Source organism: Cohnella zeiphila, assembly GCF_014212055.1.
Lineage (GTDB): Bacteria > Bacillota > Bacilli > Paenibacillales > Paenibacillaceae > Cohnella > Cohnella zeiphila.
The window spans coordinates 288,358-345,119 of the sequence record NZ_JACJVO010000032.1 but is presented as its reverse complement, the minus strand read 5'-3'; the positions used below and the strand labels follow the sequence as shown (position 1 = coordinate 345,119).

Annotated in this window: 53 protein-coding genes and 2 riboswitches (2 of these 55 only partly in view); of the genes, 20 read left to right on the top strand and 33 right to left on the bottom strand. The window is 61.8% G+C overall.

Annotated features, from left to right (window positions below; all coding sequences use genetic code 11):
* The 3 genes from H7C18_RS25580 to H7C18_RS25570 form a co-directional block, all read right to left on the bottom strand.
* Positions 1–427, bottom strand: the beginning of a protein-coding gene (locus tag H7C18_RS25580; protein WP_185131937.1) for an NAD-dependent malic enzyme. The gene continues 980 nt to the left of window position 1, outside the view; the window shows 427 of its 1,407 coding nt (coding positions 1–427); it begins with the start codon at positions 425–427; its stop codon lies beyond the left edge, outside the window.
* A 187-nt stretch (positions 428–614) separates the two neighbouring features.
* The gene (locus tag H7C18_RS25575) at positions 615–1,544 is read right to left on the bottom strand and encodes a carbohydrate deacetylase (protein ID WP_185131936.1); all 930 of its coding nucleotides are present in this window, start codon (positions 1,542–1,544) and stop codon (positions 615–617) included.
* A 156-nt stretch (positions 1,545–1,700) separates the two neighbouring features.
* Positions 1,701–2,582: a DUF72 domain-containing protein gene (locus tag H7C18_RS25570; protein WP_185131935.1), complete on the bottom strand. Its 882-nt coding sequence runs from the start codon at positions 2,580–2,582 to the stop codon at positions 1,701–1,703.
* Positions 2,583–2,767: 185 nt separating this feature from the next.
* Here H7C18_RS25570 and H7C18_RS25565 point away from each other — a divergent pair, with 185 nt between their 5' ends.
* Positions 2,768–3,058, top strand: a complete 291-nt coding sequence (locus H7C18_RS25565) for a hypothetical protein (RefSeq protein WP_185131934.1) — start codon at positions 2,768–2,770, stop codon at positions 3,056–3,058.
* Positions 3,059–3,124: 66 nt separating this feature from the next.
* Here the strand turns inward: H7C18_RS25565 and H7C18_RS25560 are convergent, their stop codons facing one another.
* The 5 genes from H7C18_RS25560 to H7C18_RS25540 all read right to left on the bottom strand — a co-directional run bounded on the left by H7C18_RS25560 (position 3,125) and on the right by H7C18_RS25540 (position 7,436).
* A complete protein-coding gene (locus H7C18_RS25560) occupies positions 3,125–3,328 on the bottom strand; it encodes a type II toxin-antitoxin system antitoxin (RefSeq protein WP_185131933.1) in 204 nt (67 codons plus the stop codon).
* 7 nt (positions 3,329–3,335) lie between these two features.
* A complete protein-coding gene (locus H7C18_RS25555) occupies positions 3,336–4,211 on the bottom strand; it encodes an SPFH domain-containing protein (protein ID WP_185131932.1) in 876 nt (291 codons plus the stop codon).
* A 432-nt stretch (positions 4,212–4,643) separates the two neighbouring features.
* A complete protein-coding gene (locus H7C18_RS25550) occupies positions 4,644–5,591 on the bottom strand; it encodes an ABC transporter permease (protein WP_185131931.1) in 948 nt (315 codons plus the stop codon).
* Positions 5,572–6,363, bottom strand: coding sequence for an ABC transporter ATP-binding protein (locus tag H7C18_RS25545; protein ID WP_185131930.1), 792 nt, complete (start codon positions 6,361–6,363; stop codon positions 5,572–5,574). The genes H7C18_RS25550 and H7C18_RS25545 overlap by 20 nt, the downstream gene beginning before the upstream one ends.
* Positions 6,364–6,368: 5 nt before the next feature.
* On the bottom strand, positions 6,369–7,436 hold the full coding sequence (locus H7C18_RS25540; protein WP_185131929.1) for an ABC transporter substrate-binding protein: 1,068 nt from the start codon (positions 7,434–7,436) through the stop codon (positions 6,369–6,371).
* 433 nt (positions 7,437–7,869) lie between these two features.
* On the opposite strand from H7C18_RS25540, the gene H7C18_RS25535 reads away from it, so the two are divergent.
* Positions 7,870–9,255, top strand: a complete 1,386-nt coding sequence (locus H7C18_RS25535; protein WP_185131928.1) for a GNAT family N-acetyltransferase — start codon at positions 7,870–7,872, stop codon at positions 9,253–9,255.
* A 152-nt stretch (positions 9,256–9,407) separates the two neighbouring features.
* On the opposite strand, the gene queF is transcribed toward H7C18_RS25535, so the two are convergent.
* The 5 genes from queF to H7C18_RS25510 form a co-directional block, all read right to left on the bottom strand.
* Positions 9,408–9,905, bottom strand: coding sequence for a preQ(1) synthase (queF, locus tag H7C18_RS25530; RefSeq protein ID WP_185131927.1), 498 nt, complete (start codon positions 9,903–9,905; stop codon positions 9,408–9,410).
* Between the two features lie 42 nt (positions 9,906–9,947).
* Positions 9,948–10,676, bottom strand: a complete 729-nt coding sequence (gene queE, locus H7C18_RS25525) for a 7-carboxy-7-deazaguanine synthase QueE (protein ID WP_185131926.1) — start codon at positions 10,674–10,676, stop codon at positions 9,948–9,950.
* Positions 10,677–10,683: 7 nt separating this feature from the next.
* Positions 10,684–11,124, bottom strand: coding sequence for a 6-carboxytetrahydropterin synthase QueD (gene queD, locus H7C18_RS25520; RefSeq protein ID WP_185131925.1), 441 nt, complete (start codon positions 11,122–11,124; stop codon positions 10,684–10,686).
* Positions 11,124–11,789, bottom strand: coding sequence for a 7-cyano-7-deazaguanine synthase QueC (gene queC, locus H7C18_RS25515; protein ID WP_185131924.1), 666 nt, complete (start codon positions 11,787–11,789; stop codon positions 11,124–11,126). The genes queD and queC overlap by 1 nt, the downstream gene beginning before the upstream one ends.
* Before the next feature lie 125 nt (positions 11,790–11,914).
* Positions 11,915–11,958, bottom strand: a riboswitch (PreQ1 riboswitch).
* A 316-nt stretch (positions 11,959–12,274) separates the two neighbouring features.
* Positions 12,275–13,264 (bottom strand): SDR family oxidoreductase, encoded by a 990-nt coding sequence (locus H7C18_RS25510; protein WP_185131923.1) that lies wholly within the window; start codon positions 13,262–13,264, stop codon positions 12,275–12,277.
* A 163-nt stretch (positions 13,265–13,427) separates the two neighbouring features.
* Here H7C18_RS25510 and H7C18_RS25505 point away from each other — a divergent pair, with 163 nt between their 5' ends.
* The 7 genes from H7C18_RS25505 (at position 13,428) to H7C18_RS25475 (ending at position 21,276) form a co-directional block, all read left to right on the top strand.
* Positions 13,428–14,126, top strand: a complete 699-nt coding sequence (locus H7C18_RS25505) for a response regulator transcription factor (RefSeq protein ID WP_185131922.1) — start codon at positions 13,428–13,430, stop codon at positions 14,124–14,126.
* Between the two features lie 4 nt (positions 14,127–14,130).
* Positions 14,131–15,594: a sensor histidine kinase gene (locus tag H7C18_RS25500; RefSeq protein WP_185131921.1), complete on the top strand. Its 1,464-nt coding sequence runs from the start codon at positions 14,131–14,133 to the stop codon at positions 15,592–15,594.
* Positions 15,591–16,751: a TolB-like translocation protein gene (locus tag H7C18_RS25495; protein ID WP_185131920.1), complete on the top strand. Its 1,161-nt coding sequence runs from the start codon at positions 15,591–15,593 to the stop codon at positions 16,749–16,751. Before H7C18_RS25500 ends, H7C18_RS25495 begins: the two co-directional genes overlap by 4 nt.
* A gap of 157 nt (positions 16,752–16,908) precedes the next feature.
* Entirely contained in the window at positions 16,909–18,318 is a 1,410-nt protein-coding gene (locus tag H7C18_RS25490) for an ABC transporter substrate-binding protein (protein WP_185131919.1), read from the top strand.
* The gene (locus tag H7C18_RS25485) at positions 18,311–19,186 is read left to right on the top strand and encodes a carbohydrate ABC transporter permease (RefSeq protein WP_185131918.1); all 876 of its coding nucleotides are present in this window, start codon (positions 18,311–18,313) and stop codon (positions 19,184–19,186) included. Before H7C18_RS25490 ends, H7C18_RS25485 begins: the two co-directional genes overlap by 8 nt.
* 16 nt (positions 19,187–19,202) lie before the next feature.
* Positions 19,203–20,081: a carbohydrate ABC transporter permease gene (locus tag H7C18_RS25480; RefSeq protein ID WP_185131917.1), complete on the top strand. Its 879-nt coding sequence runs from the start codon at positions 19,203–19,205 to the stop codon at positions 20,079–20,081.
* A gap of 34 nt (positions 20,082–20,115) precedes the next feature.
* Positions 20,116–21,276: an efflux RND transporter periplasmic adaptor subunit gene (locus H7C18_RS25475; protein WP_185131916.1), complete on the top strand. Its 1,161-nt coding sequence runs from the start codon at positions 20,116–20,118 to the stop codon at positions 21,274–21,276.
* Between the two features lie 12 nt (positions 21,277–21,288).
* Here H7C18_RS25475 and H7C18_RS25470 read toward each other — a convergent pair whose 3' ends face one another.
* Positions 21,289–22,080 carry a Nif3-like dinuclear metal center hexameric protein gene (locus tag H7C18_RS25470; protein WP_185131915.1) on the bottom strand — a complete coding sequence of 264 codons (792 nt, stop codon included), beginning with the start codon at positions 22,078–22,080 and terminating at the stop codon, positions 21,289–21,291.
* Positions 22,081–22,308: 228 nt separating this feature from the next.
* On the opposite strand from H7C18_RS25470, the gene H7C18_RS25465 reads away from it, so the two are divergent.
* Positions 22,309–24,051, top strand: a complete 1,743-nt coding sequence (locus H7C18_RS25465; RefSeq protein ID WP_185131914.1) for a methyl-accepting chemotaxis protein — start codon at positions 22,309–22,311, stop codon at positions 24,049–24,051.
* Positions 24,052–24,224: 173 nt separating this feature from the next.
* Here the strand turns inward: H7C18_RS25465 and H7C18_RS25460 are convergent, their stop codons facing one another.
* The gene (locus tag H7C18_RS25460; RefSeq protein WP_185131913.1) at positions 24,225–25,445 is read right to left on the bottom strand and encodes a YecA family protein; all 1,221 of its coding nucleotides are present in this window, start codon (positions 25,443–25,445) and stop codon (positions 24,225–24,227) included.
* A 216-nt stretch (positions 25,446–25,661) separates the two neighbouring features.
* On the opposite strand from H7C18_RS25460, the gene H7C18_RS25455 reads away from it, so the two are divergent.
* From H7C18_RS25455 to H7C18_RS25435, 5 genes are read left to right on the top strand one after another with little or no spacing between them, the layout of a single operon-like run.
* Positions 25,662–26,771, top strand: coding sequence for a Gfo/Idh/MocA family protein (locus tag H7C18_RS25455; RefSeq protein WP_337913904.1), 1,110 nt, complete (start codon positions 25,662–25,664; stop codon positions 26,769–26,771).
* 33 nt (positions 26,772–26,804) lie between these two features.
* The gene (locus H7C18_RS25450; protein ID WP_185131911.1) at positions 26,805–27,578 is read left to right on the top strand and encodes a sugar phosphate isomerase/epimerase family protein; all 774 of its coding nucleotides are present in this window, start codon (positions 26,805–26,807) and stop codon (positions 27,576–27,578) included.
* A gap of 23 nt (positions 27,579–27,601) precedes the next feature.
* Complete coding sequence (locus H7C18_RS25445) at positions 27,602–28,504, top strand: helix-turn-helix domain-containing protein (RefSeq protein ID WP_185131910.1); 903 nt, start codon at positions 27,602–27,604, stop codon at positions 28,502–28,504.
* Positions 28,505–28,523: 19 nt separating this feature from the next.
* Positions 28,524–29,348, top strand: a complete 825-nt coding sequence (locus H7C18_RS25440) for a sugar phosphate isomerase/epimerase family protein (protein ID WP_185131909.1) — start codon at positions 28,524–28,526, stop codon at positions 29,346–29,348.
* Positions 29,349–29,364: 16 nt separating this feature from the next.
* Positions 29,365–30,732 (top strand): MATE family efflux transporter, encoded by a 1,368-nt coding sequence (locus H7C18_RS25435; protein WP_185131908.1) that lies wholly within the window; start codon positions 29,365–29,367, stop codon positions 30,730–30,732.
* Between the two features lie 76 nt (positions 30,733–30,808).
* Here the strand turns inward: H7C18_RS25435 and H7C18_RS25430 are convergent, their stop codons facing one another.
* Positions 30,809–31,084 carry a hypothetical protein gene (locus H7C18_RS25430; RefSeq protein WP_185131907.1) on the bottom strand — a complete coding sequence of 92 codons (276 nt, stop codon included), beginning with the start codon at positions 31,082–31,084 and terminating at the stop codon, positions 30,809–30,811.
* A 252-nt stretch (positions 31,085–31,336) separates the two neighbouring features.
* Between H7C18_RS25430 and H7C18_RS25425 the strand changes: the two genes are divergently transcribed.
* From H7C18_RS25425 to H7C18_RS25415, 3 genes are all read left to right on the top strand, one after another.
* Positions 31,337–32,554 carry an MFS transporter gene (locus H7C18_RS25425; protein WP_185131906.1) on the top strand — a complete coding sequence of 406 codons (1,218 nt, stop codon included), beginning with the start codon at positions 31,337–31,339 and terminating at the stop codon, positions 32,552–32,554.
* A 528-nt stretch (positions 32,555–33,082) separates the two neighbouring features.
* Complete coding sequence (locus H7C18_RS25420; RefSeq protein WP_185131905.1) at positions 33,083–34,417, top strand: FAD-dependent oxidoreductase; 1,335 nt, start codon at positions 33,083–33,085, stop codon at positions 34,415–34,417.
* A 73-nt stretch (positions 34,418–34,490) separates the two neighbouring features.
* Positions 34,491–34,754 (top strand): hypothetical protein, encoded by a 264-nt coding sequence (locus H7C18_RS25415; protein ID WP_185131904.1) that lies wholly within the window; start codon positions 34,491–34,493, stop codon positions 34,752–34,754.
* Between the two features lie 478 nt (positions 34,755–35,232).
* Here H7C18_RS25415 and H7C18_RS25410 read toward each other — a convergent pair whose 3' ends face one another.
* The 3 genes from H7C18_RS25410 to H7C18_RS25400 all read right to left on the bottom strand — a co-directional run bounded on the left by H7C18_RS25410 (position 35,233) and on the right by H7C18_RS25400 (position 37,320).
* Positions 35,233–35,880 carry a DUF6904 family protein gene (locus H7C18_RS25410; RefSeq protein WP_185131903.1) on the bottom strand — a complete coding sequence of 216 codons (648 nt, stop codon included), beginning with the start codon at positions 35,878–35,880 and terminating at the stop codon, positions 35,233–35,235.
* Positions 35,881–36,035: 155 nt separating this feature from the next.
* Positions 36,036–36,212, bottom strand: a complete 177-nt coding sequence (locus H7C18_RS25405; protein ID WP_185131902.1) for a hypothetical protein — start codon at positions 36,210–36,212, stop codon at positions 36,036–36,038.
* A 169-nt stretch (positions 36,213–36,381) separates the two neighbouring features.
* Positions 36,382–37,320, bottom strand: a complete 939-nt coding sequence (locus tag H7C18_RS25400; RefSeq protein ID WP_185131901.1) for an aldo/keto reductase family protein — start codon at positions 37,318–37,320, stop codon at positions 36,382–36,384.
* A gap of 153 nt (positions 37,321–37,473) precedes the next feature.
* Here H7C18_RS25400 and H7C18_RS25395 point away from each other — a divergent pair, with 153 nt between their 5' ends.
* Entirely contained in the window at positions 37,474–37,806 is a 333-nt protein-coding gene (locus H7C18_RS25395; RefSeq protein ID WP_185131900.1) for a winged helix-turn-helix transcriptional regulator, read from the top strand.
* A gap of 179 nt (positions 37,807–37,985) precedes the next feature.
* Positions 37,986–40,001, top strand: a complete 2,016-nt coding sequence (locus H7C18_RS25390; RefSeq protein WP_185131899.1) for a methyl-accepting chemotaxis protein — start codon at positions 37,986–37,988, stop codon at positions 39,999–40,001.
* Between the two features lie 49 nt (positions 40,002–40,050).
* On the opposite strand, the gene thiD is transcribed toward H7C18_RS25390, so the two are convergent.
* From thiD to H7C18_RS25320, 14 genes are all read right to left on the bottom strand, one after another.
* Positions 40,051–40,878 (bottom strand): bifunctional hydroxymethylpyrimidine kinase/phosphomethylpyrimidine kinase, encoded by an 828-nt coding sequence (gene thiD, locus H7C18_RS25385; protein WP_185132018.1) that lies wholly within the window; start codon positions 40,876–40,878, stop codon positions 40,051–40,053.
* Positions 40,878–42,002, bottom strand: coding sequence for a glycine oxidase ThiO (thiO, locus tag H7C18_RS25380; protein ID WP_185131898.1), 1,125 nt, complete (start codon positions 42,000–42,002; stop codon positions 40,878–40,880). Before thiO ends, thiD begins: the two co-directional genes overlap by 1 nt.
* Positions 41,999–42,778 carry a thiazole synthase gene (locus H7C18_RS25375; RefSeq protein ID WP_185131897.1) on the bottom strand — a complete coding sequence of 260 codons (780 nt, stop codon included), beginning with the start codon at positions 42,776–42,778 and terminating at the stop codon, positions 41,999–42,001. The genes thiO and H7C18_RS25375 overlap by 4 nt, the downstream gene beginning before the upstream one ends.
* A 4-nt stretch (positions 42,779–42,782) precedes the next feature.
* The gene (gene thiS / locus H7C18_RS25370; RefSeq protein ID WP_185131896.1) at positions 42,783–42,980 is read right to left on the bottom strand and encodes a sulfur carrier protein ThiS; all 198 of its coding nucleotides are present in this window, start codon (positions 42,978–42,980) and stop codon (positions 42,783–42,785) included.
* A 204-nt stretch (positions 42,981–43,184) separates the two neighbouring features.
* Positions 43,185–43,817: a thiamine phosphate synthase gene (gene thiE / locus H7C18_RS25365; RefSeq protein ID WP_185131895.1), complete on the bottom strand. Its 633-nt coding sequence runs from the start codon at positions 43,815–43,817 to the stop codon at positions 43,185–43,187.
* Positions 43,818–44,115: 298 nt separating this feature from the next.
* Complete coding sequence (locus tag H7C18_RS25360; RefSeq protein ID WP_185131894.1) at positions 44,116–45,129, bottom strand: ThiF family adenylyltransferase; 1,014 nt, start codon at positions 45,127–45,129, stop codon at positions 44,116–44,118.
* Positions 45,130–45,143: 14 nt separating this feature from the next.
* Positions 45,144–46,133 (bottom strand): ABC transporter substrate-binding protein, encoded by a 990-nt coding sequence (locus H7C18_RS25355; protein ID WP_185131893.1) that lies wholly within the window; start codon positions 46,131–46,133, stop codon positions 45,144–45,146.
* A 1-nt stretch (position 46,134) separates the two neighbouring features.
* Positions 46,135–46,914, bottom strand: a complete 780-nt coding sequence (locus H7C18_RS25350; protein ID WP_185131892.1) for an ABC transporter permease — start codon at positions 46,912–46,914, stop codon at positions 46,135–46,137.
* Positions 46,911–47,750, bottom strand: a complete 840-nt coding sequence (locus tag H7C18_RS25345; protein ID WP_185131891.1) for an ABC transporter ATP-binding protein — start codon at positions 47,748–47,750, stop codon at positions 46,911–46,913. Before H7C18_RS25345 ends, H7C18_RS25350 begins: the two co-directional genes overlap by 4 nt.
* A complete protein-coding gene (gene tenA, locus H7C18_RS25340) occupies positions 47,747–48,418 on the bottom strand; it encodes a thiaminase II (protein WP_185131890.1) in 672 nt (223 codons plus the stop codon). Before tenA ends, H7C18_RS25345 begins: the two co-directional genes overlap by 4 nt.
* Positions 48,415–49,698: an acetylornithine deacetylase gene (locus H7C18_RS25335; protein WP_185132017.1), complete on the bottom strand. Its 1,284-nt coding sequence runs from the start codon at positions 49,696–49,698 to the stop codon at positions 48,415–48,417. The genes tenA and H7C18_RS25335 overlap by 4 nt, the downstream gene beginning before the upstream one ends.
* A 93-nt stretch (positions 49,699–49,791) precedes the next feature.
* A riboswitch (TPP riboswitch) is annotated at positions 49,792–49,901 on the bottom strand.
* A 56-nt stretch (positions 49,902–49,957) separates the two neighbouring features.
* Entirely contained in the window at positions 49,958–50,452 is a 495-nt protein-coding gene (locus H7C18_RS25330; protein WP_185131889.1) for a CYTH domain-containing protein, read from the bottom strand.
* A 239-nt stretch (positions 50,453–50,691) separates the two neighbouring features.
* Entirely contained in the window at positions 50,692–53,733 is a 3,042-nt protein-coding gene (locus H7C18_RS25325) for a chitinase N-terminal domain-containing protein (protein WP_185131888.1), read from the bottom strand.
* Between the two features lie 483 nt (positions 53,734–54,216).
* Positions 54,217–56,762: the 3' portion of an S-layer homology domain-containing protein gene (locus tag H7C18_RS25320; protein ID WP_238357945.1), read on the bottom strand. The gene runs 1,885 nt beyond the window's last position; only the last 2,546 of its 4,431 coding nucleotides appear in the window; its start codon lies beyond the right edge, outside the window; it ends in the stop codon at positions 54,217–54,219.

The window sequence follows — 56,762 nt, the reverse complement described above, 5'->3', positions numbered from 1 at the left end:
TTCCGTCGGTGACGACGGCGACCGTATTGCGCTTGATTGTCAGGGAGTACGCCTTGTCGGGGCTGTCATGGATGGCCGACGACACCCGCGCCACGCCGGGCGTGTACACGCGGGACAAGTCGTCGCGGTTGCGAATGGCCAGATTCGGCTGGATCGAGATTTTGCCTCCCAGGTGCGCCAGGAACGTGCGGTCGGAGACGTTGACGAGCTGAATGCCCGGAAGCGCCCGAACCGCCTCGACCACACCCGCTTCGCCCTCCTCCGTTACGTGAACCGTCAGGTCGCGGACCGAGACGTCCTGACCGGGGCGGATGACGTCGATCGACGTCACGTCCCCGCCCGCCTTGCCGATCGCCGACGCCACCTCGCCGAAATGAATGAGAGCGTGATTCATCTCCACCCGCAAAATGATGCTGTTGTACGCCATGGCGGTTTAGCTCCTTTCCTCCGATGCGGACTTCATCCTACCAGTATCGACAATTCCGGCTGCGAAGAGACGAGCGGCATTCAAGCTCTCGGGCAAAATTTCCTTCCGCAAGCCATATAGCCCGAACCCGGCTTCAATCGAAGAGACGGGGCTCGAGCGTTCCGCGCTGGGCAAATCGCGCCTCGCCTTATGAATTCCACCTTCGGTTTTGAACTCCGTGCCTACGGGATAATCGACTTCGTTTTTGGGGCGGAAGCTTGCCGCCCGGTCCATCCGCGGATCGCCCCTTTGCGGACCGGCGCCGGTGCACGGGCTGCGCTTTAGCGGCGGGACGGACCGGCAAGGGTATGTCGGCCGGTGCCGGCCGGTCGCGCACCATCCGGTAATTGACCGGAACGATGCCAAGCTCCCTCAGGGCTTGGGAAACCTCGCGGCTGGCGAACACCTTAAGCTCGCGCTCCCGAATATCCGTCCATGCGGATATTTCACGCAAAGCATCGTCCACGCACCCGGGATGACACATGATCTCGGCGATGCCTTCCGGAAGAGACCGAAGATGCTGCCGGAGCCTCTGCAAGCCTTCATCATCCCCATAAGTATCCAGGAGGATCGTATCGGTCATTCTCGGCTGAGGCAAATTCGGAAGAGGATGGACCACTTGCGACCTTCGCAGGGGGACATTCTCCCGGCACGCTTTCTCCGCCATGACCATGTAAATGACGGGATCGGTCTGGTGCAGCAGTTGATGGGAATCCAGATGGGTAGGGGATAGGTCGGTTTTCGCAAACCGGCTCCATTGCGCTTCCAGTTCCCTGGCGACGTCGGCGGCGGCCCGCACGCGCGGAATTTTCCCGTCGAGGAAAGCACCGTCGGGCGTCACGAGCGATGGCACTTTTTTAGGATCGGAAAGCGGCCGTCCGTACGTGAGGTTGAAGTGCAATCCGACGCCGAGCCCCGGCAGCGCCCGGGCGAGACGCACCGCATCGCCGAAGCCAGGCATATTGACCATCAGCGAAGCGCTCGTCACGCCTCCGGCCAGATAAGCCCGGACGATCCCGGCGTTAACCCCGCGTGTCAACCCGAAATCGTCCGCATTGAGAATGACTTGACGCTCCATGGCCTTATCCCCTTTTTGTCGCTATCACCCCAATGTATGAGGAGATATAAGCACAAGGCCCGTTCATTCGCACAGAGCGGCAGAAATTCCTTCGCGGCAGGTGCTTGCCGCGATGACGGCCTAAATTCGTCGTCGATTCTTATCCGCTTCATGAGATTAATCGAACAGCTTCAACTGCTCCGCCTCGGGCTCCCGGGGCTCTTCGGCGAGCGGATCCTTCCCCTCCGGAGTGAGCAGTCCGAGCAGCGCCATCATCTGCCTCGCGTTGTCGGCCGCATCTCCGCCGGAATTGTTGTTGAAGACGACGGCCACCGTCTTCGACTGTTCCCGAAGCCTCCGCAAGTTCTCCAGCCACGCTCCCAGCTCCTCTTCGGAGTACCGATACAAGTATCGGACTTCCCGCCAATTCGGGGATCCTCCCTGGTTCCATCCGGCTCCGTTGCGGCCGTGCATCCGGACCAGCGTCAGCTGCGGATCCGTCGCCTCGAGCACCGTCGGAACCGAGCCGGCGCCGGCTTGCGGCTCGTCGCAAACGCTGTGAATCCAGCCCTGCTCCCGCATGAAGCGAAGCGTTCTCTCCCGGTATTCCGGCAGGAACCAGCTTTGATGCCGGAACTCGAGCGCGCACGGAACGTCTCCCATCCGCGCCTTGGCCCGCCTGAGCACAGCGACGTTGTCCTTGGTGCAATCGAACCAGGGCGGGTACTGGAACAGCGCCGCCCTTAGCTTCCCGGCGCGCGACATCGGCTCCAGCGATTGCCGGAACGCTCCGAACAGTTCCTCTTCGTTGGAATAGCGGGGCTGGCCGCGCTGGTGGCCTGTCATCTCCTGGTAGGCTTTGACCACGAAGCCGAATTCCGGAGGCGTCTCCTCCGCCCAACGGGCCATCCGCTCCTCCGGCTGGATCGCATAGAACGAACTGTCCACTTCCACGATCGGAAAAAAGCGGCTGTACGTCCGCAGCTTGTCCTTCGCTTTGACATCCTCTCCGTAAAGGCTGTCGTGGTCCCCCCAACCGGCCAATCCGATCTCGATCATGCGTGTCCCTCCTCCGGCGGCTCGCGATTTCGTTCGATTCAGGGTCTTTCTCCCGTCATTCAAGTTTGGTATAATTCGTGCGGAACCTAAAGATTGTCTAAAGCGCCGCTTTCCATCCTTGCCTTCGTTCTCCAGTCACCCGCCGTTGGAAGCCGGTCATTACCGCCCCCGGGAGGACGATTCGAATGAGTCTGCCGCCGCAATCGGCCCAGCCCCTCCTTCAGGAGAGCCTTCACAATCTGCAATATACCCATCTGCTCGTCCGCGCGGGCCGCAAACATCTGGTTATCTACTCGCAAGAAAACGAAACAGAGGTTCCCCGGGCGCAATTGACCCGGGTCCGTCAAGACGATTACCGGCTGAGCGTGGCGAATCACCGAGGCGTTCTGAAGCCTACCCCTTACATCGGAACGCCGAACGATCTGCTGCAGGTGCTGACCGGCAAGCTTGCGGCCGTGCTCGCCCGCTGGACGTAAAAACAGCCGAATCGATGCCAAGAAGAGCGCCGATTCCCGCGGCGTGCGGGTTCATCGGCGCTCTCGTTATTCTTCGGAAGGGTCCGGAGGGGAAGACGGCGGCTTGCTCGCCGCCGATGACGGAAGCCTTCCCGACCGGCGCAGCGCTTCCCGCAGCAAATATTCGATATGTCCGTTCACGCTGCGGAATTCGTCCTCCGCCCACTTCTCCACCGCGCGGTGCAATTCTGCGTCCAGCCGGAGCGGGAACGCCTTCTTTTCCCTGGCCATAGCGGCATTACCCGTAAACCGTACCCGTATTGATAACCGGCGTCGCCGCCCGGTCGGATACGATCGTTACCATCAGATTGTTGATCATGGCCGCGCGGCGCTCTTCGTCCAGCTCGATTCCGTTGTCCATCAACTGCTTGAGCGCCGATTCCACCATCGTCACCGCGCCCTCCACGATCTTCTGCCTGGCCGCGATAATCGCGATCGCCTGCTGCCGCTGCAGCATCGCGCTGGCAATCTCCGGCGCGTACGCCAGATGCGTAAGCCGGGTCTCCAGCACCTCGACGCCGGCGATCGAGAGCCGCGTCTGCAGCTCGCGGGTCAGTTCCATCGACACTTCGTCGGCGTTGCCTCGAAGCGACGGCTTTACCTCATCGTCCGAGAACGTGTCGTATGCATAGTGAGCGGCGATGTGCCGGATGGCGGTCTCGCTCTGCACTTCGACGAACTTGCTGTAATTGTCGACGTCGAACACCGCCTTGGCAGAATCCGTCACTTTGAACACGACGACGCAGCCGATCTCGATCGGGTTGCCTTCCGCGTCGTTCACCTTCAGCGTCTGGCTGTTGAAGTTGCGGACTTTGAGCGATACCTTCGTCTTGCCGGTGAACGGCACGACGAGCCACAGCCCGCTGTCGGTAACCGTCCCCTTGTACCGCCCGAAAAAGGTGATGATCTTCGCCTGATTCGGCTGCACGATCGTCAGCGAGGTCAGGAGGACGATGAACAGCAGGAGCAGCGCAATGCCCGCCACAATCAGCCACCCGTTCGGCTCCGGCCGGTTGCCGCCGACGATCAGCAGCGCGATCCCACCGGCGAAGGATGCGAGCGCGATCAGCAGCGCGAGAAATCCGTTGACGTGCCATGCTTTGGTCGTTGTCATACTGCCACCTCATCTGTGTAATGTCTTTTTGATATTTATATGATATCACTTTTGGAATTTTATTTCCACATAAAATTCGGACCTCTCCTGCTTTTTTTCCCGACTGCTTGTCCCTGAAACGAGTTAGTTTGCTATCAGACCAATTCCATCCGCTGCCGGCTCGTTAAATGGGAGTTCATTGGATATCGGACGAACTTCGGCTTTTTAACGTTCCGTATGTAGGATTTGCTTTGAAATGAGACTATCTTAGGCATTTAAACGTTCTGCATGCAGGATTTGATCTGAAATCAGACGATTTCCGGTCCTTCGGTGCATCTTGCTGTGGGATTAGTCTGAAATCAAACTTGCCCGGCCTTACGATGCTTTGTATGAAGTGCAATCTTCCCGCCGAAGGAGTTCGTCTGCAATCGGACGAACTCCTTGCCCAACTTGTCAACGGTCGACGGGATACTTGCGCGTCAGCAGTTTGGCCAGCAGATTGACCAATCCGTACAGAACGACCGACATGAGAGCGAGCATGCACACGCTGACCATGACGAGGTCCATCTGGAACACCTGGCCCCCGTAGATGATGAGGTAGCCGAGCCCCGCTTTGGAAGACAGGAATTCCCCCATGATGACCCCGACGAGCGTCAAGCCTACGTTGACTTTGAGAGCGGCGATCAGCGTCGGCACGCTCGCGGGCAGCATGACCATCCGCAGCATCTGCAGCTTCGTGGCCCCGAACGATTCCATCAGCTTCAGCTTCGTCTTCGCCAGCTCCTTGAACCCGCTCTCGATCATCATGATCGTGACGATGAGCGAGATGGCGACCGCCATGCCGTACACCGAATAGCGGTCCCCGAGCCAGATGTAGAAGATCGGCCCCAGCGCGACTTTCGGCAGCGCGTTGAGCACGACGATGTACGGCTCCAGCACTTTGGCCGAATAAGTCCACCACCAGAACAGGACGGCGATCGCCATGCCCGCGATCATCGATACCGCGATTCCCGCGATCGTCTCCAGCCCCGTCGTCCAAGTATGCTTCCACAGCGTCCCCTCGGCCGCCAGCGTGCGGAACGAGCCGGCCAGCTTCGACGGGCTGCTCGTCAGCATCGAGTCGACCCATCCGAGCCGGGCCACCATCTCCCACAACGCAAGCAGCAGCGCCAGCAGAGCCAGCTGCGAAGCCGTCACCAGCAGGCGCGCCCGCCTCTTTCTTTTCAGATACCGGCGATAAAGCGGAGAAGGCAAAGGCGACCCTTCCGTCCCGGGCGCAGACGCTTCGGCGATCCGGGCCGTCGTTCGCGGAACGGCTTCCCAGAGCGGCTGGGACGAGCTCTGTCCCGTCAGCGAATTCCGCCTTTTCGCCGACCTGCCCCTATCCGGTCTTGGCCACATGGGCTTCCAGCTCCCTCCAGATGTCGTTGAAATAGGCCTGGAAGCGAGGCGATTCCCGCTTGCGCCATGGCGTCGGGTCTTCCCCGGCTTCGTCGCCCAGCCGAATCTCATACACTTTTGAGATCGTGCTGGGCCGCCGCGACATGACCATGACCCGGTCGGCCATGGCGATCGCTTCCTGGATGTCGTGCGTCACCAGGACGGCGGTTTTGCCCTGCTCCCGGATGATCCGGTGCACTTCGTCCGCCAGCGTCAGGCGCGTCTGGAAGTCGAGCGCCGAGAACGGCTCGTCTAGCAGCAGAATGTCCGGCTCGGCGACCAGCGTCCGGATGAGCGCCACCCGCTGCCGCATGCCGCCGGACAGTTGAGACGGGCTGTGGGCGGCGAAGCCTCCCAGCCCGTACCGTTCCAGCAGCTCCATGGCCGACCGCCTCGCCCGGTTCCGGTCCATCCGGCGAATCTCCGCCCCCACCGTTACGTTGCTGAGCACGTCTCGCCATTCGAACAGATGGTCGTGCTGCAGCATATACCCGACCTGGGGGGAAGTGCCGAGCACCTCCCGCCCGTCGATCAGCACCTTCCCTTGGGTCGGCTTCAGCATGCCCGAGATCAGCGAGAGCAGCGTACTTTTACCGCAGCCGCTCGGTCCGACGATGCCGACGAACTCTCCCGCCCGCACCGTAAGGCGAACGTCCCGGATCGCTTCCGTCTCCTGCTTCGGCGTGAAATAGCTCAGACTCGCATCGATCAGTTCGATCTGCGGCGTACCCATCTCCATCACCCCGCTGGATTCAATGCGTTTACGAAGCTCATGTCCGCGATGGCCGACGGATCGGCCAACTTCTCCTCCTGCTTCAGCACTCCGTTCTCGATCAGCACGCTCTGCAGCGTCTCGAACGATTCGGCGGTCAGCTCCGGCTTCAGCGGCCACGTATCCTGGTCCTTATAACGATGAATGGATTGCACGAGGATGTCGTCCGGCGTCCCGTCGAAAAACGGCCGAAGCGCCTTGGCGATCTCTTCGTCGGACGCGGTGCCGAGCCACTGCGTCGCTTCCGCGACAGCCGCCGTGAATTCCTTGATCACGTCGGGATGCTTCGCGATATAATCCTCGGTCGCCACGTACGACGTTTCGGGATAAGCGCCGAACGCGTCTCCCAGCGAAGCGACGTAATAAGCTTTGCCTTGCCGGATCAGCGTCGAGGCGACCGGCTCGAACAACTGGATGTAGTCGCCCTGCCCGCTCGTGAACGCGCCGGCCATCGCGGTGGACGCGATGTTCGTCACCACTTCGGCCCCCTGCGCCTTCTCCTTGTTCAGCGTCGAATTCAGCACCATCTGAGGCGAGCTGCCCGGCCTCCAGCCGATGATCTTTTTGCCCGCGAGATCCGACCATTGGAACGAGTCCCGCTTCTCGCGGGACAACAGGAACGAGCCGTCTCTCATGGTCATCTGGTAGAACACTTTCAGCTTCTTGTCGCCGCTCTGGTTGTGAATGTAGATCGCGGTCTCCGGTCCGACGAGCGAGATGTCCGCCGTTCCGGCGATCAGCGCGGCCGCCCCCTTATCCGACCCTTGCGCCGTCGTCATGTCGACGTCCAGCCCGTGCTTCCGGAAGAAGCCCTGGGACATGGCCACATAGTGCGGCGCGTAAAAGATCGAGCGAATGACTTCGGAAAACTTGATCTTCGTCAACGTCTGCTCCGCCGTGGAAGCGGTCGGCTCGGACGAAGGGGAGGAGGACGATGCGGCAGGTTCGTTCCCCCCTCCTCCGCCGCAGCCCGCGGCGACGAGCAGCAGCGTCAGGGCCAGCAGCAGCCCTGTCACCCTGGTCTTTCGGTTCATCTCGATTCTTCCTTTCCGGGATGAAGAATGGCGATATCGAGCTTCTCGGACGGCGTCCGCGAGCTCGCGCCTGCCTGCGGGCGTCCCGCCCGGCACCGGCCGCTGCCCGGCCTGCTGCCATGACCCCGGAACGCTCCGGCGTGATCCCTTGCCCAAGGCGTCCCGATCCGGGGAACCGCCTATGGGTATCTGCTTTATCTTATGTCGCTCTCGGCGGAACGTCCTTCGTGGAAGCGTCTGCGAAAACATTCGGAGGGTTATCTATCCGGAGAGCGCGTCCATCAAGGCCGCATCGTTGACCTGACGGGACACCTGCATCATACTTACATTGAACTCGAAGATCCGGCACATGGCTGTCGATGGAATCTTGTTCCCGGAACGGACAGCCGGTCCGCATTCCCGATTTTCGCCGCAGAGAAAGGAGATCCGCCCCATGACCGAAGAAAGACAGCTGCCGCAGCTGATCATGAGAAGGGCTTCCCTGTCCGATCTTCCGCCCGTCGAGCTGCCGGACGGGATCGTGTGCCGCCATTTCGCGCCGGGGGACGAGACCGCTTGGGAATCGATCGTCGAGAAGGCGTTCGGCTGGAAAAGAAGCTTCCGCGAGGAGATCGCCTCCCATCCGTATTTCCGCCCGGAAAGGGTGCTCTTCCTGTGCATCGACGGAACGCCGGTCGCCACCGCCTGCGCTTGGCACGAGGCGAAATGGGGAGAGGACTGCGGCTATCTGCACATGGTCGGCGTCGATCCCCGCTTCGCCGGCCGACGGTTAGGCTATTGGGTGAGCCTGGCCGCCCTGCGCCGGATGGCGGCCGACGGCATGCGGCAGGCGCTGCTGGAGACCGACGACTTCCGGCTGGCCGCGGTCAAGACGTATCTGGGCTTGGGCTTTCTGCCCGATCTTGAAGAGGAACGGATCCGAACGCGCTGGAAGGAAGTGTACCGCCGGCTTCGTCTTCCGTTCGGCGTCCGCGTGCAAGCCTACTCTCGGCCCGGCGTCCCCGGAGGGCTGAACGAAGACGCCCTGATCCGCAATCCGCGGGACCTTGTCTACGGCGTCGCCGACGGCGTGTCCGCGATGGTTCCCTACCGCGACGAGAATGGGCTTACGGGCGGCGCGATCGCGGCCGCGGTGCTGGCCGGCGAACTGCAGCCCGACGCGCCGGTGAACGACTTGCGGGCGGCGGTGCTGCGAGCCAACGAGCAGCTGCTGGAGCGGATGCGGGTAGCCGGCATCGACACCGGCTGCGCGTGGCACAGATGGGGAGCCGTATTCGCCGTCGTGCGCATCTGCGAGCGCCACGTCGAATACGTTCAGAGCGGCGACTGCATGCTGCTCGCCCGCTACCGGGACGGCAGCGTGAGGCTGCTTAGCCGCAATCAGGTGGCCGAGTTCGACGGGAAGTCGCTGAAAGCCAAGCGGCAGCTCCGGGAGGACGGCTCGCTGTCGGACGAGGAAATCGCGCTGCGTCTGGTGCCGGTCTTCCGGGATAACCGGAACCAAGCGAACGCGCCGGACGGCTACTCGGTCATGAACGGCGACCCGGCGCTCGAGCATACGATGGAATCCGGCCGCCTGTCCAAGGCGAACCTGCGCAAATTGTACGCGTTCACCGACGGCCTCTTTCATTTGATCGAGTACGATCCCGATCCGCTCAAGTGGGAGAAGCTTGCGGACGCGCTCGACGAGAAGGGGATCGAAGGCTACATCGCCGACCTGACCGAACGGGAAGACCGGGATCCGTCGTGCACCGCCTATCCCCGGCATAAGAAATCGGATGACAAGTCTGCGGTCATCGTGGAGCTTGCGTCTTCCTGAGCGCGGAACGAACAACGGCCAAGCGTGGGCAGCCCGAAAAAAAGATTCAGGGCAGCTCCGCTTGGCCGTTGCAGTAATTCCGGTGCGGCATTATCGATGGCGGTCCACGAAATTCCGCTCATGAAGTCTCGGCATTTTCGGGCCTGCATTCATTACCGGTTGTCGACCTTCTCCGGGTACAAATCGTGATTCATCAGGCGGTACTCGGCCATCTGCTCGTACTTCGTGCCGGGGCGGCCCCAGTTGCAGTACGGGTCGATGGAGATGCCGCCGCGCGGCGTGAACTTGCCCCACACCTCGATGTAGCGCGGCTCCATCAGGGAGATCAGGTCGTTCATGATGATGTTCATGCAGTCCTCGTGGAAATCCCCGTGGTTGCGGAAGCTGAATAGATACAGCTTGAGCGACTTGCTCTCCACCATCTTGACGTCCGGAATGTAGGAGATGTAGATCGTCGCGAAATCCGGCTGCCCCGTCATCGGGCACAGGCTCGTAAACTCCGGGCAGTTGAACTTGACGATGTAATCGCGGCCCTGGTGCTTGTTCTCGAACGTCTCCAGAATATCGGGCGAATACTGGAACTTGTAGCTCGTCCCCTGATTGCCCAGCAGCGTCACGCCGTTCAGCTCGTCCTTGCTTCTTCCCGCCATGGGATCGCCCCTCTCGTTTATCATTTTATTACCGTTGGAAAATCAAACGCCCTTCTTGTTCCCCCACACCCAGGCATGCAGCTGCGGCAGCACGTGAACCCGGTTCAGCCGGGAATCCGCCATCGTCCGTCCGATCAGCCATTCGTATCTCTCCAGCAGGTAAGGCAGCATCCGGTCGCGGTCGGTCTCCCGCAGGTTCCCGTTGCCTGCCTGCACGTAGAATGTCGCTTCCGGATACCGCGCGTGAACGGACGCCGCATAATCGAGGTCGGCATCGTCGAAAACGACGACCTTCAGGCTGTAATTCCGCCGTCCTTCCGTCAGACGGCGCACGATATCGTCCAGCCGCTCCCAATCGGTGTCCATGCCGGAGCTCGGCGGCTTCGGAGACAGCGTCAGCTCGTCGATGCGCAGGAACCAATCCTGCCAGCGGCTGCCCTGCGTCTCGAGCGCAACGCCCAGTCCTTCCGCGTGAAGAAGGTCGATCAGCCCGCCCAGCTGCGGAAGCAGGGCCGGATTGCCTCCGGACAAGGTGACGTGCGCGAACGCGTCGCCGCCGAGTCCCCTGAGCTCCGCCAGCACCTCGTCCGGCGTCATCAGCCGGATGTCGTCCTTGGCGCTGCCGTCCCACGTGAACGCGGAGTCGCACCACGAACAGCGGTAATCGCAGCCGGCCGTGCGGACGAACATCGTTTTGCGTCCGATGACCATGCCTTCGCCCTGCACCGTCGGCCCGAAAATCTCAAGCACCGGGATCCGCTTGTCGCTCATCGCCCGCTCACGCTCCCGTCGGCCGTTTCGGCCTGTAGATGCAGTAGCTTGTCGGCGTCTCCCGCAGGAATACCTGCACGCACCGGGGTTTGTTCTCGGTCCGGTCGAGATGGGCCTGAACGATCTCGCAAATCGTGCGGGCCACGACCTCCGTCGTCGGGAACCGGTTCGGGTCCTCTTCGTTAAAAGACTCCGCGTCGTCGTTCAGCAAGGTGTGGTCGAAGCGATCGTGGACGAGCTGCTTGACGGTGGCGAAGTTGACGAGAAAACCGGTCCTATCCAACTCGTCTCCGGCGATCGTCACGTTGGCGAAGTACGTATGGCCGTGCATCCGCCGACACTTGCCCGCCTCCTCGGCGGGAACATAGTGCGCGGCGGCAAATTGCAAATCCTTGTTCAACTCATATTGGTACGGGTGAACGGCCGGCGGATAGATCTGCTGAAGCATCAGCGCCGCCCTCCTTGATTCCTCGAAGCCAAATAATCGTCCAGTCCCCGCTTGCGCAGCTTGCAAGCCGGACATTCGCCGCAGCCGTCCGCCACGACGCCGTTGTAGCACGTAAGCGTCCGCTCGCGAACGAAGTCGAAGGCGCCCAATCGGTCGGCGAGCGCCCACGTCTCGGCTTTGTTCAGCCACATGAGCGGCGTCTCCAGCACGAACGGATAGTCCATGGCCAGGTTCAGCGTCACGTTAAGCGACTTGACGAAGACGTCCCGGCAGTCCGGATAGCCGCTGAAGTCCGTCTCGCAGACGCCCGCCACGATCGTTCTCGCGCCCGCCTGCTTGGCGAGCACGGCCGCGAACGTCAGGAACAGCATGTTTCGCCCGTCCACGAACGTCGTCGGAAGCGCCCCGTCCTTTTGCTCGATGGCGATATCGTCCCGCGTCAGCGCGTTCGGCGCGAGTTGATTGAGGAGCGACATATCGAGCACGTGGTGCCGCACGCCGAGCTCCTCCGCGATGGAGGCGGCGACCTCCAGCTCCTTCTTGTGCCGCTGGCCGTAATCGAAGGTGACCGCTTCTACCTCGGCGTATCGCTCCCGCGCCCAGAACAGGCACGTCGTGCTGTCTTGGCCGCCGCTGAACACGACGACCGCTTTCTCTTCCCGCATCTTGCATCTCCCTCTCTTGGCGAAGAGAGAGCTTCATGAACCGTCCCTAAAGAATCGGCGCGAAGGGGAATGCCGCCCGCTTCGCGCCGAACGCCAAAACAACGCCGCCCACCGGGGACGGTCGTTTTGGCATAGTTTTTTATAGAGGGAGTTCGCGAACCTCTCCCGGCCGCCCGATAGGCCCCGTCCATCGCAGGAACGGTCGAGGCGAGCCGGATTTTCTTCTTTAGTTTTCCGTAGGTAACTATAGCATAGGAAGGAGCGGTTTAGAAGAGCCCACTTCTGGAAAATCTCCCTATATTCCGCCAACATGCGGTCCCGCGGCGTCACGAACGGGATTTTCTCCCTTTATTCGGGCCGTTCGCGCCATTCAAGGCTTCAAGATAGCCAATAAGCGGAGCTTTTCCGCTTCATTCGAACGATAAGGGGCCGCGGCTGCCGGATAAAAGGAGATTTTCCCGTTCAAGCGGACCGCCTGGCCTTCCTTACGAATAAGCTCCGATAATCCGGTCCATCTCTTCGTTCCAGGAGGCGTCGACCGTCTGCCGCTCCGGATGCGCTTCGAACCATTCGACCGTGCGGCGGATGCCTTCGTGGAACGGAACCACGGCGGTGAACCCGGGCACGAGCCGCTTGATCTTGCTGTTGTCGAACACGGCGCTGACCGCTTTATCGCCGAGCAGGCCGCCTTCGTAGCCGGGCGCCGCGCGGACGATCGACTCCGTCGACAGGTGAACCAGCTTCGGCTCCGCTCCGGCGGCTCTTCCGATCGCCCGGTAAATCTGGTTCCAGTCCAGCACTTCGTCCGAAGTTATATGCACCGCTTCCCCGATCGCCTTCGGGTGGCCGAGCAAGCCGACGAACGCGGCGGCGAAGTCCGTGTTGTGCGTCATCGTCCAGAGCGAGGTCCCGTCGCCGTGCACGAGAATCGGCGCGCCCCGCCTCATCCGCTCGACGAGCGACCACGGATGGGCGCCGCTGTTGAACGAAGCCGGAATCGAAGTGTCGCCGTACGTGTAAGACGGACGGACAATCGTGACGGGGAATCCTTCGTTCCGGTACGATTCCATCAGCAGGTTCTCGCAGGCGATCTTGTCCCGCGAATATTGCCAGTACGGATTCGCGAGCGGCGTCGACTCGGTGACGAGATAATGCGCCAACGGCTTCTGGTATGCCGAGGCCGAGCTGATGAAGACATACTGATCCGTCCGGTCCCGGAACAGCCCGATGTCCGTACGCACGTGCTCGGGCGTGAACGCGACCCAATCGACGACGACGTCGAACCGGTGGCCCTGCAGCGTTTCCGCCGCCGACCGGGGATCCCGGATGTCGCCGATCAGGACGCGCGCTCCTTCCGGAACCCGTTCCGGACGGTTCCCCCGGTTCAGCAGGTACAACTCGATCCCGCGCTCGACCGCCAGCCTGGATACTGCCTGGCTGATCGTGCCGGACCCGCCGATAAACAGCACTTTCATCTCCCATTCTCCTCCCTTGTCTCGCATCTCCCCTTTACTTTAACGCAGGTCGCCTGCTTTTTCCATCCGTTCGCCGTGCCAAATGCGCCGGTCCACGTCTCCCGTCCCCCGAAGGAATGATATAATGTTGACAAGCTCATGCACCTGTCTGGCGGAGGCGCGAATGGACAAAACCAAAATTCTTATAATCGAAGATGAAGCGGCGATCGCCGACCTGCTTGCCTACGGATTGGGTCAGGAAGGCTACGAGACGGCGGTTGCCCTGACCGGTGAGGACGGACTGCGGGAACTCGCGAGGCGGAAGCCCGATCTGCTGCTGCTCGACTGGATGCTGCCGGACCGCAGCGGACTGGACATCTGCAGGCATGCGACCGCCGAATACCGCATCCCGATCCTGATGATCACGGCCAAATCCGACATTACCGACAAGATCCTCGGACTCGAGTTCGGAGCCGACGACTATATCACGAAGCCGTTCGACCTGCGGGAAGTGAAGGCGCGGATCCGCACCGTCCTGCGCCGCGTCGCCTTGGCGAACCGGAACGGCGCGGACGCCGAAGAGGAAGAGACGATTCGCTTCGGGAACGTCGAGATCTCTCTGGCGGAACGGGCGGTGCGAAAAGACGGGGACCTCGTCGATCTGACCCCGAAGGAGTTCGATCTGCTGATCGCCCTTTACGGCCGAAGAGGCCGGATCTTCACCCGAACGGAGCTGCTGGACCTCGTCTGGGGCTACGACTTCGCAGGCGATACCCGGACCGTGGACACCCACATTCAGCGGCTGCGCAAAAAGCTCGACGCCTCCGACCGGATCTCCACCGTCTTCGGCGTCGGCTACAAATTCGAGAAGCAGGCGGATTGACGAGATGTTCCGAACGCTGAGAGGGAAGTTTCTCGTCGGCTTTTTCCTGATCTTCTGCCTTTCGTTCCTGCTGCTCAACGCGATCGCGCAGCGGGTCGTCGAGACCAACAACCGGAAGATCGTCACCGAGGACCTCGTCGGGCTCAAAAAAAACAGCAGCGTCTACGTCCGTCAAGCGTTCCTGATCAACCATTACGCCAACGACGAAATTTACTTCGGCCAGATGGCGGAGGAGATGGCCCAGGACCTTCGCCACGCGACCGGCGCCGAGGTCGGCGCCTATTCGCTGAGCGGCCAACTGCTGTACGCCTCCGACCGAAAATCGTTCGAAGGCGCCGCTTCGGACGATCTGAACCAGGCGCTGGTCGGCCGTACCGCCTACACGATCACGTACGGCAACGGACAAGCGTACGCCCGCTATTCGTACCCGGTCGTCATCGACGGCGCCAAAGTGGGCATTCTTCGCTTCGACAAAGACTTCAGCCTGGTGTACGGGCAGAGCGAGCGGCTTCTGTCCCTTCTGTTCGACGTAGCGCTCGGGGTCTTCGCCGCCGCGTTCCTGTTCACGTACTTGCTCTCCCGCCACATCACGATTCCGGTCGTCCGGCTGACCAAAGCATCGGCGGAGGTGACCGAAGGCAATCTGGAAGTCCGGATTCCGCCGGGGCGCAAAGACGAGATCGGCCGGCTCGGCGATCACTTCAACGCCATGATCGGCCAGATCAAGCGCCAGATCTCGCGGATCGAGCAGGACCGCGACCGGCTCGGCGAGCTGAACGTTCAGCGCAAGCGGTTTTTCGATAACATGACCCACGAGCTGAAGACGCCGCTGACCTCCATTCTCGGCTATGCGGAGCTGATCCGGGAGAACGGAGAGAAGGACCGCGCTTTTTTTGAAAAGGGAATGAAGCACATCGTGGAAGAAAGCCAGCGGCTTCACGCCCTCGTATCCGACCTGCTGGAGACGTCGAAGGCGGAAGCGGCGATCGGGACGCCCGAAGTCGTGGAAGCTGCGGGACTGCTGGCCGAAGTATGCGAGGCGATGAACCTAAAGGCGGCGCGCTACCACAAGACGGTCCGCTGCGATGCCGAAGGACGGCTCCCGGTTCGCGGCCGGCCGGACCGGCTGCGGCAGCTGTTCATCAATCTGCTGGACAACGCGATCAAATACGGCGAGCCGCAATCGGAGATCGCCGTAAGCGCCTTAAGCGAGAATGGCGGCGCGCTGTTTGCGTTCGCCAACCGGGGAGAGACCGTTCCGCCGGAAGTTTTGGCGCGGATATTCGAACCGTACTATCGGGAGCATGAAGAGCCAGCGGAGGCGGGCAGCGTCGGCCTCGGCCTCGGCATCTGCCGGGAGATCGTCCGCGAGCTCGAAGGAACGATCGACATCTTCAGCGACAACGAACGGACGACCGTGCGCGTATGGCTGCCGGCCGCGGACGAAGGAAAGGAGACCTCGAGATGAGACTGCGACGGACGATGGCCCTTCTGACGCTGGCGAGCCTGCTGCCGGGTTTAATGTCCGGCTGCTCGCGGGGAGTGAAGAGCGAGACGGTCGTCATTCCCGATTCCGCAGGCGACCTATCCTCTTCGACCGGCCGGGAGCCTTTCGAAGTGAAAACCATCTATCGGCTGCAGGGAACGGAGCCGGACCGGTGGCTGGGCTGGACCGACGATCGGACGCTTCTCGGCGCGTCCGGGAATTCCGAACGGGCGGAGACGTTGACCGAACTCGGCACTCCGTACGATACGGGCCGGAAGGCCCTCGATCTCGGTTCCGGCGAGTCCGCTTTGGCGCTGTCGCCGGACGGAAGCGCCGTCGTCACGCTCGCTTCGGCGAACGGCAGCGTCTCGCTCTCGCTCGTCCGTCTCTCCGACGGCGGGAGGACTCCGATCGACTCCTTGCATGGTTCGCAGCTTCTCTCCAGACAAGCCACCTGGTCGGACAACGGCCGCTATGTCTCCTATTTGGCCCAGGACGATCAAGACTCCGCCGCTTATCTCGGCGTTTATGACACCGTGCAGGGCGGCTTGAACCGGTACGGCCTGCCCGATTGGCAGAAATTGAACAAGCTGGCCCCGATCAAGCTGGCGGATGACGGCGCAAGCGCCTTGACTTCCTCCTGGAGCGAAACCGGAGAGAAGGTCCTGCTCCTGGCCCGCGAAGGCGACGCTTACGCCATCCGTTACGAGCACTCCATGAGCGGCGCGGATTCGTTCGATTGGCTGAATCCGAACCAGTTCCTGTTCACGGACGGCGACGATTCGTTGTGCGTCTACGACAAGCGCAACGGATCGCTCTCCTTGCTGCTGGGGGGAATCAGCCGGTTCAAGCTCTCCCCCGACAAAAAAACGATTGCCTACATCCGGAACGAGGACGCGGTCTTCGCGGGGCAGCTTCAAGGCAACAACGTGCTGAACGAGAAAACGGTCTACCAAGGCGTCATTCCGTCCGGCCTGATCTGGAGCCCCGATCACGAAAGCCTGCTCGTGTCCGGCTGGAAGCCGTACGGCCGCGATACGCAGCCGATGCCCGTGCCGTCCGAGACGGCCGCTCCGTCCAGGCAGATGCAGGCGGTGCAGGACGTCTCTTCCAATATCCTGGAATTCTCGGGAACTTAATCCCGTATCCCCAAGAGGGCGGCCCGGCCGCCCTCTTCTTCGTTTGAGCCCGAGACATTTTGTTCACAAGTCGGCGAAAGTTTGGCCACATCCGTGCGGTAGAGTGAAGAGGTTCCCGGCGATAAGGGAACCGAATCTATCCGATCGAGGTGTGTTCATGAACAAAAACATAGCGTCCCTATTCGGCATCGGTCTGCTCAGTCTATCGCTGGCCGCCTGCAGCAGCGGCGGCTCGCAAGGAAACGGCGCGCAGTCGGCGCAAGGAGCGAGCGCGGGCGGTGCGGCCTCCGGCTCTGCCGGCACGAATGCCGGAAGCGGCCCATCCGCCGGCGGAGCGGGCGATGCCGTCGCATTCGATCCCAATGCCAAAGTAACGATCGTCTTCTCCACGTTTTGGCCGGAAGACCGCTTCGAAGAAGCGAAGAAGAAATACGAGGCGGCGCACCCGAACGTCACGATCAAGCTCGAAAGCGTGACGACCGACGACTCGCACGCGGAAGCCGATCTGGAGAAATTCCGGACGACGACGAACGCGGCCATGCTGGCGGGCAAGGGTCCCGATCTGCTGGAGATGAAGGAACTGCCGATGGACAGCTACGTCCAGCACGGACTGCTCGTCAATCTGGACGAGATGATCAAGCAGGATCCGTCTTTTCATAAAGAGGACTACTTCGCCAACATTCTCGACAACTCCCGCTCCGGCGACGGTCTGTACGGCATGCCGCTCTCCTTCTTCCTCAAAGGGCTCGCCGGCGACGAGGACGCGATCGCGAAGCAAGGCGTGAAGTTCGACGACAAGACGTGGTCGTGGAGCGACTTCGCCGAAGACGCCCAAAAGCTCGTGGGCGGCACTTACCCGCATGTCATCAGCACCACCCCGGAATATATGCTGAATTGGCTGGTATCGGACGACTACTCCTTCTACGTCGACGAGGCGGGGCGCAAAGCCAACTTCGACTCCAAGAGCTTCATCGACCTGATGGAGCAGGTCAAAAAGATGGGAGATGACGGCATCGTCGGACAGGGACAGCCCTATTTTTATCCGATTCAGATCAACTCTCCCGGGGACTACTTCACTTCGCTCAAGGGATACCTGTCCGACAATATGAAGCTGTATACGCTGCCCCACGGCAACGACGCCGGCCCCGGAGGCTACTTCCAGCCGTACTTCACCGTCGGCATCGGCGCCAACTCGAAGGTGAAGCCGCAGGCTTGGGATTTTCTCAAATTCCTGATCTCGGATCAGATCGCGACTTCTCCCGACAGGGCCGGTTTTCCGCTCAACAAGAACGCGTACGCCAAGGAGGTTCAGCAGCTCAAAGCCGACGGATCGGCGCCGAGCGCCAAGGAAGGACCGTTGAAGGGAGCGTCCGTCCCGGTCGACGACGCGAAGCTGGACGAGCTCGAGAGCTACTTGACCGCCGCGACCCACCCGGTAGGCTACAAGCCTTCCCAGGTTCAGCAGATCGTCCTGGACGAGTCCAAGGCGTTCTTCAGCGGGCAAAAATCGGCGGAGGCCGTCGCGAAGCTCATCCAGAACAAAGTGACGACCTACCTCAATGAGTAGGCTGCGGATCCGGCCGTTCGGCGAAGGAACGGCGGCGCTGCTGTTTCTCGCGCCGAGCGCGATCGGCTTCTCGGTTTTTTATTTGATCCCGTTCGCGCTGGGCGTTCTCGAATCGTTCACGGACCGGACGCTCGGCGGCTCGTTCGTCGGCCTGGCCAATTACAAGGCGCTGCTGGCCAGCGGCTCGTTCCGCAAAGCGGCCGCGAACACGCTGCTTTTCACCGGAATCAGCGTGCCGCTTCTCATCGTCCTGTCGCTCCTGCTCGCGCTGCTGCTGAACCGGAGCCTGCCGCTGCGCAAGTGGCTGCAGTCCGCCTTTACCCTGCCGCTGGTCGTTCCCGTCGCTTCCGTCGTCACGGTCTGGCAGATCTTTTTCGACTGGAACGGCACTTTGAACGAGTGGCTTCACCGGGCCGGTGCGGAGAGAATCGACTGGATGCAATCGGACTGGTCAATGGGCGTGCTCGTTCTGCTATATATCTGGAAAAATATCGGCTACGACATGATCCTGTTTCTCGCCGCCCTGCAGTCGATTCCGAAGGACTATTACGAGACGGCCCGCATCGAAGGAGCCGGTGCGCTGCGTCAGCTTCGCCACGTGACGCTGGTCTACTTGACGCCGGCGATGTTTTTCGTCGTCTTGATCTCGATCGTCAATTCGTTCAAGGTGTTTCGGGAGACGTACCTGCTGGCGGGAGATTATCCTTACGACCGGATTTACATGATGCAGCATTACATGAACAATCTGTTTTTCTCGCTCGACATTCAGAAGCTGACGTCCGCCGCGACGCTGATGGTCGGCTGCATCGTCGTTCTGGCGGCGGGGCTGCTTGCGTTCGAACGCCGGTTCCGCGAATCGATGGAGTGAGGCTGGAGGTGCGCGCATGAACCGAATGCGATGGCTGCCGAGACTGGCGCTCGCGCTGATCCTCGCCGCGACGGCCGCCGTCATGGCGGTGCCGGTCGTGCTGACGTTCACGAATTCGCTGATGACCGATCGGGAGATCGGGTTCGATTACGGCCTGATCGGCCAGATGACCGATGCCGCGTCGGGCGGCAAGGACGCTTTCGTGCAGTTGAAGATCATTCCCGACTGGCTGAGCTTCGGTCAGTATAGGCAAGTACTGGTGCAGAGCCCGAAGTTCCTGCGGATGTTCTGGAACTCGGCGGCCATGGTCGCTCCGATCGTCGCCGGACAGGCGGCGGTCGCTTCGCTAGCGGCATACGCCTTCGCGATGCTCCGCTTCCCGGGGCGGGACAAGCTGTTCCTTCTCTATCTGATGACGATGCTGATGCCGTTCCAAGTGACGCTCGTTCCCAACTACATGGTGGTGGACGCCCTGGGGCTGATGAACAAGGAAGCGGCCATCGTGCTGCCCGGCATATTCGGGGCGTTCGGCGTCTTCATGCTTCGCCAGTTCATGTCGCACGTTCCCCGGGCATACGCGGAAGCGGCGAAGATCGACGGGGCGGGCCAGCCGACGATCTTCCTCCGCATCGCGCTGCCGCTGGCGAAGCCCGGTCTGGCGGCGCTGACGGTGCTGCTGTTCGTCGACAATTGGAACATGATCGAGCAGCCGCTCGTCTTCCTGCAGGACTCGTTCAAGCAGCCGCTGTCGCTCTACCTGGCCCAGATCAACCAGGAAGCGCGGGGCGTAGGCTTCGCCGCTTCGACGCTGTACATGGCTCCCATGATTCTGCTGTATTCGTACGCGGAATCTTACTTTGTCGAAGGCGTTCAGCTCTCGGGCCTCAAAGCCTGAGCCGCCGGTGCCTTCGAAGGCAGGAGGAATTCGCTTGCACGCGCGAACCGAATTCGAGGAATCCCGGCCCGCCGGAAGCAAACGGAAGCTGCGCTGGATCGCGGGTCTGTTTGTCGCCTTTCTGGCCGCCTTTACGTTATACAGCAACACCTTGTTCTCGCTGACGCTGCCCAAGGCGACGACCACGGTCCCGCAATCCGGCTCGCTCGAACACTCTTTCCAAGGCTCCGCCATCGCCGAACCGGCGGCAACCGTCGATCTGACGAATCCTGCGGGCTGGAAAGTCGCCAAGGTGAACGTCAAGACCGGCGACAAGGTCCATAAAGGGCAAATTCTTGTGGAATACGACGGCTCCGAAGCCGAGCAGCAGGTCAAGGACGAGGAAGCGGCGCTTCAAAAGCTGAATCTGGCGCTTCCGCAGCTTCAAGCCGCTTATATCGAAGCCGCGCATGGCGACGACTCCGCCGCTCTCCAGGACGCACGGACGGCGCTGGAAAGCGCCAAGATCGATATCCAGACGCAGAAGGAACATCTTCAAGCGCTGCAGAAGCAGCTCTCCGCCAATGGGGAGATCGCCGCTCCGTTCGACGGCACCGTGCTGGAGGTTCATGCGGTGGAAGATCTGGCCGTCGCCGCCGGCGGCGGACCGGATATCCGGCTGGCGGGCGCGCAGCAAGGATTCCGGATCGCGCTGACGGTGCCGGAAGACGTCGCCTCGCTGCTGAACGTCGGCGACCCGGTGGACGCCGTGGTGTCGGGGAAGCAGCCCCGAACGATCCAAGGGACCGTCGCGGCGATCGAAGACGATGCTCCGGCAGAGGGCGGTCCCTCTGCCGGAGACGACTCGGGAGCCGGAGGTTCGACCGCGGCGGCCAACCGGGTGACCGTGACGCTTCAGGACCCGAAGCTGAAAGGCGGGGAGAGGATTCAACTGCAGTGGAGCCTCTCCTCCGGGCAAGATGCAATGCTGCTTCCGAACGAAGCCGTTCACCGCGACGATGCGGGGGCTTACGTCTGGACCGTCCAAACCCGCAGTGGACCGCTGGGCAATGCGTTCTACGCGGCCCGAACTTCGGTGACGGTCGTCGACTCCAACGAGTATCAAACGGAGATCGGAGACGGCCTGTTCGAGCAGGATGAAGTCGTCTCCTGGAGCAGCGAACCGCTTCTGGACGGAAGCCGGATTCGACTGTAGGGCATCCGATCCTCATACCGCCCGAAAGAGCGGCCCCGCCTCCAGGTTGCGAACGGGAAGCGCAGGAAAGCTCTCCCTGAGGCGGGAAGCCACGAGCCGCATGCCGGGCTCCTCGCTCTCGGCATGTCCGAGCACGAGGAGAGCTTTGCGTCGGCCTTGGGCGATCGCGTCCCGAACGTACTCGGGCGTCTCCCACTCCGGACCCTCCCCGATCAGTACGACATCCGCGTCGTCCCGCGACAGCAGCGGAATTGCAATGCCGGCCGATCCCCTGTATCCGACCGTCAATCCCACCTTCGCGCAGATTTGCGCGGGGTCGCCGATGACGCGGACATAGGGGATTCCCAGTTTTTCTTTAATGGAGGCGGCCATCCGCTCCAACGTCATCGGCGGAAGCGCCGCCAGCGCGGCTTCGGGCCGGCGCCCATAAACGTAATCCTCCCAACCCAATTGCCGGATCAGCCCTTCCGTGACGAGGTCGGGGCGATATCGGCGGACCGTGTCGTGCAGCCGGAATAGGGCCAGTCCCGCCGCTTCGATCGTCCGCTTTTTCCGCTTGAGGACCGGATCCCCTTCCGGCTGCGCGCCGTCATGATGAGAGAAGAAGACGCCCTCGTGCGCGATGAGCAAGTTCGCCCCGCTTTCAATCGCCCGCTCCACAGCTTCCTGCGTGGGCATGAATGCGACGGCGATGCCGGCGACTTCGGCGTTAGGATCGCCGATCTTCAACGTATCGACGGTTCGCTCCGGCAGCTCGACCTCCCCGATGAGCGAGTCGATCACTTGCCTGACCGTGACCCCCATGCTGCTCTTCCCCTCCTGAACCGGCGGTCGGCCGCCGGTTCTCTTCTTTATCCGGAATATACTCGAGCCTCAAGGATTCCGCAATCGCACGCATTCTCTCATCCGTTCCGCCTCTATGAGTCTTTTTCACCAAATGTACAAATTTAGGTAGTTCTTTTGGGGGATTTCCGCCAATTTTTTGATTATTCTAGTCTAAAACCTGTTATCCGGCGAAAGGCGTGAGTGTCGATGAGAAACATGCGCTTCACCATCCGTACCAAGCTTCTGTTCGTCATGGCCGTCCTCCTGATCGTTCCTATCGTCTCGCTGGGAATCGTCGCGCTTCAAGTATCCAGCAGCGAGACGGATCAACAAGTCCGCACTTCCCTTCGCAATGCCGTCAGGCTCGCCGAAGAGATTCAGCGTTCGCTCGACAAGGAAGTGCAGGCCGGCAACATTACCCAAGAGGCCGCCGAGGAGTCGTTCCGCGCCGCCATTCTCGGCGAGAAGATGAGCGACGGAACGAGGCCGATCAATACCGACATCGACCTGGGCGCCAACGGCTATTTCTTCGCGATGGACGACAAAGGCGTTATGCTCGCCCATCCGTCGAAGGAAGGGACGAGCCTGTGGGAGAACAAAACCGACGACGGCTTTTACTACATCCAGAACATGGTCAAAGCGGCCCAGAACGGCGGCGGCTTCACCCTTTATTCGTATCCCCTTCCCCATTCGGAGAAGCTGGCGCAGAAAATTACGTATAGCGAGAAAGCCCCGGCCTGGGGGTGGATTATCGCCGCCGGCTCCTACGCGCAGGACTACAATGCGGGCCAGCGCCATATCGTGTCCGCGATCTGGTGGACGCTCGGCATCTGCGCGGTGGTCGGAGGCGCGGTGCTGACCGCGGTCTCGTTCCGCCTGTCCAAGCCGATCGTGCGGGTGGCGGATCGGGTCGAACGGATCGCGCAGGGGGATTTGACCGGGGAGGCGCTGGCCGTCGGAGGCAAGGACGAGATCGGCAGGATGGCCGCGGCCTACAACCGGCTGCTGGAAAACCTGCGCGAGCTCGCAGGCAACCAGACGCTCAGCGCGAACGCGCTCGCCGCATCGGCGGCCGCGCTGTCGAAGTCGATCGCGGAGACGACCGAGGCGGTGCATCAAACGTCGCAGGCGATCTCGGAAGTGGCCGGGAACAACGAGACCCAGGCCGGCAGCTTCGCGGAGACCGCCAAAGCGACGGAGGAGATGGCGGCGGGCGTTCAACGGATCGCGGCCACGTCGTCGTCCGCGTTCGACGCATCGGCCGCTACCCTGAAGGAAGCCGAGAACGGCGACCGGCTGATCAGCCGTACGATCGGGCAGATGGAAGACGTCAGCCGGACGGTCGCCGACCTTGGCGACGTCGTCCGCCGGCTCGGCGACCGTTCGCAGCGAATCGACGAGATGGCCGCGGCGATCCGGGAGATCTCCTCGCAGACGAACCTGCTCTCGCTGAACGCCTCCATCGAGGCGGCCAGGGCGGGCGAGCATGGCAAGGGCTTCGGCGTCGTCGCCGGCGAAATCAAGAAGCTGGCCGTCCGTTCGGACGAGTCAGCCGCGCAAGTCGGCGAGCTGATCGATGAGATCCGGAGAGACATCGATTCCGCTCTCGAGTCGATGCGAGCGGGAGAAGAGCAAGTATCGCTCGGCTCCGCCTCGATCAAGGAGACGGGCGTCGCATTCTCCCGCATACTCGAAGCGACGAAGGATGTCGTTCTCCAGGTCGAGGAAGCGACGGCGGCCTCGGAACAGATGGCCGCCAGCTCCGAGCAAATCGCAGCTTCCCTCACCGAGATGGAGAGGCTGTCGGCAGGCACGGCCACCTCCTCCCAGACGGTATCCGCCGCCGCCGAGCAGCAGCTGATCTCCTTGGACGAGATCGCCCGATCCGCCCGCTTGCTGAGCGACATGTCGGAGCAGTCGAGACAGCTGGCAGGCCGTTTCAAGCTGTGAACGGCCACCAAGGCCTGTGGATACGATGTTTCGCATCGTATCCTCCGACTCATCGGCGTCTGCGAACGCTCGTTGCGATGTTTCGCATCGTAAGCGCCTCAAAAGGAACGCCTCTCCGGGCGAAGGGAGAAAACTCCCGCCCCGGAGAGGCGTTTTCGTGCGATTGCGGCTGCTCAGCCGCCGCAGCATTTCTTGAACTTCTTGCCGCTGCCGCAGGGACAAGGATCGTTCCGGCCCACCTTGCGTCCGGTGGCGAAGTCGATGACGCTGCCCGATGCGTTCCGGCCGGACGGCTCCTCCCTGCTGCCTGAAACGGCGGAAAGCTCGCTCGGCATATGCCCCTTGAGCGCCCACAGCCGGGTGCCGTTCATCAGCTTCATGATCCGGTCGACGAAGGCGCCGACCGTACTTTCGTCGGCCATTTCGAACCTTTCGTGATAATACTCGACGATGGCGGACGGTTTCGCCCCGTTCAGAAGCTCGAACCCGCTTTCGCAGACGTACTCATCCGCTTCTTCTTTGGAAATGTCGTACGTATCGGTCAAGAAATTTACGAGCTCGCGATAAGCCGGCGTGCGGTCGACGAAGTCGTCCGCTCCCGCCCGGAGCAGTTCCTCCGTCGAGAAAGGCCGGTACGGGAGATCTCCGCGCAATTGGTGCTCCTCCACCACCCGCTCCGGATCGACAACGGCCTCGTCGGCGAATCCGAACTCGCCGGACTGCAGGCCGCCGCCCGCGTAATCCAGCGCCTCGTCCAACAGCATCTTGAGCTCGGTCGGTTGAATTTGCGCTTTCGCATGAGGCTCAAGCAGCTGCGCGAGCCGGACCGGGTTCAGAACGCCGTAATAGCACAGCATGCCTCGCGCCAGCTTCACAAGCCTTCCATTCTCCTGTGCCTTCCGGGCGGCGGAAGCGTCAAGACCGCGAAACGCCTGCGCCATCTCCCGCGGCATGACGAGCACCCGCTTCCCTTGAAGCGTACCCGGGAACAGGAGTCCCCGCGCGGCAAGAAAGACCGCCTTATACTCGTCCTCCGGCGCTTCGACGGAGCCGTCCGGCCTGGAAGCGGCCCGTTTGAGCAATTCGAAGCGCTCTTCGTCAAATGTCTCCAGCAACGGGCCGAGCCGCTCCGGCAGCGTCTCCGCCAGCTTGTCCGCCAATTCCTGCTTCTTGAGCGAGCTGGCGCCCCGCAGCCCGCCATTCGTTCGAATGTCCGACAGTTCCGTCTTCGTCAGGCGCGCCAGCGCGGCCGCAAGCGAAAGGGGCGCTTCGATCGGCACCCAGCGGCTGTCCGTTTTCCGCTCTTCCCGCCGCATCTCGTCCTCTTTGAATCGCTCCCAGGCCTCCGCGATCTGCTTCTGTTCCTGCTTGTTCAGTCCTTCTTTTCTGTCCATCCGTTCCTCCCGCGTTCTTCATCCCGAACTTGCTTGCGTCCTTCCCATCATACCGGAATGCCGCCGGTCCGACAACCGCCCGGAAGTTTTCGCCGTCTCCCAAATATCAGATTTGTCCAGCTCTTCTTCTGCTTTCTCTATTGAGAGATAAGCGAAGCTGCGCCATAATGAGAGCGAGTCATGCCAATAGGCGGAGGTGGAACGAACTTGCGCAAAGTGAAAGTCGGCGTCATCGGCGCCGGAATGATCAGCAGTATCTATCTGAAAAATGCGACGCAGACGTTCGACGACATCCTGGAAGTGAAAGCGGTTGCGGACCTGGTGCCCGCTCTGGCGGCTCAACGGGCCGAGCAGTACGGAATCCCGAATGCCTGGAGCGTCGACGAGCTGCTCGCCGATCCGGAGATCGAGCTGGTGCTCAACCTGACCGCGCCGTCGGCGCACGCCGCGGTCAATCTGCAGGCGCTTCGCGCCGGCAAGCACGTGTATACCGAGAAGCCTTTCGCCCTGACGCGGGAAGACGCGGACGAGGTGTTGAGCGCGGCCGACGCCGCAGGGCTGCTCGTCGGCTGCGCGCCCGACACGTTCCTCGGCGCGGGCCTGCAAACCTGCCGCAAGCTGATCGACGAAGGGTGGATCGGCACCCCTTACGGGGCCAACGGTACGATCATCATGGGCAACGCCTCCGGCGGCATGCACCCGAACTTCCGCAATTTCCTGAAGCTCGGCGGCGATCCCGTCATGGATATGGCTCCTTACTACTTGACGGCGCTTGTGTTCCTGCTCGGCCCGGTTCGCCGGGTGACCGGGACGGCGCAGCAGCTGCGGCAAGAAGTGCGGATTCTCAATCCGAAGTCGCCCAGCTTCGGCATGACGGTGCCGATCGAAGCGCCGACCAACGTATCGGCGGCGCTGGACTTCCACAGCGGCGCGACGGCCGGCCTGCAGGCGGCGAAGGAAAGCTTCGGCTACTTTCCGCGGCTGGAGATCTTCGGCACCGAAGGCAATCTGACCGTGCCGGACCCGAACTTTTTCGGCGGCCGGATCGCCATTCAATTCCCGAACGGGGAGACGAAGGAGCTGCCGTATTCGCACGGCTTCGCCGAGGACAGCCGGGGCATCGGCCTGGTGGATATGGCGGTCGCCATCCGCACCGGGCGCCCCCATCGCGCAAGCGGACGGCTGGCGCGCCATGTGCTCGACATCTCGCTCGGGATCTTCGAAGCGTCGGCCGAAGGACGCCACGTCGCGCTCGGCTCCACCGTCGACCGCCCGGCCCCGCTTCCGCTCGGCCTGAAATACAACCGTCTGGATTCGGACGAATAAGCTGGCCCATTCGATAAGAAGGATGTGACGTTCTTGAAAAGATTTCCTATCGCCGTTCAACCCTATACCGTGCGGGAAGCTCTCTCTCGCGATTACGTCGGCACGTTGGAGAAAATTGCCGCAATCGGATACAAAGGAATCGAGCTGGGCCCTCCGCCGCAAGGAACGATGTCCCTGGACGAGCAGAAGGCGCTGCTGGACCGGCTTGGCCTGCAGGTGATCGGCACCCACGCTTCCTTCGACAATCTGGACGTGGACTTCGAGCCGCTGTTCGACTACCTGGACCGGACGGGCGGCCGCTACGTCACCGTCTCGATGAAGTTCGAATCGCGGGACGACGTGCTGCGCAAGGCGGAGCGCATGAGCCGGATCGGCGAACGGTGCCGGGCGCGCGGCGCGACGTTCCTGTATCACAATCACGACTGGGAGTTCCAGCGCTATGACGGCGATTACGCGCTCGACCTGATTCTCCGGGAGACCGATCCGGAGCTCGTCAAGCTGGAGCTGGACACGTACTGGGTGCGCAAGGGAGGCGAAGATCCGGTCGCCTTCATGGGCAAGCTGGCCGGAAGATGCCCGCTGCTGCACATTAAGGACATGGAAGCCGGGGAAGAGCAGTTCTTCGCGGAGATCGGAGAAGGCATTCTCGACTTCCCCGCCATCGCGGAAGCCGCCGAACGGATCGGCACCGAATGGCTCGTCGTGGAGCAGGACCTTTGCCGGCGCGATCCGCTCGACAGCCTGGCGATCAGCTACCGCAATCTGACGAAGCTGGGACTGATCGAAAGCGCGAACAGCGGTTCCTAAAAAGCGGGAGAGCAGCGGAACCGATGCCGAACGTTGATGCGAACGCCGTATTCCCGCCTGTCATCCGAGTGCTCGGCGACTTCGTCATGAAGCCGGGCTCGGGGCTCGGAGAGCGCGATATTCCCGACTGCGAGCTGCTTTATTTTCCGGAGGGCACCGAATCGGTCTATCAAGTGGGCGGCCGGGAGTTCTCGCTGGACCGCCCGTGCTTCGTCGTCACCCGGCCGGGAGAGGTTCACAGCTACCGTTACGACAAGCAGCGGCCGACGCGCCATCTGTTCGTCCATTTTCGGCCGCGGCCGCTGGACGAAGCCGAGGCCGCGCTCCCGCTGCTGCATCCGGACGGCCCGTCGGTCGTCCCTTACGACGGCGATTTTCTCGCGTCGCTGATGAAGCAGATCCTGGGCATCGCTTACGCCAGGCCGGAGCGGCTGCAGCAGCGGGGCGGCCCGCTGCTGCTCTCGCTGCTGACGGAAATCCAGGCGCTGGCCGAGGATGAGCCGCCGGAACGCCCGGCGGCGCCTCTGCCTCCCCAGGTCGTCCAGGCGCTGGACGCGATCGGGACGGATGCGGGAAATGCCATGACCGTCGACGGGCTGGCCAAGAAGGTCGGCTGGTCGCCGGAGCATCTGAGCCGCTCCTTCGTCCGCCACCTCGGCATGACGCCGAAGGAGGCGATAATCCGGCAACGGATCGAACGGGCGTGCCAAATGCTGCTTACCGGAAACAAGAGCGTGAAAGAAGTCGCCTTCACGGCCGGATTCGCGGACGAGAACTATTTCAGCCGGGTGTTCAAGTCGGTCAAGACGGTGACGGCGACCGAATACCGGGCGAAGCATTATCATCCGAAGTACGTGGATACGGTGCCCGCCGTCCAGCAGGAGTCGCTGTATCCGCCGAACCGGGTGTTTTTCGGAAAAGAATGACGGGAGGGTACGAGAAACGATGTTTCCTTTTCAAGCCTCACTGAACGCGTCGACCTTGCTTCCTTATCGGCTCGGCATCCGGGAACAGATCCGGATCGCCGCCGAGGCGGGCTATGACGGAATCGAAATCTGGCTGCAGGATTTGCAGAAATATGTGAAAAACGGAGGCTCCGCCGCCGAGCTGCGCAAGTTCGCCTCGGAGCTCGGGATCGGCATCGCGAACGCGATCTCGTTCATTCCGTGGGGTGACGCCGACGGAGCGGTCCGGGAACGGGGAGCGGAGCAGACGAAGGAGGAGCTGACGCTGCTTGCCGAGCTCGGCTGCCCGTCTTTCGCCGCTCCGCCGTTCGGCAACGTGGAGAACGTCTCCCTGGATGAGCTGGCGGAACGCTTCGCCGGATTGACCGAACGATCCCGTACGTACGGCGTTCTGCCGATTCTCGAATTCTGGGGACGGGCGAAGAAATTGTCGCGGGTCAGCGAAGCGCTCTACGTCGCCGTGCAGAGCGGCGTGCCGGACGCGAAGCTGCTGCTCGACCCGTTCCATATGTACACCGGCGGAAGCCGGATGAGCGATCTGGCTTACCTGAACGGAGAGCGGATCGGCATCGTTCACGCCAACGATTATCCGGCCGAGCCGCCGCAGGCGACGATCGCGGACGCGGACCGGCTGTTCCCAGGAGACGGGATCGCGCCTTCTGCCGAGCTGGCGAAGCGGCTGCACGCCGCCGGATATCGCGGCTATTTGTCGCTGGAGCTGTTCTTCCCGGACGACGGAGGCAGAACGGCCGCGGAGACCGCCGCTCTCGGCTTGGAGAAAATGAGAAACGCATACGCCGTCTGATCGGAGGAAAAGCAGGGTGAACCGAAGCGCGGTTCGGGATTTCTCGCTATTCGCCATCGCCTGGCCGATCTTCATCGAGTCGGGCCTCCAGATGCTGATGCGGATCTCCGACACGTTCATGCTGAGCCGGGTGTCCGACGATGCGGTCGCCGCCGTAGGCGTCGCCAACCAGATCATTCAGTTCGCCATGCTCGCCTTCAACTTCGTGGCGCTCGGCTCCGCCGTCGTCGTCTCGCAATACTTGGGAGCGCGGCGCGAACGGGAGATCGGCCGCCTGACCGGCTCCTCGATCGGCGTCAACTTCCTGTTCGGCGTCTTCGTCAGCGTGCTGGCCGTCTCTCTGAACGGGCCGCTGCTGCGCGTCTTCGGGCTCGACGCCGACCTGTTCAGCCTGGCGAGGCAGTATTTGTTCATCGCCGGCGGCTCGCTGTTCATTCAGGCGGTGCTGACCGCGACGGTCGCCATCATCCAATCGCACGGCTATACGCGCCAGACGATGATGGTCACGATCGGCATGAACGTGCTGAACATCGCCGGCAACAGCCTGTTCATCTTCGGTCTGCTCGGTTTTCCGAAGCTGGGCGTGACGGGCGTCGCCATCTCGACGGCGTTCAGCCAATGCGTCGGGCTCTGCGTCAACTTCCTGCTGCTCCGGCGGGTAGCCGCGGTTCCGATCCCGTGGCGCGGCTTCGTGCGCTGGCAAAAGGATCACGTCGCCAAGGTGCTGCGCATCGGCATCCCGTCGTCGGCCGTGACGATGTCCTACTCCGCCAGCCAGTTCGTCATTCTGGCGTGGATCGCGACGCTGGGGGCGCAGATGGTCACGACGAAGGTGTACACGCAGAACATCATGTTCGTCGTCATGATTCTGGCCGCATCGCTCGGCCGCGGCGTGCAAATTCTGGTGGGCCGAAGAATCGGCGCCGGCGAGCGGGACCTCGCTTACCGCGAGGTGTTCGTCAATCTCGGCCGCAGCATGCTGCTGACGCTGGCGGGCGTCTGCGTGCTCGCTCTGGTTCGCAAGCCGCTGCTCGGCCTGTTTACGCATGACGCGGCCATTCTGTCGCTCGGGTCGACGCTGCTGCTGCTCAGCTTCCTGCTCGAGCCGGGGCGCAACTTCAACGTCATCCTGGAGAAAGCGCTCCAGGCCGCCGGAGACGCCCGCTTCCCGATGGCCGCCTCCATCGCCGTCACCTGGCTGTTCAGCATGCCGCTCACCTACCTGCTCGGCATCCGTCTCGGCCACGGGCTGCTCGGCATCTGGTGCGCCTTCATCGTGGACGAATGGCTGCGCGGGATCATTCTGTTCATCCGCTGGCGCAGCCGAGCCTGGGAGGGCAAAGCTCTCGTTCGCGGCGGCGAGAGCAAAGAAGCCGCGCTTTAACGGCTGCAAACGACAAGGCTCCGTCTCCGGTACATGCCGGGAACGGAGCCTTGTCTGTTCTTGCCTCCGGTCGCGTTTACGCCCATAACCCGTCTGCGACCTGATCGAGCCGGTAAACGACGCCGGTCCGGCTGTCCGATGTCGAGGAAGCCGTGCCGGACGAATATCCGCCGGAGCCTGTCGCCGGTCCTTCGGCGCCGGCATTCGTTCCGGTCAAGTCGACGACCAGTTTGTCGATCCTCGGCGCGTCGGTTGCATCCCGATACAACCAGAATGCGAGGGTCCCCAATATCGCCGCAACCGCCGCCAGCACGATCGCCAGCCCCGTTTTCCCAAGCGCCAGCTTCGCCATCCGCCGGCACCTCCTCCCGCTTATTGTTATGCATTGTACCGGCATTAGGTAAAAAGACGATGAACCGAAGCTTAAAATCATTTAAAAAAATCGGGCGAAAGCCCGAAACGGGACAAGCTGCGTTTCCCGTAATTTTCGCAACCGCCGGCGGCCTGCAGATGGTATACTGGCGAGGTGCCGTACTGTTGCCGGGAACTCAAATAGACAAACGTTTCCGCACTCCAAAATCAGGATAGGAAGAGGATAGCCCGCATGAAGTCCAACCAACAAGAGCCAACCGCCGCCAAAGAGAAGTTCCCGTTCTCCCTGCTCTGCCTGACGCTGGGAGCGTTCGCCATCGGCATGACCGAATTCGTCATAATGGGATTGCTTCCCAATGTCGCGAGCGACCTCGGCGTATCGATTCCGAAAGCCGGTCTGCTGATTACCTCGTATGCCCTCGGCGTCGCGGTCGGCGCTCCGACGTTGACCGTTCTGACCCTGCGCGTCCCGCAAAAAAAGCTGCTCGTGCTGCTGATGCTCATTTTCATCGCCGGCAACGCCTTGTCCGCATTGGCGCCCAGTTACGGCCTGCTCGCGGCGGCCCGAATCATGACCGCCTTCGCGCACGGAACCTTTCTCGGCGTCGGCTCCCTGATCGCTTCGCGGCTCGTTCGGCCCGAGAAGCGGGCGGGGGCCGTCTCGATGGTGCTCGCCGGTCTGACCATCGCCAACATCGTCGGCGTGCCGTTCGGCACGTTCATCGGCCAGCAGCTCGGCTGGCGGGCTTCGTTCGGCGCCATTACCGCGCTCGGCATCATTGCGCTGATCGGCATCCTTCTTTTCATTCCCGTCATTCGCCAAGACGAGCTGCCGCGGCTCTCCCGGGAACTTCGCAGCCTGCTCCAGCCGCAAGTGCTGCTGATGTATTTCTCCGGCGCGTTCGGCTGTGCCAGCCTGTTCGCGATGTTCACTTACATCACGCCGGCTCTGGAGACGATCACCGGCTTCGCCGAACATCAGATCACGTACATTCTCGTCCTGTTCGGGTTCGGAGTCACGATCGGCAATATCCTCGGAGGCAAGCTGGCCGACTGGAAGCTGCTGCCTTCGGTTCTGATTATGCTCGGAGGGCTGGCCGTCTTGCTCGCGCTGCTGTCCGTCGCCCTGAAAAACCCCGTCTTCGCCGTCGCGACCATCTTCCTGTGGGGCGTAGCGGCGTTCGGCGCGTTCCCGGGCATCCAGGTTCGCATTCTGAATCTGGCGCGCGAAGCGCCCCTGCTCGCCTCGACCTCTTCGCATTCCGTCCTGAACATCGGCAATGCGGGCGGCGCGTATTTGGGCGGGCTGGCCATCACGTATTCCGGCCTATCCTCCCTGCCCTGGCTTGCCTCTTCGCTCGCATTGATCGGCCTCGCCGGGGCGACCGCCAGCTACGTGACGAGCCGCCGCCAGCCATCCGCGCCCGAGCCTGTCTCTCAGGCGTCATAATGTGGAAGCCATAGGGAAAAGCGGCGTGAAACCTCACAGCTTGAGGGGACCCGCCGCTTTTTGGCTTTATCGCGCCTCTCCCCCCATCAATGTGAGTAATCTGTTTGCTCTCTTTCGGCTTTCTCGCCGCTCCCCCGCCAATGTGAGTAATCTGTTTGCTCTCTTTCGACTTTCTCGTCGCTCCTCCCACAATGTGAGTAATCTGTTTGCTCTCTTTCGACTTTCTCGCCGCTCCCCGGCTTTCTCGTCGCTCCTCCCGCCAAAGTGAGTAACCAGCTTACTTTCTTCCGCCTCGTACATCCCCCCGGTTCCCCTCCTCTTTGCGCGCAAGACACCATCCGAATTAGTTGTGATTTTTTTCACATTACCTATTGCCTTTTGTCTCCATTCGACATATGATAGAAGCAATCCAGATGATTGTGAATTAAATCACATAACAACAATTTGCAGGCTTCACCGAATTGCCCTAGTTCCTGCACTGATATGTGAAAATAATCACAATCAGAGATTCGAAGGGAGTCCTCGCTCATGAAGATCGTCGTCATCGGCTGTACCCACGCCGGAACCGCCGCCGTCACCCGGATGGCGAAGCTGTACCCGGAAGCGCAAATTACCGTCTACGAGCGCAACGACAACATCTCCTTCCTGTCGTGCGGCATCGCTCTTCATATCGGAGGCGTCGTTCCCGATCCGGCCAAACTGTTCTATTCGAATCCCGAGCAGCTCGCCGCGCTGGGCGTCGATACGAAGATGAGGCATGACGTCCTTTCGGTCGATACGGCCAAGCGCGCGCTGCGCGTCCGGAATTTGGAGACGGGAGCGGAGAGCGAGGACTTTTACGACAAGCTGGTGATGACGACCGGATCGTGGCCGGTCATTCCCCGACTGGAAGGAATCGAGCTCGGCAACGTACAGTTGTGCAAAAACTACAATCATGCCCGCGCCATCATCGAGAAAGCGAAAGACGCCCGGCAAATCGCCGTTATCGGAGCCGGCTATATCGGCGTCGAGCTGGTCGAGGCGTTCGAGCGGCTGGGCAAGCGCGTTACGCTGATCGACCAGATGCCGCGCGTGCTCGCCAAGTACCTGGATCCCGAGATCACGGAGCAGGTAGAGGCGGAGATGGCGGAGCGAGGCATTCGGCTCGCGCTCGGCCAGGGAGTGGTTTCGTTCATCGGCCAAGACGGACGGGTGACCGGCGTGCGGACGACGGAAGAGATCCACGAAGCCGATCTGGTCGTGCTGTGCATCGGCTTCCGGCCGAACACCGGGCTGCTGCGCGGGCAGGTCGAGATGCTCCCGAACGGCGCGATCGTCGTCGACGAATACATGCGCACAAGCTGCCCGGACGTCTATGCGGCGGGAGACAGCTGCGCCGTCCAGTACAATCCGACGGGCAAGCCGGCCTATATTCCGCTGGCCACGAACGCCGTCCGCATGGGAACGCTCGTCGCACTCAATCTGGCGAAGCCCGCGGTTCCTTACCGGGGAACCCAAGGCACGTCGGGCCTTCGATTTTACGATTTGAACCTGGCGGCAACCGGGCTGACCGAGCAAGGGGCCCTTGATGCGGGCTTGCATGTGAAAAGTGTCACGATCGAAGAGGGCGACCGTCCCGACTTTATGCCCACCTTCGAAAACGTGCTGCTGAAAGTCGTCTACGAAGCCGATAACGGCCGGATCGTCGGAGCCCAAGTGATGTCGAAAGCCGACTTGACCCAATCGATCAACACGCTGTCGGTCTGTATCCAGAACCGGATGACGATGGAGGAGCTCGGATTCGTCGATTTCTTCTTCCAGCCGCATTACAACAAGCCTTGGAACCTGCTGAACCAGGCCGGCCTTCAAGCCGGCGTCAACTGATCCCGGACCGGGACCGGCGCGGTTGGTCAGAAATCGCGCTGGCGGGCCGGTACCCAAGAAAGGAGACCGCTCCATGACGATCTATCGAACCTGGACTGCAAGCAAAACGCTGCTCGGGCTGGCCAGCGTCTGCCTGGCGATCCGCTGCGGATTGGAATGGCTTGTCTCTCGTTACGCGCTCATCGAAAGTCCGCTCGTACTCGTTGCCTATATCGCCTCTTTCCTCGCCTGTCTGATCGTCGCCACCGTGCTCTGGGTGCACAGCGCCCATTGGCTCTCCGGGGCGCGGATCCTGGCGCTTCTTTTGCTTCTCTCCTTGTTATGGAGCCTATTTTAAGATCTTGGCGGAAAAAGGCGGCTCGCTGGCTTCCCCTCTTTTTAACGAACCTGGGCAACGCTATTGGAGTCAAAACGCGGCGTGTTGGAATGTAAGGAAACGTAGATCCCTTATTCGGCGTTTCATCGGCTTTCTCCGAGCTTTTCGGGGTCGATAAGGCCGTTCAGATTCGTTAGGTTGGAAAATCCCCGCATACGATCCAAATAAGATCATAACGGTTCGTTAGCGTCGGGCCGCGAAGGCTCAGGTCCGAAGCTCGCCGCTCAAGCCCCTTCCGCAGGTCTTTTGCACAAGCGCCCCTCCATGATGCAGTTTATTCACAATTCTATCCACAATCCGCCCACACCCTGGGTATAACTCCGCTTTTTTCCCGCCCGACGCGGTGGATAAACGATTGCGAAGCCTCTGAACGTTGGGGATAAATGAATAAAAAAAGACCCCGCAAAGCGGGGGTCGGCTCAATGTCTTGCTTGGAATTTTACCAAATGATTTGCTCCGGAGCGGGCATCTCCGCCCCGATGCGAATCTCGTCTACCGGACACTTGTACATCCGGGCGGCTTCGAGCACCGCATGCTTGCATTTGCGATATTCCTCGCCTTGCTCCACGATCCGCTTGGCCATGACGGGGATATTCTCCAACCGCTTCTCCGGCTTCAACTCCAAAAACCGGACGTTCAATTCGTCCAAATAATGCGTCATGTATTCCTGCTCCAGAAAAACGGACGATCCCAAAGCGACCGAGGCGGGCTTGTAGGCGGCATCCGGCAGCGTCCGGCGCAGGCAGGCGACGAGCTCTTCCTGGAACTTGCGAACGCGCGCCAGCATCCGTTCCCAATCGGGCCGCTTCTCCTTCGCATAGTACAGCTTGATGAACCGGTTGAGGGCCACCGAGAGGAACAAGGCTTCCGGCCAACAAACGTTGACCGCCATCTCTCCCGCTGCTTGCAGCGAACCGCGCAGCCTGCGGACCAGATCGGCCACACGGACCCGGATCGACTCGTAAGCCGGCGCTTCTCCCTCTTCGCCGACGATCTGCTCGAGCGCTTCGCAAAGCTGCTCCAGATCGGCGGCGTCCCCGCTTATGTTGACCCCGGCGTGATTCAGGGTGTCTTTCATTCGTATCATACTCGTTCTCCCTTTGTCCAAATCCACTCTTCCCCATTCTAACACCGCGCAAAGCGATTCGCATCTTTATTGTGGGGGCGGGTCGCATTTTTTCCGATCTCGCCGCGCGGCGAAAAAAAACGCCGATCCTTGAAGGATCAGCAGTTCCCGCGCATCTAAACGCCCGTTCTCTTCTTCTGGTTGTTCGGCTTTTTGTTAATCTGGCTCTGCAGCTTCTTCGTCTCCGTCGAAAAATGGTCCCGGCCGCCTTTGGCCTGGGCCTGCTGCTGCTTCTTCTGCTCCAGCTTTCGTTTCATCGCTTCGCCCAGACTGATCTTCTTCGGTTCATCCATTCCGTGTTCACCCTCGCGATCGAACATTTGAACTTCGACTTGTCCATTGTACGATGGATCCGGCCGGGATGCCAGAGACCTCTTGAACAGAAAGAGCCCCGGATGCGAAAGCTCGCCTTCGCTCGGGGGCTCTTGCGTCAGGCCGGGCCGGTATCCTCCCGGCGGCGTCCTATTCCAGAATCGTCTCGATCTGCTCCAGCACTTCGCCGCTCAGCGCGATGCCGGCTGCGGCCGCGTTCTCCGCCACCTGCTCCGGACGGCTCGCGCCGACCAACGCGCTCGACACGTTCGGCTGCCGAAGAATCCAGGCGAGCGCCAGCTGTCCGACCGTAATGTTAAGCTCGGCCGCGATCTTGCCGAGCTCGCGCACCTTGGCGATCTTCTCCTCGGTAATGCCGTTGCGCACCCACTCGAGACGCGCCGCGCGGCTTCCTTCCGGAATATCCGTCGCCGAAGCGTACTTGCCCGTCAGCAGCCCTTGGGCGAGCGGCGAGAAGACGACTTGTCCGATTCCGTTACGCTCGCTGATCGGAATGACTTCCTTCTCGATATAACGGTTGAACATGTTATAGATCGGCTGGTTCACCACGATCCGGTCCAGCAAGTACCGGTCGGCCGCCGCCAGCCCTTCGGCGATATTGGCCGCCGTCCATTCGCTGACGCCGACGTACAGCACCTTGCCCTGGCGAACGAGGTCGTCGATGGCCCGCAGCGTCTCTTCGACCGGCGTCTCCGGATCGTAGCGGTGGCAATAGAGAATGTCCACGTAGTCGAGCCCGAGCCGCTTCAGGCTGGCGTTGCACTGCTCGGTCACGTGCTTGCGGGACAGTCCCCGGTCGTTCGGGCCGTCGCCCATCGGCCAGAACACCTTGGTCGCCAGCACGTACGATTCGCGGGGATACTCGCGCAGCGTCTCGCCGACGACGACCTCGGCCGCTCCTTTCTCGTAAACGTTCGCCGTATCGAAGAAATTAATGCCCAAATCGTAAGCGGTCCGAATCGCCTTGACCGCGTTCTCTTTTTCCACGTAACCGCCATATGTGAGCCAGCTTCCGAGACTGATCTCGCTGACCTTGAGGCCGGTGCCTCCCAATCTCCGGTACTTCATTCGTTTCTCCTCCTTTGTTCTGATAGAGAATGGAACCTCTCTATTGTAGAGAACCTCGTATTTATTTAGAAGAAGTGAATTTTTTATCATTATATTATACGAAGTATACGTGCTATAATTTATATAGCTATGCGAAAGGAGTGAAGTGCACAGATGACGGCCAGCGCTTACATCCCCAAAAATCCGGTGCAAATCGAATGCAACATCGAGAAGACGCTTGACGTGCTGGGCGGCAAGTGGGCTTTTCTCGTTCTGAGGGAGCTGTTCTGCGGCACGAGACGGTTCGGCGAGCTGCAGCGGAGCATTCCCTGCGTCAGCCCCAGGGCGCTGACAAGCACGCTTCGCCACTTGGAGAAGAAAGGCGTGCTCGAGCGCCATGTGTATCCGACCGTTCCGGTCACCGTAGAATACACGCTGACGCCGAAGGGCGAGGATCTTCACCAGATCGTGAGAGAGATGAAGCTCTGGGCGGCAAAATGGACCTGATCGCCGCACCCGTTCAAACGAGCCGCCGGCCTCGCGCCTGCGGCTCGTTTTTCGTATCACGCGAAATGGGGCACGGTACCTAAATTATACCTCTTTGGCCTATAAATAATGGTTCAATGGACTCCGACATATAAGGAGGGTGACGAAAGCATCAATAGAACATGCATCGGAGGAACCACATGATGAAAACCAACCCTTCCCAACGGAAATGGGGAAGAAGCTCCGTCCGGCTGAAGCTGTCGGCCATTCTGCTTGCTCTCTCCATTCTCCCCCTGCTCGGCTCTACCCTGTTTTTCATCCAGTACTTCACGGGCGTTTCGAAGACCGACAACGAGCAAATCCAACTGACGGTCGAAGAGCTGAACATCTCCCGGATCGACGAATGGATGCAGTCCAAGCTTTCGGCTTTGCAGGAACTGATTAACCAGAATAAAGATGAGTTCCAAACGGCGGATCCCGCGAAAACCATTCCTTTGCTCAAGGTGCTCGACGAGAGCGACAAGGAGATCGACTCGTTCACCATGATCGGACCGGACGGCAACGGCATCGACACGAACCACGTCGCCATCGACGTCTCCGACCGGGATCACTTCATTAAGGCGAAAGAAACGAAGCAGCCGGTCATCTCGGACATGCTGATCAGCAAAAAAACGAATAAGTACGTCATGCCTCTGGATATTCCCCTGTTGGACGCATCCGGCCAATTCGTCGGCGCCGTCACGGCCAGCGTATCGCCGGACATTCTGACCGCGCTGACGAACAAGATCAAAATCGGCGACACCGGGTTCGGCTACATTATATCGGGACGCGGCGAATATTACACCTATCCGGACTCAAGCCGAATCGGCAAATCATGGGACCAATTCGATCCCAGCGCAAGCGAGAAAGCCGCCTTCCAGAAAATTCTGGCCGGATCGAGCGGATCCGTCGAATACCGGGAGACGGGCGGCAAGCAGCTTCTCGTCCATTACGCCACGATTCCGAATACGAACTGGAAGCTGATCGTTGCCGCGCCCAAAAGCGAGATCATGCAGAACGTAAACCATGCGGAGACGCTGGCCGTCTGGATCATCATCGGGGTGCTGCTGCTGGTCGGCCTGATCGCCGTCCTCTTGACCGGCCTGATCGTCAAACCGATCCTCGCCATCTCCGAAGTGATGAAAAAAGTGGCGACCGGCCATTTGAAGGAACGGGTACGCGTTCGATCGAAAGACGAGATTGGACAGATGAGCGGCAACATTAACGAGATGATCGACTCGCTCACCGGAATCGTGCGGCAGATCGATACGACGATCGGCCAGGTGGCGGCCGCGTCCGAGGATCTGCAGCGGTCCGCGGAGCAATCGTCCGACGCCGCATCCCAGATCGCCGCCTCCATTCAGGAAGTGGCCGACGGCGCGGACACGCAGCTTCAAGGAGCGGAGCAATCCGCCCGGGCGATGGAGGAGATGGCGGGCGGCATCCAGCGCATCGCCGAATCGTCGGGCAGCGTCGCCGACCTGACCGCAGGCGTCGCCTCGGAGGTCGAAGACGGTGTCGCCGACATTCGCTCCGCTATCGAACAGATGGACTTGATCGGCGCTTCCGCCGGCGATGCGGCAAGCGCGATGGAGGAATTGACCAAGCGCTCCGACGAGATCGGCCGGATCGTCGACGTCATCTCGGACATCTCCAACCAGACCGCCCTGCTCTCCTTGAACGCATCGATCGAGGCCGCTCGCGCGGGCGAACAAGGACGCGGCTTCGCGGTCGTCGCGAACGAAGTGAAGAAGCTCGCCGAACAGACCCAGCGCTCGGTGGAGGACATCAGCGGCCTGATCGGAGGCATTCAGCAAACTTCGGATTCGGCCATGCGCTCCATGCAGCGCAATGTGGAAGCGATCGGCGACGGCGTTCGGAAAATGAGGAGCATCGGCGAAGGGTTCGAGCAGATCCGGGTCGCGGTTCGCGACGCCGCCGGACAGATCCAGGATATCTCCGCCACGACCGAGCAGCTGTCCGCCGGCACGGAGGAAATATCCGCCTCGTTCGAGGAGATGGTCGGCATCTCCAGGGCGTCCGCGGAGAACGCCCAGACGGTAGCCGGATCGACGGAAGAGCAGAGCGCCATCTCGGAGGATATCACCGCCTCGGCGCAGACGCTCAACCAGCGGATGACCGAGCTCAAGTCGATCGTGCAGGTGTTCAAAGTCTAAAACGAAACCGCCGGACGATGCCGTCCGGCGGTTTCGTTTTGCTCTCTGCTTATTCCTTTTCGGGGGCGCCGCCGGAAGCCGTTCGCCGTCGATAGGCCCAATGATTGGTCGGGCCGTGGCCGCCGCCGATCCGAATGCCGTCCTCGATGGCCGCCTGGATGAACGCCTTGGCCCGCCGTGCGGCGGCAACGACGTCCCATCCTTCGGCCAGGCCGGCCGTAAGGGCGGCGGAGAACGTGCAGCCCGTTCCATGCGTCCGCGGCGTGTCCGCCCGGGGACCGGACAGTTCGACGAAGCGGGAGCCGTCGTACAGCAGGTCGATCGCCTCCGGCCCTTCCGCATGGCCTCCCTTGATGATCGCATGCCTGGCACCGAGATCGACCAGCCTCCGGGCCGCTTCCCGTCTGTCCCGATCGTTCCGGATCGCGAGCCCCGCCAGCTTCTCCGCCTCCGGCAGGTTCGGCGTGACGACGAAGGCGAGCGGCAGAAGCCGCTCTTTCAGCGCGTTTACCGCTTCTTCCCGCAGCAGCTCGGAACCGCCTTTGGCCACCATGACCGGGTCGACGACCAGCTTCGTCCAGCCGAACTCCCGCACGGTCTCCGCCACGGAGGCGATGATGTCCCCGCTGAACAGCATCCCCGTCTTCAGCGCGTCGACGCCGATGTCGACGCCGACCGAGCGGATCTGCTCCGCGACCGCCTCGGGCGGCAGCGGATAGACGCCCTGCACCCCGAACGTATTCTGCACGGTCGCCGCCGTCAGCGCGGACATGCCGTAGACGCCCAGCTCCTGGAACGTTTTCAGATCGGCTTGGATGCCCGCGCCGCCTCCGCTGTCCGACCCCGCGATCGTCAGCGCTCTTGCCGGTTGCCGCATCATCTTGCGCTTAGACTCCTCTCTCCTTCGAATCGGCTAGGCAGGAACGCTTCGTAATCCGCGGGCGCCTCGCCGTTCTCGATCCAATCGGCTGCGAGTTTGGCGGTTGCCGGACTGAGCAGAATACCGTTGCGGTAATGCCCTGCCGCGAAGACGACCCGACCGTGCGGCCCGATCAGCGGCAGGCCGTCCTGCGTGGCGGGGCGAAGTCCGGCCCAGCGATGAAACGGCGTCCGCCCCTCCAGGAATGGAAACAGCCGCTTGTTCCAGGCCCGCAGCCGCTCGATGCCGCGCTCCGTCACGGACGTATCGAACCCCGCCACGTCCTCGGACGCCCCGCAGACAAGCGTTCCGTTTCCTTTGCCGACGAGGTAGCCCTGGCTATTGAAGACCATATGCCTTACCGGCCGGTCCTCCGCCTCGTACGCGCAGATCTGGCCCCGGATCGGTTGGATCGGAATCGGGATGCCGAGAGCGTCGGCAAGCTCCTGCGCCCATGCCCCCGTGCAGACGAGCAGCCGGTCTCCGCCGAACGCGCGCCCGTCCCGCGCTTCGACCGCGATCTCCCGCTCCCATCGGACGACGGCTGCTTCCTCCAGCCGATCCTGAATGTCCACGCCGATGAGCCGGCAGGCCCGCTCCAGCGACCGGACGTAATGAGGAGCATACACGTGGCTCTCTTCCGGCGTATACAGCGCCGCACGCACGTTCCGCGACAGCCGCGGCTCCAGCCGGAACAGCTCCTCTCCTTCGACGATACGCCCCGACGATCCGTTCCGGCGCTGCCAGCCCAGCCGCGTCTCGAGCGCCAGCCGGTCAGCCTCGTGATAGACGGCGTACAGGCTGCCGGATTCGGTATATTCGAACGGAAGACCGGACACGTACCGAACCGTCCGCTGCCATTCCGGGAAGATCTGAAGGCTCTCCCGGCAGAACCGGAAAAAAGCGTCGGGGCTTTCCCCGTTCTCGGAATACGGGGCCAGCATGCCCGCTGCCGCTCCCGATGCCTGGCCGCCGCAGCGTTCCTTCTCCAGCAGCTTCACCCGGTACCCCCGCTGACGCAGCTCGAACGCGCAGGACAGGCCGATCACGCCTCCGCCCAGAACGACGACCGTTTCGTTCATGGCAGCAGATGACCTTCCGGCGCGCTGCTGGCCGAAGCGTACCGCTTCTTCGGAACCCGTCCGGCCAGGTAGGACAGCCGGCCCGCTTCGATCGCCAGACGCATGGCCTGCGCCATCCGTGCCGGGTCTTTGGCTTTGGCGACGGGGTTGTTCATCAGCACGCCGGCCGCGCCGAGCTCCATTGCCTGTAAAGCGTCGGCGGCGGAGCCGAGACCCGCGTCGACGATGACCGGCACGTTCGCTTCCTCGACGATCAGGCCGAGGTTGTACGGATTCAGCAGCCCGAGCCCGGTGCCGATCGGGGCCGCTCCGGGCATGACCGCCGCCGCTCCGGCTTCCTCCAGCCTCTTGCACAGAATCGGATCGTCCGACGTATAGGGCAGCACCGTGAACCCTTCCTTGACGAGAATCTCCGTCGCCCGGAGCGTCTCGACCGGGTCGGGGAGCAGCGTCCGCTCGTTCGCGCTGATCTCCACCTTAACCCAGTCGCTCAGGTTGGAAGCCCGCGCCAACCGGGCGATCCGCACCGCCTCGTCGGCCGTTCTCGCGCCGGAGGTGTTGGGCAAGAAATGGAACGCCCCCGGCTCCAGATACTGAAGAATCGAATCGTCCTCCGGCGCTTCAAGATTGATCCGCCGGATGGCGAATGTCAGCACTTCGGCCCCCGACGCCCGGATGGCCTCCTGTTGAACGTATGGATTCGGGAACAACCCCGTCCCGAGAAAAAAACGCGATTGGAGCTCCCGCCCGCCAATGCGCAGCACATCCGTCTTCATCGCTTCAGCCTCCCCCTACGAAATGAACCAATTCGAGCTTCATCCCCTGCCGAAGCTCGGCTTCTCCCCACCGTTCCCGGTCCACGATCTCGCCGTCCGCTTCCACCACGACCGGCTTGCCCTCCAGTCCGAAATGCGCGATGACGTCTCCGACCGTCCGCACCTCCAACTGCTGCGTGATTCCGTTGATCGTCAACTCCATAAACCGCTCCTCCCTCCGGTTAACCTGACGATTATCGATCGTGCATCCCTTCGTCGTCCGGGCAGGCTTGAAGCCGCGTGAGACGCGGGAGCAGCCGGAAAGCCCGCGGCGCGCCGCGGCCCGATCCGACAACGAGCCAAGCGTTAGCGATTGCGGCGCCGGTAGGGCCTCCCGCGCCCGCAGGCTCCGCCGCTTATCATGGCATCAGGCCTGGCGCCCGTTCCTCAGCTTGGCGAGGAATGCCTCGCACGTCCCCTTCACGTCCGCGCTGCCGACGATCTCGCTCACCGCGCAGATGCGCGTCGCGCCCGCCGCGATGACCTGATCGGCGTTCGAGAGCTTGATGCCGCCGATCGCCACGAACGGAATGCGAATCTCGCTCGCTACCTCGCGAATGTAGGAGACGGTCACCGGCGCGACGACGTCTTCCTTCGTCTTCGTCGGGAAAATCGGGCCGACGCCGATGTAATCGGCTCCTTGCCGTTCGGCCAGCCGCGCCTCCTCGATGGCGTGCGTGGAAATGCCGATGATCTTGCCGGCGCCGATCCGCTTCCGCGCCTCTTCGATCGGCAGATCACCCTGGCCGAGATGAACGCCGTCCGCGTCCGACTCGATCGCCACGTCGAGATGGTCGTTGACGATGAAGGTGACCCCGTGCCTCCGCGTCAGCTCGCGAAGCTCCTTCGCTTTTCGCAGGAGTTCGGGCTTATCGCTTTTCTTGTCGCGGAGCTGGACGATATCGGCCCCGCCGAGAATCGCCTGCTCCATCACTTCGATCATGCCGCGTCCCGGATGGAACTGCTCGCCGGTGATCGCGTACAGCCGAAAGTCCTTCATGGGGCTGCCTCCTTCTTTCTATTGAACGGGCATCTTTCAAAAGAGAGTAATCTCGTTACCCTCTTTTGCCAACTTCTCAGCAGTTCCGTCTATGTGAGTAATCTCGTTACTCTCTTCCACTCAAATCCCCACAATCTCGTCCATGTGAGTAATCTGATTACTTTCTTTCTCCCACTTCTCCATTAATCCGTAAATGTGAGTAACCTCTTTATTCTCTTCAGCCCATTTCTCCGCATTTCCACACATGTGAGGAATCTCGTTACTCTCTTTCTTCGGGAAGCCTCGTAGCGGAAGTCGCCTAGCTCCCGATATAGCGGGCATAGAGCGTCTTGGCGCGGACGAAGTCGTCCGTCCCCTGCACAAGCACGCGGCCGTCCGGGAACAGGACGAGCCGTTCGCCTTCCGGCAGCTCCGCGCGCAGCAGGTACGCGTTCAGCTTCACGCCGGCGGCGACGGGCGCCAGCCGCTCGCGCCACCGCTCCAGATCGAGCGGCCGCGAGCCCGCGATCTGGACCGTGCCGCGCCCGCACAGCGAGATCGCCTCGTCGGGCGCCGCCTGCAGGGCGGGGTATTCCTTCCGCTGGCAGCAAGGACAGTCCTTGCGAGGGGCGCCCAGCTTCATCTCGAAGTGCTGGTTGCCCCACACGTCGAACGAGACGAGCGCTTCGCGCCGATGCTCCGCGTCGCCGACCAGGTACTTCAGCGCCTCGACCGCTTGGTACGAGGCGGCGATGTCGACGACCGGGGCGATGACCCCGATCGTGTCGCAGGTCTCGCCGTCGGAGTCGCCCGACGAGATGAGGCAGCGCAGACACGGCGTGACGCCCGGCACGAAGATGGCGCTCATTCCCCGAGAGCTGACGGCGCCGCCGTACACGAACGGAATGCCCTGACGGAAGCAGGCGTCGTTCAGCAGGAACCGCGTCTGGAAGTTGTCCGTCCCGTCGAGCGCGAGATCCATGCCCTCAAGCAGCGATTCGACGTTGGCGGAAGTCGCGTCGGCGACGATCGCCTCCAGCCGGATTTCCGAGTTGACGCGGCGAAGCTTCCGCTCGGCGGCGATCGCCTTCGGATACCCGCCGGCGGCGTCCTCCTCGTCGTAGAGCATCTGCCGCTGCAGGTTGCTCCGCTCCACATAGTCCCGGTCGACCAGCCGTACGAGGCCAACCCCCGCCCGTACCATATGGCTCGCCAGAACGGTACCCAGCGCCCCCATGCCGACGATGCATACCGCGCTGTCCGCCAGCTTCGCCTGCCCGGCGTCGCCGATCGGGGCGAACAGTCTCTGCCTGGAATAGCGGTCGTCCTCCATCCTCTCACCTCATCTCATAGATTTCGAAAAGCGTCCGCGGGCGCGACGTCTTTTTTCAGCAAACCATGCTCCTTCAGCCAGCCGATCACGCGGGTCCACGATTCCTCCGACTGGGTGCCGAACGGCTCCGAGCCCGCGTCCATCAGCGGCAGCAGCACATTCAGACTCTCCTTCTCTACATCGGGATCGAGCGGGAATTCCTTGTCCTGCTTGTCCAGCAGCAGCTTCAGCGCTTCGTCCGGATGCTCGGCCGTATATTGCTGACCTTTGGCGGCCGCCTCCATAAACTTCTTGATCGCGTCGTTTTTGCGTTCGAGCTCGGATTCGCCGGTCGTCATGACTAGCTCGTAATAGTCGGGCACGCCGTATTTCGACGGATCGAATGCGCTGAGCTTCTCGCCTTCCTTCTCGAGCAGCAGCTTCTCGTGATTGATATAGCCCCCGATAATGCCGTCGACCTTCTTCGTCGTCATCGACGGGATCAAGTCCCAGCCGACATCGACGAAGCGCACCTTGGAAGGATCTCCGCCGTCCGACTTCACCATCGTTTCCACGATCTCCTGATCCAGCGGAATGGAAGGGTACCCGACGGTTCGCCCTTCCAGATCCTTCGGACTGCGAACGCCCGACGATTCCTGTACGAAAATTTGGTTCAGCGGATGCCGGACGATCGCGCCGACCGAGACGATCGGAATGTCCTCCGAGCGCGACATGGCTACCTGCATCTGGTAGCTGAGCGCCAGATCGGCCTTGCCGGCCGCGACCAGCTTGAGCGCGTCGTTCGTATCGGCCGGCGTGCGCAGCGTCACGTCGAGGCCCGCTTCCTTGAAGTATCCCTGTTCCTCCGCTTCGTACAAAAACGTATGAACCGCGTTCGGGTACCAGTCCAGCAGCACCGTCAGCTTCGTCTCGCCCGCCGGCCCGTCCTTGGAAGACGAGCCGCAGCCCGACAGTCCGAGCAGTGCCGTGCCGGCAGCCGCCAGCAACAAAGTTTTTCTTCTCATTTTACCAGACCGCCCCTTCTCTTCGAACTTCCCTGCGTCCGGCCAGCGCGAACCGCTCCAGCAACGACGCGGCCAGAAACAGCCCGATTCCCATCGCCGACAGCAGGAGCACCCCCGCGAATACCGCCTCGCCCCGCAGCAGATTGGAAGCCCGCTTCGCATACATGCCGAGCCCCGCCTCGCCGCCCAGCCATTCGCCCAGCGTCGCGCCTCCGACGCTGATCGCGGCGGCCAGCTTCAGCCCCGTAAAAAAGCCGGGCAGCGCCGAAGGAAGCTTCCATTTCGTCCAGAGCGCCCGGCGGCTCGCGCCCATCGACCGCATCCACTCCCCGATCTCGGCGTCCGCCGAGCGGAAGCCGTCGGCCGTATTGACCGCCAGTGGGAAAAACGTGAACAGCACGACGACCGCCACCTTGCTCCACAGCTCGTATCCGAACCACATGACCATGATCGGCGACAGCGCGACGATCGGCACCGTCTGCGAAGCGACGAGCAGCGGGTACAGCGTCCGGCGGGCCAGCTTCGACCCTTCGATGCAGGCGGCGGTCAGCGTCCCGAACACGGCGGAGATTGCCAGTCCGAGCAGCGATTCTTCCAACGTGACGGCAAAATGGCGCCCCAGCACTCCTCGATCCTCCCATAAGGAGACGAGCACGTCGGACAGCTTCGGAACGATGTAGTGCGGAACGCGAAACAGCGTCGTGCCCAGCTGCCAAACCACCGCCAGCAGCAGTACGAACAGAACGACGGGAACGGCGGACGCCGCGCGTCTTCTCCTCATCGGGAACCGCCTCCCTCCCGCCGGCCCAGCAGGGCCAGCGCCTTCCGTTTCGCATCTGCGAACGTTCCGTCCAGCACGTCCTCGTAACGTCTGGGGCGGCGCAAGCGAACCGGAATTTCATGCAGCGCGGACACGGGGGAAGACGACGCGACCAGCACCCGGTCCGACAGCAGCAGAGCCTCGTCGATGTCGTGCGTGACGAACAGAATCGTTTTCCGCTCGCGCTCCCATACCGAGAGCAGCCACAGCTGCATCTCCATCCGCGTCATGGCGTCCAGCGCGCTGAACGGCTCGTCAAGCAGCAGCACGTCGCCGCCGGCCAGCATCGAGCGGAGAAACGATACCCGCTGCCGCATGCCCCCGGAGAGCTTGTAAGGCCGCTTCGTCTCGGCGTCCGCCAGCCCGAACGCGGGCAGCAGCTCCCGTACCCGCTTGCGCGCCTCCTGCCGGGAGACGCCGGCCAGCTCCAGCCCGAGCGCCGCATTGTCCAGAACGCTCCGCCAGGGCATCAGGCAGTCCCGCTGCGGCATATAGGCGACCCGGCCCTTGCCGGGCGAGGCAGGCGAATGCTCCGGATTCTCCGGCTTCCGGTCGGCATGCGTTCCGATCCGAATCGTCCCAGCCTGCGGCTTCAGCAGACCGGCGAGCAGGCGGAACAGCGTCGTTTTGCCCAAGCCGCTGGCCGCGAGCAGCGTCACGAATTCGCCTTCGGCCGCGTCGAAGCTTAAGCCGTCGAACAAAGGAGCCGCGCCGGGGAAACCGTAGGTCAGACCCTGCACTGACAATGCGAGACGCCGTTCCGGGATTGACGCGACCGCTTCCGCTTCGCTCCTCATACCGGCCACTCCTCCATCCGGTACGCCGCATCCCAGAACAGGTACTCGTACCGGGACGAATCGAGGAACCGTTCTTCCAGCGATGCAAGCTCTCTCTCCGGCAGCCCTTCCGCCAGCCGGTCCATCAGGCCGATGCACCAATCCGCGAGCGCTCCGAATTCGTCTCCGCCGTACATCCGAATCCACTCTCCGAACAGCGGGTGCTCCGACGCGCCGGGAACCGCGGCCATGGCGGCTCCGATCTCCCGGTAGCTCCACATGCAAGGCAGCAGCACGGCAACGAGGTCCTTTAGCGACCCTTGCCCGGCGGCGTTCAGCATGTACTTCGCGTAGGCGACCGTCGTCGGCGAGGGCCGCGTCGCCTCCAGCTCTTCCCGGGGAACGCCGAACCGCTCGGCATAGCCCCGATGCAGTTCCATCTCCCCGCACAGCGTCGAATGGCAGAGCTCGGAGAAAACCGTCATCGTCTCCAGGTCCCTCGCTTTGACGGCGCCCAGCGCGAACAGCTTCGCATAGTCGATCAGGTAGACATAGTCTTGCTTCAAATAGTAGGCGAACCGCTTCACGTCCAGCGTCCCCTCGCGAAGCTCCGTCAGGAAAGGATGCGCGTGGCTTCGCTTCCAGATCGGGTCCGCCGCCCGGCGAAGCCTCTCGGTGAACCGCATCATGTCGTTGCCTCCCCTTCGAGCCCCGGCTTCGGCCGGTTGCACCAGTCGGCGATGAACGCGATCATCGTCTTCGCGTAATCCGCCAGCTGCCGGACTTCGACGCTCTCGTCCGCGGAATGGGCTTGCTCCAGCTCGCCCGGCCCGTAAATGACGGCCGGGATTCCCGCTCGGCCGATCCACCCCGCATCCGTCACGCTCGGGCTCATCCCGACGACGGGAGCGGCTCCCAACGTTCGCTCATGCGCCGCCGACAGCGCGAGGAAGCCTTCCCCTTCCCGGTCCGGCTCCAGCGACGGGAAAATCTCGCCGCGTTCCTCCAGCATGGAACGGCCTCCCCAGCGGAACGTCGGCGGATGCTCCCGAAGCCACGGATCGGCGTCGGCCGCGCGAAGCAGGAAATCCTCGATCTCCCCGGTGACCGTCTCGTAGTCTTCGTCCGGGTAAAAATGCACCGTAACCCACAATGCGCACCGGTCGGCGACGAATGCGGCGTTGCGCCCGCCTTCGATAACGGCCGGATTGATCGTCGACGTTCCCGGCGCAAAGCCCGGGTACGACTTCGTCACCGCCCAATGCCGTTCGAGCTCCTGCAGCGCGGCGATCAGCTTCGCCATCTTCTCGATCGCGCTCGCGCCGCGGACACCGCCTCCGGCATGAATCATGCGGGAGCGCATGCCGTCATGATAAACGTCCGGGCTCTGTACCGTAATCCATCCGGTAATGACGCCTCCCTGCCCCTGCAGCGCAAGGCCGCTCGTGTCGGCCGTCACGGCGAAGTCGGCACGACAGCCGCGCTCCATGCAGGATCGGGTGCCCGCTTCGCCCGCCTCTTCGCCGATGACCGATTGGAAAAGGAGATCGCCCTTCAGCTCGACCCCCTCTTCCGCCAGCAGCTTCACCGCGAACAGCAAAGCGGCGAGCCCCCCTTTCATATCCGCCGTGCCGCGCCCGATCGCCCTGCCTTTTTCCAGTCTCAGCCGAAAAGGATCGCCCGACCACAAGCGATCGTCTCCCGTCTCCGCCACGTCGATGTGGCCGTTCAGCAGCAGGCTGCGATATTCCTCCGGGCGAGAGCCCCGCCGGACCGCCGTCACGTTGGGATCGCCGGGATACAGCTCCCATCGCTCCGTCTCGAAGCCGTACTCCCGCAGCTTTCGCTCCACGTACGTCTGCGCCTCCAGCGTGTTCCGGGCCGGCGGGCTCACCGTGGGATAAGCCACCAGTTCGGCGAGCAGCGCAACCAGCTCTTCCTGTCTGTCCTCCGCTTTCTTTTGCAGCATGGCAATCCGCGATTCGATCACGATCTCTTGCGTCCTCCTTCAAGGAACGCGGGCGCGAACAACAGAAAAAACCATTCGAGAATAAACGAATGGTTTACCGATTCGATACGTTCTCTACGCCAGCATTACCTGGATCAGATTAACGGTCAGGGACATGCGGTCCCAATCTCAGCCGGACTTCATCCAGCACCCGCGTACATATTCAATTAACCTCAATATAGCCGATGGGAATGCCGTTGGCAACAACTTCTTTTGGAGATCAATGCTCCTGAAGCTTCTTCCAGATCGTCTTGTTGCCGTACTGCTTCTCGTCCCCGATGTCGCGGCCGAACCATTCCGGCGGCTGAAAACGGTTCGCTTCTTCTTCGGAATCGAACTCCACCTCGACGACCGTCAGCCCTAGCTGGTCGTAGCGGTCGATCTCGAACGTCAGGCCGTTCCATTCGGCCGTGATCCGGTTTTTGGTCAAGGGGACCGCCCTCGCCGCGCGGAACAGCTGCTCGTAAATTTTCTCCGAGATGCCGTATTCCACCTCTTCGCGGGTCATTCCGTTCCCTTTTTTGAACGTGTGGGTATAAGTGACCTCGCCCGTCTCCACGTCGGCGATGCGGCGTACCCGGATCTCTTGGCTGTCGTCCAGCGCCAGGTACGTCTGCTCGATCCGCACTTCGGAACGGACGCTTAACCCCTCTTCTTCAACCAGTTTGGGAACGGAATGTTCCAGCAAAAATTTTCGTTCGATTTCCAGCGGCATGGGCACGATGTCTCCTTTTTTTGGCGAAGTCCGTCGCCTCCAGCGGACTTCCGTAGCTGTGCCTATTGTACAGGACGGAGCGGGCAGGGTCAAAATAACCCCGAAATTAAATAACCCCACAAAGTGGGGCTTAGCTTCGAAGCATACTCAGGTACTTTGCGGGGACACCGGAAAACTTATCCTTTCCAAAAAGCCGATACCCGAAGGCACCGGCTGGAGGCGTTGAAAAACGGAATAGCTTACGGACGGGTTACCCGGACGGTGATCGGCTCGCCGGCCGTCACGCCCGCCGCATTGACCAGCTCGCAACGGTAGGTGTACGTGCCGGGGGCTTTGCCCGAGACGGCCGTCACGGCGCTCTGGGCGCCCGGAGTGGACGGAGAGAGCGTCTTGGTGTCGATCAACCGGTCATTCTCGTAAAGGCGGTATTCCGACCCGTTCGTTCCCCACCACAGATTCATCGTTACTTGAAAGCTGCCGTCGCCGTCCCAGTTGTCCGAGGACAGCACCGGCTTGCCCGGATTGGCGTCGGATACGACCACGGTATGCGAATCGCAAGCCGTCGTGCCATAAACGTTCGTCAATTCGCAAGTATAAACATAAGTGCCGTTCGATTTGCCCGCGATCGCGAACTTGGCGGCTTGGGCATTCGGCGAAGCGTCGGTCAGCGCCTGCGTGCCGACAAGAACGCCGTTCTCGTACAGCTTGACCGTCGTTCCGTTATTGCCCCACCACAAGTTCATCGTGACCGTGTAATCCCCGTCCCTCAGGCCGTTATTGTAGCCGTTGTCGTCCGACAGCACCGCTTTGCCCGGAACGCCGCTGGCCAGCGGACGAACGACGGTGACGGCGACCGGATTCGACTGAACGGCTTGGCCGTCCAGCGTAACGGTAGCGGCGACGTTCGCGCTGCCTTCCTCCATGCCGCGGATCTGGCCGTTCGCATCAACCGCGACGACCGCCGGATTATCGCTCGCATACGCGATCTCCGCTCCGCTTAAATCCGCCGCCGATCCGTCGCTAAGCACCCCGCTGACTTGCAGCGCGGCCGTTCCGCCGATCGGCAGGGACGTCGCGTCCGCCGCAAGCGTCACTTTGCTCAGCGTCACGCTCGGCGGAACAAGCGCGATATCTGCCAGCCCGAGCGGCTTCAGCTGATAAAGCCCTTTGAAAATCGCGGCGATCCCCTTGACGGAGACGACATCTCCCTCATGGTAAGGGAAGTCGGCGAGCGACAAACCGGTTCTTACGTCAACGCGAACATGGTTGGTTACCGAACCGTTCACGGCGTCGAACTCGAACGAGCCGCTCGGCGTAGCCGTGATGATGTTCTCGATCGTCGCCGGCCCGATATCCACTCGCTGTCCCTGATTCGAATCGTCAACGGCCGTCACCGGCTTCGCTTCGGGCAACGGCTCCGTGCCGGTTTTCTCGATTGCCGTCGGCACGTTGATTTCCAGCTCCGTATTGTAAAGAGACAGCGGTCCGGTGACCTTCACCTTGTCGCCTTGGTGGAATCCGGACTGGCTCTGGTACACATAAATGCCGCCGGTATCGTCCTGCAAGTAGAAGGCTTGTCCGCCGAACGCTCCCGGCTCGGACGTTACGACGCCTTCCACCGTTACCGCCGTTCCTTCCGCCTCTCCGCGCGCTTGCGCGATCGGAACGAGAGCCGGCGTTCCGTCGTTGTCGTCAGGCAGCGGCTCGGCCGGCACGTCCGCAAGGTTCACGGTCGTCGTCAGCAGGTTGTTCCCGTTCTGCCGCAGCCGCAGATTGGCCGTGCCGCTCGTTCCCGGCTTGATCTGCACGGTCAGGTCCTTGTACGCGTGGCCGTTGCCGTCCGCCGTTACGCTGTAGGTCTGGCTGTATCCGTAGGCGGTCGGCCACGTGCCGTCCGCATTCTGGACCTTCGCGATCTGCGTGCCGCCGGTCAGATAAATGCCGGTGCTGAATCCGGATACCGTCGTATTCGCCGGCAGGTGATCGAAGACGGCGCGGATCTGGAACGTCTCCTCATTCGGAAGCGGATCCTGCTTGACGAAGCTGTAAGCCGGGTTCGCGGTGGCGGTCGGTCCGCCGTAAGAGCCGGCCCGGAACGTCGAGCTGTCGTACCACTTGTAGCCGGCATTCGGCGGAGCCCACGGTTCGGGCTGCGGCTCCGTCGACGCCGCGGGATCCTCGGACGGCAGCAGCGCCGTCGGTTGATCAAGCTGGAGCCCGGAAACCTGATCGAAGCTCGTATAATTCTCCTGCGTCGACAGCCAGTCGACCAGGTTGACGAGCAGCGTCCCGTCGTCCTGCTCCTTGAAGCCGTCGTACGTCGTTTTGGCGGTTCCGGTATCCTCGCGGACGTACTTCGGCGTCGCGTCTTCCACCGCGGAAGAATCGCCGATAAACGCCGCCTTGCCGGCGCCGAGCTTGGACACGGCCACGTACGGCCCTTCGGCGACGCCGCCGCCGTCGTAGACGCCCTGATCGACCGCGCTGGCCCACGGTTCGTTCGTTTGCGGAACGTACACGAGGCCCTTCGCTTTGGTCGGATCGAGAATGGCCAGCGTCGACCCGGCGTGCATGGCGACGGCCGACACGCCTTGCGTGATGCCGAACGCCTGGTCGGGAGCGACGATGTTCGTCGCGTTCAGGTCGGCGAGCGCATTATAGCGGAAACGGATGCCGAAGTTATCGGCGAGCCAGTCCGAGCTCGCGACGCCCTGCATCGGGGCCGATGCCGCTTCTTCCGTGTCCATCCCTTTGGCTGGGTTGTCCCAAGCGCCGCGGCGATAGCCGTTGATCGACTCCGAGCCGTCCCAACGGTTTTTGTTCCGGTCGGCGTTATAGTGGTCGCCGACGAAGAAGATGCTCCCGCCGTTTTCCACATATTGCTTCATCGCGTCCTGCTCGCTCGTCTTGAACGGAATGTTCGGTTCGGCGACGACGAACACGCTGTAGTCCTTCAGATCGTCATACGTGAACGGAGTCGCCTTCCGCAGCTCCTTCACGTAATAGCCGTCTTGCGCCAGGGCATTGCCGAAGTCCGAGAATCCTCCATCGATGACCCAGTCCGCCGCTCCCGACGTTTGGGCGTGCGTGTTGTCGAACAGCACCTTTTTGCCCGCGTTGTCGTTTACGACCTTCGCTTCAATGTAAGGCGCCGGATCCGCCGGCCCTTCCGCGCTGGCGGAGGGCGGAGCGCCCAGCCACCCAATCTGCAGCGACCCTGCAAGGGTCAACGTTGCGACAATCTTCACCCATGCCGCTTTCGACCTTGCGAGCTTCATCATCCTTTTCCTCCTGTCGGCTTGTTTTTATGGATTTCGCCTCTAGTCTATCACAGCCATCCGTCAAAAGTGGTAGAATCCTGTAAACGCACCATAAAAAATAGAATGAAAAAAGGTTGTCCCCGAACGCCCGGACGGCGATTCTAGGGACAACCTTGTCTATCTGTTCTCTCGGCGGATCGACCGGCTCAGCGGCACGTTGTGCCACGCAAGCATTCGAGCGTCACTCCGACCTCGCTCGCTAACGAAACCACACGTTCTTATTTGGCAAAAATGAGAGAGGTTTGCGTTCTAAACGAATCGGAGGAGGCTTATTTGCCCGATTCATTCCGCATTCTGCCGTCAACCGCCCGAATAAGGTCTATCTGATTCGTTACGATCGGCTTCTCCTTGATTTTGCCGAAATAGCGCCGTTAGGATTCGTTAGCGCTTGGAGTGTATGCTCTCCTCTCGGCTCGACCGTTCGCCATACGCCTGAGCCGGCCGTTAGATCAGATCGGATTTTTGCAGCAGTCTTTGAATCATGGCGGCGATCTCTGCTCTGGTGATCGAAGCTTGCGGATCGAGCTCATGCCCGTTCCGGCCGGTTACGACGCCGGCTTGCAAGCTTCTCGCCACGTCCTCCTTCGCCCAGGAAGACACCTTCGCTGCGTCCGCGAACGGACGAAGCAGCGTATCCGCGTCTACCTGCCGGAATTGGGCCTGCAGGCCGGTAATGGCCATCGCTTTATCGATGATCGCCATCGCCTGCTCGCGGGTGATCTCCTCCATCGGGTGAAAAAGACCGTCGCCAAAGCCGTTGATCAGCTTGTAATCGTAAGCGGTCTGCACCGCGCCTACATACCATGCCGAGGCGCTTACGTCGGCGAAAGTGGACAGGCCGCTCTCTACTTTCAGCCCCAGCGCCCGCACGATCATCGCCGCGAACTCCGCGCGCGTCATGCTCCGGTCGGGGCTGAACAGCCCGTTGCCCGTGCCGTCTACGATCATGCGCGAGCCCATGTCGTTCACCGCATTCTGGGCCCAATGGTTCTCGACGTCCTGGAATTCGATCGGATGCCAGACGACCGAGTACAAGCTGTTGGTCAAGCTGTTGATGACCGCGTAGTACTTCCCTTCGATCCTCGAGATCTTGGTCGGCACGTGGCGCACGGTTCCGTCCGGATCGATGACGATTCCGGTCGTGATTTTGCCCGGATCGACCCCGTCGGGAATCGCGATCGTCCGCTCCACGTAGGAGTTGAACCGGCTGACTTCGACGGTCTGACCGTTGTACGTTCCTTTGACCGTGAATTCAACCGGAGTGACGACAGGCGTAAAGCCGCCTGCCGAAGCCGCATCCTCGGCCGCCTTCGCCGCTTCCGCTGACGGTGCGGCGATCTGAATCCGGATTTTAATATCTTCCAGGTTCGCCGTCTGCCCGAGTTGGCTGGAGATCGAGTCGACGTTAATTTGATTGGCAGGCAACGAATAGGTTGCTTGCGGCGTCTTGATCTGTACGACCGCTTGCTTCTGCTCCATGTTTTTGACCATTTGGGCCGTGAGCTCGCCGATCACCACATCCGATCCGGAGTTGACCGGGATAGTGACCACGGCGTTATTGCCTTCCGCCGCGAGCTTCTCGTTCAGTTTGTCCGGATCAACGGCGACGGTCGTAACCGTCTGGTTGTTCACGGTTGTCGTCGTCGCTCTGCCTGCGTTCTCTACTTTGCCGTTGACGAGCACGACGACGTCGCTTTGCGAAGTTCCCGAGCCGGCGTTTTGCGTGGGAACGGAAGTACCCGGGTCGGTGACTACAATCGGTTCAACGACGACGTTCGCTATAGCTTGGCCGAAATGCACGACCTTGCCATCCGCGTCCACTTCCGCTACGCCGAACATGTCGCCATTGGATGCGGGAACCACCCTGCTGTCCGGCAGATTGGAGTAACCCGTCAATGCATCGCCAACTTTCGGCACGACGACAGGACCAGAACCGAAGTTGAAATAAACCAGCTTATGTCCGGCGGGCAGCGTCTCTGTCACTTCGAGCTTCGTCTTGCCGTCGTTTGCCGCGCCTCTTGGGTCACTGGATGAAATCGTCAGTCCCACAGCCGAATCTGCCATATAAATTAGAGTCGCTTCGTAACTGGAGGGCGCCGAAGCGGTCGCTGCAAGACGAACTTTTACGCTATGAGCCCCCGATAGATTCGGCGGGTTCGTGCCGTCGTATTTCATGTAGGCTCCGTTATCGACGGAGAACTCCATCGTCGTGTTAAGACCCACAATCAAATTGCTTTCGTCGTCCGCGCTGACAGACGGCACCGACGGACGCCGTGCGATCACAAGGCTTTGCGCCGCGCTGTCCGTCGTCGTCGTGCCGTTGCCGACTTTCACGATGCTCAGCGTCGTGCCCAGCCAGCTGTTGTCAAGGGACAGCTTGCCGCTGACGTCCGCCGTTTGGCTTTCGCCGTTGATCGTGTACGAGGCGCCCGGCGTCAAGCCGATCAGCTCTTCGTTCGCGTAGTCGATGCTCGCCGCGGGCGTCGTCTCCGGCGTCGACGTGGCCGCTGCGATCGTCACGCTCGTTGCCGCCGACGCGAACGCCGATCCCGTCGCCTTCGTCCTCACGTCGTACGTGCCCGGCGCCAATTCCGTCACGCTCGTGCCCGTAATCGCCGTCCACGCGCTCTCGCCGCTTGCCCGATATTCCATCGCGCTCGTGACGCTTCTGATGGAACCGTCGCTCGCACCCACGACCGTCTCGTCCGTCTTGCCGACGCCGGTCGGCGCGCCCGCACGGCTCGGCACCGCCAGCGACTGCGCCTCACTGTCCGTCGTCGTCGTGCCGTTGCCGACTTTCACGATGCTCAGCGTCGTGCCCAGCCAACTGCTGTCAAGGGACAGCTTGCCGCTGACGTCCGCCGTTTGGCTTTCGCCGTTGATCGTGTACGAGGCGCCCGGCGTCAAGCCGATCAGCTCTTCGTTCGCGTAGTCGATGTTCGCCGCGGGCGTCGTCTCCGGCGTCGCCGTGGCCGCTGCGATCGTCACGC

Coding starts and splice junctions, on each gene's coding strand:
- H7C18_RS25565 (WP_185131934.1), top strand. CDS start 2,768: ATGAGTCTGCCGCCGCAATCGGCCCAGCCCCTCCTTCAGGAGAGCCTT.
- H7C18_RS25440 (WP_185131909.1), top strand. CDS start 28,524: ATGTTTCCTTTTCAAGCCTCACTGAACGCGTCGACCTTGCTTCCTTAT.
- H7C18_RS25350 (WP_185131892.1), bottom strand. CDS start 46,914: ATGAGGAGAAGACGCGCGGCGTCCGCCGTTCCCGTCGTTCTGTTCGTA.
- H7C18_RS25500 (WP_185131921.1), top strand. CDS start 14,131: ATGTTCCGAACGCTGAGAGGGAAGTTTCTCGTCGGCTTTTTCCTGATC.
- H7C18_RS25405 (WP_185131902.1), bottom strand. CDS start 36,212: ATGGATGAACCGAAGAAGATCAGTCTGGGCGAAGCGATGAAACGAAAG.
- H7C18_RS25540 (WP_185131929.1), bottom strand. CDS start 7,436: ATGAACCGAAAGACCAGGGTGACAGGGCTGCTGCTGGCCCTGACGCTG.
- queD (WP_185131925.1), bottom strand. CDS start 11,124: ATGCTTCAGCAGATCTATCCGCCGGCCGTTCACCCGTACCAATATGAG.
- H7C18_RS25400 (WP_185131901.1), bottom strand. CDS start 37,320: ATGAAGTACCGGAGATTGGGAGGCACCGGCCTCAAGGTCAGCGAGATC.
- thiS (WP_185131896.1), bottom strand. CDS start 42,980: ATGGAGTTGACGATCAACGGAATCACGCAGCAGTTGGAGGTGCGGACG.
- H7C18_RS25395 (WP_185131900.1), top strand. CDS start 37,474: ATGACGGCCAGCGCTTACATCCCCAAAAATCCGGTGCAAATCGAATGC.
- H7C18_RS25345 (WP_185131891.1), bottom strand. CDS start 47,750: ATGAGGAGCGAAGCGGAAGCGGTCGCGTCAATCCCGGAACGGCGTCTC.
- H7C18_RS25470 (WP_185131915.1), bottom strand. CDS start 22,080: ATGGGGGTCACGGTCAGGCAAGTGATCGACTCGCTCATCGGGGAGGTC.
- H7C18_RS25550 (WP_185131931.1), bottom strand. CDS start 5,591: ATGTGGCCAAGACCGGATAGGGGCAGGTCGGCGAAAAGGCGGAATTCG.
- H7C18_RS25560 (WP_185131933.1), bottom strand. CDS start 3,328: ATGGCCAGGGAAAAGAAGGCGTTCCCGCTCCGGCTGGACGCAGAATTG.
- H7C18_RS25545 (WP_185131930.1), bottom strand. CDS start 6,363: ATGGGTACGCCGCAGATCGAACTGATCGATGCGAGTCTGAGCTATTTC.
- H7C18_RS25535 (WP_185131928.1), top strand. CDS start 7,870: ATGACCGAAGAAAGACAGCTGCCGCAGCTGATCATGAGAAGGGCTTCC.
- queC (WP_185131924.1), bottom strand. CDS start 11,789: ATGCGGGAAGAGAAAGCGGTCGTCGTGTTCAGCGGCGGCCAAGACAGC.
- H7C18_RS25425 (WP_185131906.1), top strand. CDS start 31,337: ATGAAGTCCAACCAACAAGAGCCAACCGCCGCCAAAGAGAAGTTCCCG.
- H7C18_RS25480 (WP_185131917.1), top strand. CDS start 19,203: ATGAACCGAATGCGATGGCTGCCGAGACTGGCGCTCGCGCTGATCCTC.
- thiE (WP_185131895.1), bottom strand. CDS start 43,817: ATGAAGGACTTTCGGCTGTACGCGATCACCGGCGAGCAGTTCCATCCG.
- H7C18_RS25330 (WP_185131889.1), bottom strand. CDS start 50,452: ATGCCGCTGGAAATCGAACGAAAATTTTTGCTGGAACATTCCGTTCCC.
- H7C18_RS25390 (WP_185131899.1), top strand. CDS start 37,986: ATGATGAAAACCAACCCTTCCCAACGGAAATGGGGAAGAAGCTCCGTC.
- queF (WP_185131927.1), bottom strand. CDS start 9,905: ATGGCGGGAAGAAGCAAGGACGAGCTGAACGGCGTGACGCTGCTGGGC.
- H7C18_RS25445 (WP_185131910.1), top strand. CDS start 27,602: ATGCCGAACGTTGATGCGAACGCCGTATTCCCGCCTGTCATCCGAGTG.
- thiD (WP_185132018.1), bottom strand. CDS start 40,878: ATGCGGCAACCGGCAAGAGCGCTGACGATCGCGGGGTCGGACAGCGGA.
- H7C18_RS25570 (WP_185131935.1), bottom strand. CDS start 2,582: ATGATCGAGATCGGATTGGCCGGTTGGGGGGACCACGACAGCCTTTAC.
- H7C18_RS25420 (WP_185131905.1), top strand. CDS start 33,083: ATGAAGATCGTCGTCATCGGCTGTACCCACGCCGGAACCGCCGCCGTC.
- H7C18_RS25430 (WP_185131907.1), bottom strand. CDS start 31,084: ATGGCGAAGCTGGCGCTTGGGAAAACGGGGCTGGCGATCGTGCTGGCG.
- H7C18_RS25410 (WP_185131903.1), bottom strand. CDS start 35,880: ATGATACGAATGAAAGACACCCTGAATCACGCCGGGGTCAACATAAGC.
- H7C18_RS25460 (WP_185131913.1), bottom strand. CDS start 25,445: ATGGACAGAAAAGAAGGACTGAACAAGCAGGAACAGAAGCAGATCGCG.
- H7C18_RS25485 (WP_185131918.1), top strand. CDS start 18,311: ATGAGTAGGCTGCGGATCCGGCCGTTCGGCGAAGGAACGGCGGCGCTG.
- H7C18_RS25555 (WP_185131932.1), bottom strand. CDS start 4,211: ATGACAACGACCAAAGCATGGCACGTCAACGGATTTCTCGCGCTGCTG.
- H7C18_RS25465 (WP_185131914.1), top strand. CDS start 22,309: ATGAGAAACATGCGCTTCACCATCCGTACCAAGCTTCTGTTCGTCATG.
- queE (WP_185131926.1), bottom strand. CDS start 10,676: ATGAGCGACAAGCGGATCCCGGTGCTTGAGATTTTCGGGCCGACGGTG.
- tenA (WP_185131890.1), bottom strand. CDS start 48,418: ATGATGCGGTTCACCGAGAGGCTTCGCCGGGCGGCGGACCCGATCTGG.
- thiO (WP_185131898.1), bottom strand. CDS start 42,002: ATGAACGAAACGGTCGTCGTTCTGGGCGGAGGCGTGATCGGCCTGTCC.
- H7C18_RS25495 (WP_185131920.1), top strand. CDS start 15,591: ATGAGACTGCGACGGACGATGGCCCTTCTGACGCTGGCGAGCCTGCTG.
- H7C18_RS25490 (WP_185131919.1), top strand. CDS start 16,909: ATGAACAAAAACATAGCGTCCCTATTCGGCATCGGTCTGCTCAGTCTA.
- H7C18_RS25355 (WP_185131893.1), bottom strand. CDS start 46,133: ATGAGAAGAAAAACTTTGTTGCTGGCGGCTGCCGGCACGGCACTGCTC.
- H7C18_RS25505 (WP_185131922.1), top strand. CDS start 13,428: ATGGACAAAACCAAAATTCTTATAATCGAAGATGAAGCGGCGATCGCC.
- H7C18_RS25335 (WP_185132017.1), bottom strand. CDS start 49,698: ATGCTGCAAAAGAAAGCGGAGGACAGACAGGAAGAGCTGGTTGCGCTG.
- H7C18_RS25510 (WP_185131923.1), bottom strand. CDS start 13,264: ATGAAAGTGCTGTTTATCGGCGGGTCCGGCACGATCAGCCAGGCAGTA.
- H7C18_RS25415 (WP_185131904.1), top strand. CDS start 34,491: ATGACGATCTATCGAACCTGGACTGCAAGCAAAACGCTGCTCGGGCTG.
- H7C18_RS25575 (WP_185131936.1), bottom strand. CDS start 1,544: ATGGAGCGTCAAGTCATTCTCAATGCGGACGATTTCGGGTTGACACGC.
- H7C18_RS25375 (WP_185131897.1), bottom strand. CDS start 42,778: ATGAAGACGGATGTGCTGCGCATTGGCGGGCGGGAGCTCCAATCGCGT.
- H7C18_RS25325 (WP_185131888.1), bottom strand. CDS start 53,733: ATGATGAAGCTCGCAAGGTCGAAAGCGGCATGGGTGAAGATTGTCGCA.
- H7C18_RS25360 (WP_185131894.1), bottom strand. CDS start 45,129: ATGGAGGACGACCGCTATTCCAGGCAGAGACTGTTCGCCCCGATCGGC.